The 48607-nt window shown below is 66.4% G+C and carries 51 protein-coding genes and 1 tRNA gene; 27 read left to right on the top strand and 25 right to left on the bottom strand.

Features of this window, described 5'->3' with window-relative positions; translation table 11 throughout:
- Positions 1–259 (top strand): SPOR domain-containing protein (locus tag AC27VL_RS17375; protein ID WP_488767583.1); only part of this gene is annotated, 259 nt, incomplete at its 5' end.
- A gap of 132 nt (positions 260–391) precedes the next feature.
- Here AC27VL_RS17375 and AC27VL_RS17370 read toward each other — a convergent pair.
- Both AC27VL_RS17370 and AC27VL_RS17365 read right to left on the bottom strand, forming a co-directional pair.
- Positions 392–1144, bottom strand: coding sequence for an SDR family NAD(P)-dependent oxidoreductase (locus AC27VL_RS17370; RefSeq protein WP_089241353.1), 753 nt, complete (start codon positions 1142–1144; stop codon positions 392–394).
- A gap of 88 nt (positions 1145–1232) precedes the next feature.
- A complete protein-coding gene (locus tag AC27VL_RS17365) occupies positions 1233–1727 on the bottom strand; it encodes a hypothetical protein (RefSeq protein WP_488767580.1) in 495 nt (164 codons plus the stop codon).
- 85 nt (positions 1728–1812) lie between these two features.
- On the opposite strand from AC27VL_RS17365, the gene AC27VL_RS17360 reads away from it, so the two are divergent.
- On the top strand, positions 1813–2280 hold the full coding sequence (locus AC27VL_RS17360; protein ID WP_089241357.1) for a YehS family protein: 468 nt from the start codon (positions 1813–1815) through the stop codon (positions 2278–2280).
- A 109-nt stretch (positions 2281–2389) separates the two neighbouring features.
- Here AC27VL_RS17360 and AC27VL_RS17355 read toward each other — a convergent pair whose 3' ends face one another.
- Positions 2390–3088: a TorF family putative porin gene (locus tag AC27VL_RS17355; RefSeq protein ID WP_488767577.1), complete on the bottom strand. Its 699-nt coding sequence runs from the start codon at positions 3086–3088 to the stop codon at positions 2390–2392.
- Positions 3089–3253: 165 nt separating this feature from the next.
- Between AC27VL_RS17355 and AC27VL_RS17350 the strand changes: the two genes are divergently transcribed.
- Entirely contained in the window at positions 3254–3643 is a 390-nt protein-coding gene (locus AC27VL_RS17350; protein ID WP_100554488.1) for a DUF6165 family protein, read from the top strand.
- A 9-nt stretch (positions 3644–3652) separates the two neighbouring features.
- On the opposite strand, the gene AC27VL_RS17345 is transcribed toward AC27VL_RS17350, so the two are convergent.
- Positions 3653–4330, bottom strand: a complete 678-nt coding sequence (locus tag AC27VL_RS17345; RefSeq protein ID WP_100554487.1) for a response regulator transcription factor — start codon at positions 4328–4330, stop codon at positions 3653–3655.
- Between the two features lie 191 nt (positions 4331–4521).
- Entirely contained in the window at positions 4522–5094 is a 573-nt protein-coding gene (locus tag AC27VL_RS17340) for an OmpO family porin (protein ID WP_089241369.1), read from the bottom strand.
- Positions 5095–5372: 278 nt separating this feature from the next.
- Here AC27VL_RS17340 and AC27VL_RS17335 point away from each other — a divergent pair, with 278 nt between their 5' ends.
- Complete coding sequence (locus AC27VL_RS17335) at positions 5373–5732, top strand: DUF1428 domain-containing protein (protein WP_089241371.1); 360 nt, start codon at positions 5373–5375, stop codon at positions 5730–5732.
- A gap of 15 nt (positions 5733–5747) precedes the next feature.
- Here the strand turns inward: AC27VL_RS17335 and AC27VL_RS17330 are convergent, their stop codons facing one another.
- Together AC27VL_RS17330 and AC27VL_RS17325 are read right to left on the bottom strand one after the other, a co-directional pair.
- The gene (locus AC27VL_RS17330; protein ID WP_191078268.1) at positions 5748–6443 is read right to left on the bottom strand and encodes a hypothetical protein; all 696 of its coding nucleotides are present in this window, start codon (positions 6441–6443) and stop codon (positions 5748–5750) included.
- 137 nt (positions 6444–6580) lie between these two features.
- The gene (locus AC27VL_RS17325) at positions 6581–7495 is read right to left on the bottom strand and encodes a histone (RefSeq protein WP_191078269.1); all 915 of its coding nucleotides are present in this window, start codon (positions 7493–7495) and stop codon (positions 6581–6583) included.
- Between the two features lie 490 nt (positions 7496–7985).
- On the opposite strand from AC27VL_RS17325, the gene AC27VL_RS17320 reads away from it, so the two are divergent.
- The 10 genes from AC27VL_RS17320 (at position 7986) to AC27VL_RS17275 (ending at position 16498) form a co-directional block, all read left to right on the top strand.
- Complete coding sequence (locus AC27VL_RS17320; RefSeq protein WP_488767573.1) at positions 7986–9419, top strand: Do family serine endopeptidase; 1434 nt, start codon at positions 7986–7988, stop codon at positions 9417–9419.
- Between the two features lie 102 nt (positions 9420–9521).
- A complete protein-coding gene (locus AC27VL_RS17315) occupies positions 9522–9884 on the top strand; it encodes a hypothetical protein (protein ID WP_025878359.1) in 363 nt (120 codons plus the stop codon).
- An 8-nt stretch (positions 9885–9892) separates the two neighbouring features.
- On the top strand, positions 9893–10363 hold the full coding sequence (locus AC27VL_RS17310) for a phage holin family protein (protein WP_089241379.1): 471 nt from the start codon (positions 9893–9895) through the stop codon (positions 10361–10363).
- Complete coding sequence (locus AC27VL_RS17305) at positions 10360–10809, top strand: protein sip-5 (protein ID WP_488767571.1); 450 nt, start codon at positions 10360–10362, stop codon at positions 10807–10809. The genes AC27VL_RS17310 and AC27VL_RS17305 overlap by 4 nt, the downstream gene beginning before the upstream one ends.
- Positions 10810–10876: 67 nt before the next feature.
- Positions 10877–11983, top strand: coding sequence for an AI-2E family transporter (locus tag AC27VL_RS17300; RefSeq protein ID WP_488767569.1), 1107 nt, complete (start codon positions 10877–10879; stop codon positions 11981–11983).
- A 70-nt stretch (positions 11984–12053) separates the two neighbouring features.
- The gene (locus AC27VL_RS17295; protein WP_089241385.1) at positions 12054–12521 is read left to right on the top strand and encodes a hypothetical protein; all 468 of its coding nucleotides are present in this window, start codon (positions 12054–12056) and stop codon (positions 12519–12521) included.
- Between the two features lie 68 nt (positions 12522–12589).
- Positions 12590–13318 (top strand): HAD family hydrolase, encoded by a 729-nt coding sequence (locus tag AC27VL_RS17290; protein WP_089241387.1) that lies wholly within the window; start codon positions 12590–12592, stop codon positions 13316–13318.
- A gap of 3 nt (positions 13319–13321) precedes the next feature.
- Positions 13322–14689, top strand: coding sequence for a leucyl aminopeptidase family protein (locus AC27VL_RS17285; protein ID WP_488767566.1), 1368 nt, complete (start codon positions 13322–13324; stop codon positions 14687–14689).
- A 169-nt stretch (positions 14690–14858) separates the two neighbouring features.
- Positions 14859–15965: a catalase family peroxidase gene (locus tag AC27VL_RS17280; protein ID WP_488767563.1), complete on the top strand. Its 1107-nt coding sequence runs from the start codon at positions 14859–14861 to the stop codon at positions 15963–15965.
- The gene (locus AC27VL_RS17275; RefSeq protein ID WP_100554479.1) at positions 15962–16498 is read left to right on the top strand and encodes a cytochrome b; all 537 of its coding nucleotides are present in this window, start codon (positions 15962–15964) and stop codon (positions 16496–16498) included. Before AC27VL_RS17280 ends, AC27VL_RS17275 begins: the two co-directional genes overlap by 4 nt.
- A 671-nt stretch (positions 16499–17169) precedes the next feature.
- Here AC27VL_RS17275 and AC27VL_RS17270 read toward each other — a convergent pair.
- Genes AC27VL_RS17270 through AC27VL_RS17255 form a run of 4 tightly spaced genes read right to left on the bottom strand, consistent with a single transcriptional unit; the run spans position 17170 to position 20662 of the window.
- Positions 17170–17772 carry a response regulator transcription factor gene (locus AC27VL_RS17270; RefSeq protein WP_025878350.1) on the bottom strand — a complete coding sequence of 201 codons (603 nt, stop codon included), beginning with the start codon at positions 17770–17772 and terminating at the stop codon, positions 17170–17172.
- Positions 17769–18983 (bottom strand): sensor histidine kinase, encoded by a 1215-nt coding sequence (locus tag AC27VL_RS17265; protein ID WP_488767560.1) that lies wholly within the window; start codon positions 18981–18983, stop codon positions 17769–17771. Before AC27VL_RS17265 ends, AC27VL_RS17270 begins: the two co-directional genes overlap by 4 nt.
- Positions 18984–18989: 6 nt before the next feature.
- A complete protein-coding gene (locus tag AC27VL_RS17260) occupies positions 18990–19769 on the bottom strand; it encodes an ABC transporter permease (RefSeq protein ID WP_488767558.1) in 780 nt (259 codons plus the stop codon).
- Positions 19766–20662 carry an ABC transporter ATP-binding protein gene (locus AC27VL_RS17255; RefSeq protein WP_488767556.1) on the bottom strand — a complete coding sequence of 299 codons (897 nt, stop codon included), beginning with the start codon at positions 20660–20662 and terminating at the stop codon, positions 19766–19768. The genes AC27VL_RS17260 and AC27VL_RS17255 overlap by 4 nt, the downstream gene beginning before the upstream one ends.
- Before the next feature lie 202 nt (positions 20663–20864).
- Between AC27VL_RS17255 and AC27VL_RS17250 the strand changes: the two genes are divergently transcribed.
- The 5 genes from AC27VL_RS17250 (at position 20865) to AC27VL_RS17230 (ending at position 28800) form a co-directional block, all read left to right on the top strand.
- Positions 20865–22112: an efflux RND transporter periplasmic adaptor subunit gene (locus AC27VL_RS17250; protein WP_488767554.1), complete on the top strand. Its 1248-nt coding sequence runs from the start codon at positions 20865–20867 to the stop codon at positions 22110–22112.
- Positions 22113–22214: 102 nt separating this feature from the next.
- Positions 22215–22904, top strand: a complete 690-nt coding sequence (locus AC27VL_RS17245; RefSeq protein WP_025878346.1) for an ABC transporter ATP-binding protein — start codon at positions 22215–22217, stop codon at positions 22902–22904.
- A gap of 14 nt (positions 22905–22918) precedes the next feature.
- The gene (locus tag AC27VL_RS17240; protein ID WP_191078280.1) at positions 22919–24076 is read left to right on the top strand and encodes an ABC transporter permease; all 1158 of its coding nucleotides are present in this window, start codon (positions 22919–22921) and stop codon (positions 24074–24076) included.
- A gap of 13 nt (positions 24077–24089) precedes the next feature.
- Positions 24090–25406, top strand: a complete 1317-nt coding sequence (locus tag AC27VL_RS17235; RefSeq protein WP_488767551.1) for an ABC transporter permease — start codon at positions 24090–24092, stop codon at positions 25404–25406.
- 535 nt (positions 25407–25941) lie between these two features.
- A complete protein-coding gene (locus AC27VL_RS17230) occupies positions 25942–28800 on the top strand; it encodes a TonB-dependent receptor (RefSeq protein WP_100554474.1) in 2859 nt (952 codons plus the stop codon).
- Positions 28801–28960: 160 nt separating this feature from the next.
- On the opposite strand, the gene rarD is transcribed toward AC27VL_RS17230, so the two are convergent.
- Together rarD and yedA are read right to left on the bottom strand one after the other, a co-directional pair.
- On the bottom strand, positions 28961–29860 hold the full coding sequence (gene rarD, locus AC27VL_RS17225) for an EamA family transporter RarD (protein WP_488767549.1): 900 nt from the start codon (positions 29858–29860) through the stop codon (positions 28961–28963).
- Positions 29857–30762 carry a drug/metabolite exporter YedA gene (gene yedA, locus AC27VL_RS17220; RefSeq protein ID WP_100554472.1) on the bottom strand — a complete coding sequence of 302 codons (906 nt, stop codon included), beginning with the start codon at positions 30760–30762 and terminating at the stop codon, positions 29857–29859. The genes rarD and yedA overlap by 4 nt, the downstream gene beginning before the upstream one ends.
- Before the next feature lie 222 nt (positions 30763–30984).
- Between yedA and AC27VL_RS17215 the strand changes: the two genes are divergently transcribed.
- Both AC27VL_RS17215 and AC27VL_RS17210 read left to right on the top strand, forming a co-directional pair.
- Entirely contained in the window at positions 30985–32319 is a 1335-nt protein-coding gene (locus AC27VL_RS17215) for an MFS transporter (protein WP_099819627.1), read from the top strand.
- A gap of 31 nt (positions 32320–32350) precedes the next feature.
- The gene (locus tag AC27VL_RS17210; RefSeq protein WP_100554524.1) at positions 32351–32686 is read left to right on the top strand and encodes a hypothetical protein; all 336 of its coding nucleotides are present in this window, start codon (positions 32351–32353) and stop codon (positions 32684–32686) included.
- Between the two features lie 161 nt (positions 32687–32847).
- Here AC27VL_RS17210 and AC27VL_RS17205 read toward each other — a convergent pair whose 3' ends face one another.
- The 4 genes from AC27VL_RS17205 to AC27VL_RS17190 form a co-directional block, all read right to left on the bottom strand.
- Complete coding sequence (locus AC27VL_RS17205; RefSeq protein ID WP_230110305.1) at positions 32848–34500, bottom strand: M28 family metallopeptidase; 1653 nt, start codon at positions 34498–34500, stop codon at positions 32848–32850.
- Positions 34501–34605: 105 nt separating this feature from the next.
- Positions 34606–35538, bottom strand: a complete 933-nt coding sequence (locus tag AC27VL_RS17200; RefSeq protein WP_488767546.1) for an MBL fold metallo-hydrolase — start codon at positions 35536–35538, stop codon at positions 34606–34608.
- A 183-nt stretch (positions 35539–35721) separates the two neighbouring features.
- Positions 35722–36018 carry a hypothetical protein gene (locus tag AC27VL_RS17195; protein WP_099819624.1) on the bottom strand — a complete coding sequence of 99 codons (297 nt, stop codon included), beginning with the start codon at positions 36016–36018 and terminating at the stop codon, positions 35722–35724.
- A gap of 135 nt (positions 36019–36153) precedes the next feature.
- Positions 36154–37449, bottom strand: coding sequence for a tryptophan--tRNA ligase (locus tag AC27VL_RS17190; RefSeq protein ID WP_099819623.1), 1296 nt, complete (start codon positions 37447–37449; stop codon positions 36154–36156).
- 108 nt (positions 37450–37557) lie between these two features.
- Between AC27VL_RS17190 and AC27VL_RS17185 the strand changes: the two genes are divergently transcribed.
- Entirely contained in the window at positions 37558–38364 is an 807-nt protein-coding gene (locus AC27VL_RS17185) for a hypothetical protein (RefSeq protein WP_089241426.1), read from the top strand.
- 78 nt (positions 38365–38442) lie between these two features.
- Here the strand turns inward: AC27VL_RS17185 and AC27VL_RS17180 are convergent, their stop codons facing one another.
- From AC27VL_RS17180 to rocF, 3 genes are all read right to left on the bottom strand, one after another.
- Positions 38443–38664, bottom strand: coding sequence for a CsbD family protein (locus AC27VL_RS17180; RefSeq protein ID WP_089241428.1), 222 nt, complete (start codon positions 38662–38664; stop codon positions 38443–38445).
- Positions 38665–38876: 212 nt separating this feature from the next.
- Positions 38877–39014 (bottom strand): entericidin A/B family lipoprotein, encoded by a 138-nt coding sequence (locus AC27VL_RS17175; RefSeq protein WP_019661832.1) that lies wholly within the window; start codon positions 39012–39014, stop codon positions 38877–38879.
- A 166-nt stretch (positions 39015–39180) separates the two neighbouring features.
- Positions 39181–40101 (bottom strand): arginase, encoded by a 921-nt coding sequence (gene rocF / locus AC27VL_RS17170; RefSeq protein WP_488767542.1) that lies wholly within the window; start codon positions 40099–40101, stop codon positions 39181–39183.
- A gap of 309 nt (positions 40102–40410) precedes the next feature.
- On the opposite strand from rocF, the gene AC27VL_RS17165 reads away from it, so the two are divergent.
- The gene (locus tag AC27VL_RS17165; protein WP_488767540.1) at positions 40411–41274 is read left to right on the top strand and encodes a hypothetical protein; all 864 of its coding nucleotides are present in this window, start codon (positions 40411–40413) and stop codon (positions 41272–41274) included.
- Between the two features lie 643 nt (positions 41275–41917).
- On the opposite strand, the gene AC27VL_RS17160 is transcribed toward AC27VL_RS17165, so the two are convergent.
- The gene (locus AC27VL_RS17160; protein WP_191078288.1) at positions 41918–42685 is read right to left on the bottom strand and encodes a DUF3011 domain-containing protein; all 768 of its coding nucleotides are present in this window, start codon (positions 42683–42685) and stop codon (positions 41918–41920) included.
- A gap of 161 nt (positions 42686–42846) precedes the next feature.
- On the opposite strand from AC27VL_RS17160, the gene AC27VL_RS17155 reads away from it, so the two are divergent.
- Together AC27VL_RS17155 and AC27VL_RS17150 are read left to right on the top strand one after the other, a co-directional pair.
- Positions 42847–43782, top strand: coding sequence for a hypothetical protein (locus AC27VL_RS17155; protein ID WP_488767538.1), 936 nt, complete (start codon positions 42847–42849; stop codon positions 43780–43782).
- 499 nt (positions 43783–44281) lie between these two features.
- Entirely contained in the window at positions 44282–44686 is a 405-nt protein-coding gene (locus AC27VL_RS17150; RefSeq protein WP_191078290.1) for a hypothetical protein, read from the top strand.
- 58 nt (positions 44687–44744) lie between these two features.
- On the opposite strand, the gene AC27VL_RS17145 is transcribed toward AC27VL_RS17150, so the two are convergent.
- From AC27VL_RS17145 to birA, 4 genes are all read right to left on the bottom strand, one after another.
- Positions 44745–44820 (bottom strand) — tRNA-Thr (locus tag AC27VL_RS17145).
- Positions 44821–44861: 41 nt separating this feature from the next.
- The gene (locus AC27VL_RS17140; protein WP_191078449.1) at positions 44862–45695 is read right to left on the bottom strand and encodes an SPOR domain-containing protein; all 834 of its coding nucleotides are present in this window, start codon (positions 45693–45695) and stop codon (positions 44862–44864) included.
- Positions 45696–45704: 9 nt separating this feature from the next.
- A complete protein-coding gene (locus AC27VL_RS17135) occupies positions 45705–46436 on the bottom strand; it encodes a type III pantothenate kinase (RefSeq protein ID WP_089241444.1) in 732 nt (243 codons plus the stop codon).
- Entirely contained in the window at positions 46433–47398 is a 966-nt protein-coding gene (gene birA, locus AC27VL_RS17130) for a bifunctional biotin--[acetyl-CoA-carboxylase] ligase/biotin operon repressor BirA (protein ID WP_089242004.1), read from the bottom strand. The genes AC27VL_RS17135 and birA overlap by 4 nt, the downstream gene beginning before the upstream one ends.
- Positions 47399–47541: 143 nt before the next feature.
- Here birA and AC27VL_RS17125 point away from each other — a divergent pair, with 143 nt between their 5' ends.
- Both AC27VL_RS17125 and AC27VL_RS17120 read left to right on the top strand, forming a co-directional pair.
- On the top strand, positions 47542–47817 hold the full coding sequence (locus AC27VL_RS17125) for a hypothetical protein (RefSeq protein WP_100554462.1): 276 nt from the start codon (positions 47542–47544) through the stop codon (positions 47815–47817).
- A complete protein-coding gene (locus AC27VL_RS17120) occupies positions 47784–48575 on the top strand; it encodes a M90 family metallopeptidase (protein WP_165781033.1) in 792 nt (263 codons plus the stop codon). Before AC27VL_RS17125 ends, AC27VL_RS17120 begins: the two co-directional genes overlap by 34 nt.
- The last annotated feature ends 32 nt before the right edge of the window (positions 48576–48607 follow it).

Here is a 48607-nt window from a genome sequence, read left to right as displayed (position 1 = left end):
TGCGGCAGCCCCGGCACCGGCCGACAATGCCCGCTACATCCTGCAGGCAGGTGCATTCGGCGCTTCCGGCGATGCCGAAGCGACCAAGGCCAAGCTGGCGATGATGGGCCTGGCCGCACGTGTGGAATCGGCGCAGATCAACGGCAAGACCGTGTACCGCGTACGCATGGGGCCCTATGGCAGTGCCGGTGAGCTTTCCGAAGCCAAGCAGAAGCTGGATGGCACCGGCCTGCAGGCGATGGCGATCAAGGCGCAGTAAGTCTGCGGGCATGAATGAAAAAGCCGGGCATTGCCCGGCTTTTTTTTGCCTGTAGAGCCGAGCCCACGCTCGGCTGATCGCCCATCAGGCCGAGCATCAACTCGGCTCTACAGAACGCATCCAGGGCGCAGATCAGCCCTCGCGGGCAACCTGGAAGCCGGCGAACGACTGGCTGACCGGCATCAGTTCCAGGCGATTGATGTTCAGGTGCGGCGGCAGGCTCGCTACCCAGAAGATCTGCTCGGCGATGTCCTCGGCGGTCATCGGATTGGCGCCGGTGTACAGCTTGTCCGACGCGACCTGGTCGCCATGGGTGCGGACCACGGTGAACTCGGTTTCGGCCATGCCCGGCTCGATGGTGGTCACCCGCACGCCGGTACCGTGCAGATCCGAACGCAGGCCCAGCGAGAACTGGCTGACGAAGGCCTTGGTGCCGCCATAGGCGTTGCCGCCCGGATACGGATAGACACCGGCCACCGACGAAATGTTGATGATGGCGCCCTTGCGCTCCACCAGCTGCGGCAACAGGCGATGGGTCAGGGTGACCAGCGCGGTGATGTTGGTGTCGATCATCGTCGTCCAGTCCTTCAGGCTGGCGCTCTGCGCCGGCGCGGTGCCCTGGGCGAGACCGGCATTGTTGACCAGCAGGTCGATGTCACCGAAGGCCGGCGGCAGAGCCAGCAGCGCCGCTTCCATCGCGATCGGATCACGCACGTCGAACACGGCCGCGTGCACCACCTCCTTGCCATAACGCTCGACCAGCGGCTGCAGGCGTTCGCTGCGACGGCCGGTGGCGATCACTTTCCAGCCCGCCTGGGCGAAGCGGTGTACGGCAGCGGCGCCGAAGCCGGAAGTGGCGCCGGTAATCAGGACGGTTCGGGTCATCAGACAACTCCGTAGGAAACCAGACCGCCATTCTGGCACCCTCGGTCCACGGCTGCGTTGCCTGATCGGCCTGCTGCGTCGCGCGCGGTCAGCGCAGGCGGAACACACGAGCCTTCGGCAGATCTTCGTCGACCTGCAGGAACCAGCGCCCGGCGATACCCGGAATCACCTCGATCTGCGGTGCCTGCAGGGTCTTGCGCAGCTTCATCTGGCCCTTCATCACCTGCCACTGCTGGCCGTTGTCGAGGGTGAACACCGTGCCCGGCTCCCAGCCCGCAACGTCGTCGACCACGCGGGCGCTGACCGGGCCCTCTTCCAGGCCCAGGTGCATCGCCGCCGGGGCGGGAACGTTGGCCGGCAACGGTGCGCCGGTGCTGGCGGCAACCGGTGCGCGCGTGGGGACAGGCGCAGATGCCTCGGCCTCGCGCAGCACGCGGTTCAGGGTCTGCAGCTGGGTCGCGTCCAGGCCCACTTCGGCCAGCTGGGCCGCGCTCAGGCGCTGCTCCACGGGTACGTAGCGGTCCTGGGCGGTGGCGGCGAAGCTGCTGGCGACCAGCAGAAGGGAGAGGAGGTACCGGCGCATCGAAGGGAATCCCTGCAGAACAGCGCTCACGATGCTGCAATCCGGTGACAGTCCGGTTACAGCCGCCGGGCCGGTACAATGGGCCATGATCAATAATGATGTGCTGCGCAGCGTGCGCTATTCCCTGGACCTCGGCGACCACCACGTGGTGACCCTGTGCCAGATGGCCGATCCGGCGTTCGACGTGGATGTCGAGCAGGCCAAGGCCTGGCTGCTGCGTGAAGACGAGCCGGGTTTCCAGCCGATGAGCGACAGTGCGCTGGCGCACTTCCTCGATGGCCTGATCCTGCACCTGCGCGGTCAGGATGAGGGCCAGGCGCCGCGCGCGGTGGAAACCCGCATCGACAACAACCTGGTGCTGAAGAAGCTGCGCGTGGCCTTCCAGCTGCGCGACGTCGACATGATGGAGATCTTCACCAGCATCGGCTTCACTGTCTCCAAATCCGAACTCGGCGCGCTGTTCCGCCAGCCCGGCCACAAGAACTATCGGCGCTGTCTGGACCAGATGCTGCGCAACTTCCTCAAGGGCCTGAGCCTGCGCCTGCGCGGCTGAGCAGCACGGCATCGACGAAGGCGCGTGCGGCCGGTACCGCGGTGGCGGTACTGGCCCTTCTGGTGCGACTGCCCACTGCCTGGCGCCCCCGCCAGGCAGCATCGGCCGACTAGAAGCTGCCCTGCAGCGCCAGCTCCCAGCGTCCACCGGCATTACCCGGGAACAGCCGCTTGGCGGCGCTGTCGGTGTCATGTACGGTGGCGCGCACTTCCCAGGCCGGCGTCAACGTGGCAATGGCACTGAGCTGGCCATGCAGGTAGTCCGGCCCCTGCGCGGTGGCCAGCCAGTACTGCCCCACCGCTGCTTCCAGGCGCACGCGCTCGTTCAACGGCACCCGCACGCCCAGCTGCGCGTAGGTGCCGCGACGGCCGCCGGCCAGCGCATCGTTGGAGTGGGCGACCTGCAGCCAGGCGCGTTGCTTCCAGGTGGTGGTGACATTGAGTTCGGTCCAGTCCAGTGCGCGACCGGTACCCGGATAGACATAACGGGTGAGGTTCGCATCCAGGCTCCAGTCCGGCGACAGCGCACCGGACCAGCCGGCGACGAGATCGAACTCGCTGCGTGCACCGTTATCCGGCGTGAACGAGACATTCGAGCCCCACGCGCTGGCATACCAGCCCGACCCCACCGTCACCTTTGCCCCCACCTGCGCGGCTGGATCGCCGTCGCTCTGCGAGCTGCCGCGCCACACATAGTCGCTGGTCACTGCCGCCGTGCCACTCACCTGTACCTGCGCCTGCACGCTGCCGGCGCACAGCAGCCCCGCCAGTGCGGCCGCGCTGGCCACGATCATCCCCTTGCTCTTCACTGCACTCACTTCCTCGTCGAAGGCGGTCTGTCCGCCGGGACGGCAGTGTCGACGGCATGGCCGTAACGGTTCGATGGCGATGCCGCCGCGCCAGCGCAAATTCAGCGTAAATCCGCGCCGCAACGAGCGCGGTATCATGCAGGCCTATTTCCAGGAACCAACCACGTGGACGCCATCCTGACCCCGGTATCGATCGGCGAGCTGATCGACAAGATCACCATTCTCGAGATCAAGGCCGAGCGCATCGACGATGCGACCAAGCTGGCCAACGTGCACACCGAACTTGACGGCCTGCTGCCGCTGCTGCAGCAGCAGCTTGAGGCACAGCCGGCACTGGCCGCGCTGAAGACGCAGCTGAAGGCCATCAACGAGCGCATGTGGGAGATCCAGGACCAGCTGCGCGACAAGGAAGCGGCGCAGGTGTTCGACGCGGCGTTCATCCAGCTGGCGCGCGGCGTGTACGGCACCAATGGCGAACGCGTGCAGGTGAAGAACGAGATCAACCGTGTCGCCGGTTCGGCGCTGGTCGAGGAAAAGCAGTACCAGGGCGAGTAAGCGCGCCCGTCAGCCGCACTCCAGCAGGTGGCGGATGCGGAACAGTTCGACATCGCTGCGGATGCCCAGCTTCTGGTAGGCGGCTTTCTTCTGTGTGCTGATGGTGCTGGCCGAGCGCTGGAAGCGCCGCGCCACTTCGCCGGTGCTGCAGCCCTGCAGCAGCAGCCGCAGCACTTCGCGCTCACGCCTGCTCAAGGGCGCCAGGGTGGGCGCCGACATGCGCCGCGAGCGTGATCGATTCAGCTGCGTGCGCAGATCCGGGGGCACGAAACGCCCACCGCGGGCAACCACGTCCACCGCACGCAGCAGCATTTCCGGCGTAGTCGCCTTGGACAGGAAGCCGCGTGCACCGGCCTGCATCGTCGTGGCCACGGTGCTGGCATTGCAGTGCGCGGACAGGACCAGTATCGGCACGCTGGGCCAGCGCCGGGACAACCCGCGCAGCAGCTGCAGGCCATCGCCAAGATCGCCCAGCGGCAGTGCATCGATCACCAGCAGGTCAACGCAGCCCGGTTCGCTTTCCAGCAGTTGCAACAGATCACGTTCGTTGGCGTAGCTGCCCCGCACGTGCACACCGCTCTGCTGGCGCAGCAACACTTCCACCCCCAGCCGCAGCACCGGATGCGGATCCAGCAGTGCCAGACGGCGCGGCCGATCGGGGAGCAGCGGTGGGAGTACGGGCGGCATCGCGGTGTATCCGGCAGCACGGGATATCCACCGTAGGCGGCCACCGGCGGTGGCGGAATCCAATTCATTGCAATGCAACATGACGACGCGTATCGCAGTCAGGCTCTGTTTTGATTCCCCACAATGCAACAGGCCCGGCAATGCCGGGCCTGTTGCAGCACGAACAGCGCGCGGGCGCGCCGTAGATGCAATTACCAGCTGAAGCGCGGGCCGACGGTGTATTCCTTGTCGCCGTGACGGTTCATCTTCAGCTCGCCGTTCAGGCCCCAGTTCTGGTTCAGCTTGACCTGACCACCCAGACGGCCGTACCACTGGCTGTCGATGTCGACGCCGTGCTTCTTCGAATAGTCTTCGTAACCGACCAGGCCGTAGACCTCAGCGTGGGCACCGAACGCGGTACGGATACCGGCTTCAGCGCTGTAGCCGTTGAAATCCAGGCCGTGCTTGCGGTCGAACTTCTGGTAGGCAACGCGGGCAACGAAGTCGGTCGACGGAGCGATTTCGACGTTGTAGCCGGCACCGACCTTCCACTGGTCAACCTTGATGTTGGTGTGGTCGACTTCCTGGCGGCTGTATTCGCCGAACGCGTGGAAGTTCGGCAGGAAGCCGTAGGAACCCTTCACGCCCCAGCCATCAGCCTTGATGCCGTCAACGTCGGTCTTGGCGTAATCAGCCTCGGCGTAGTTGTAGGACAGGTTCTCGGCGGCCGAAGCGGTGAACGGCAGGGCAGCGGCCAGAGCCAGAGCAATCAGCGAATTCTTCATGGGGGTACACCTTTACTTTCTTATGGTGTGCAGCAGCGCCAGGGCGCCATCGCATCGGGAATGTAAATTCTCCGTTATTCGCCACAACGCTCCCTGAAAACAGCGGTCTTCGCATTGCTGAATTTTTTGCATTGATTCAGCAAGGCTCAGGCATACGCGCGCGGTACGCGCACGCGCTTCGATTCAACGGTGCGGCAATCGATGTCGATTTCCCGCGCCCTGAAGCGTCGACTCAATGAAGGCCGTGCACCTGGCATGGTCCATTCCGGAGGCAAGCGATGAGTTACATCGATGGTTTCGTACTGGCGGTGCCGACCGCCAACAAGGAGAAATTCCTCGCCCACGCCCGCAGCGCCGATGTGGTGTTCCTGGAATACGGAGCGCTGCGGGTAGTCGAAGGCTGGGGCGATGACGTGCCACATGGCAAGACCACCGACTTCTTCGGCGCGGTGAAAGCCACGACGGAAGAAACGGTGGTGTTTTCCTGGATCGAGTGGCCGGACAAGGCCACCCGCGATGCAGGCATGCAGAAAATGATGGAAGACCCGCGGTTGGACCCGACGAAGAATCCCATGCCGTTCGACGGTGCGCGGATGATCTACGGCGGATTCGAGCCGATCTTCGAACTCAAGCGCTGACCCCGGCGGGCGTCCTCAGCGGGCGCCCGCTTCATCCTCGCCGGCCGCATGGCCGGCACCCAGCGCAGCACCCGCGCCAACACCCAGCCCGCCCATGCCGGCGCCCATGCCACCGCCGCCGCCACCACCACCGGTACGACCGCCCTTGGCTTCGCCCTCGTTGCGGCCCTTGCCACTTCCGCCACCGCTGCCTGCTGGGCGGGTAGGCCCTTGGCGCGGGATCTCCAGGTCGGTCGGCACCGGCGCGAGGTCCAGCGCCTCGCGGACGAAGTCGCGCAGCGAGATCACCAGTTCGTGTGTGTGCACCGGGCGCCCCTGCGCCAGTTCACTGGCAGCGCGCGCAGCCAGTCGTACCTGCTCGTCGGTGCCCAGCAGCAGGATGTCCGACAGGGCCGCTTCGACCGCATCGCGGATGCGCCTGGCCCGATCCGAGCCCGGCTCGGCGATGCCTTCTTCGTGGGCGCGCTGGCGCAGGTCGCGCAGATGGGTCGGGTCGACCCCCAGCTCACCGGTGAAGGAACCACCCAGCGTCTTGTAGGCCGCCATCAAGGTACGCAGCCGCTCGTTGATCTGGCGGTTCTCGCGTTCGCGGCGCTGCTGCAGGGTCTGCATCACCAGCAGGCGGATGCCCACGCCGAGCAGGGTGATCAGGACCAACCCGGCCAGGGTGGACAGCACGCCCTGCCAGGAACTGAAATCGATACCGCGCATGGCCAGGACTCCTGCGGAAGACCTTCATCTTGCCCCAGCCTGCTGCCGCAGATCCACGTCAGGCGCGGATGAGCGCCCCCGAAAACGCAGAAGGCCCTCCCGCCCGATGAGCGGAAGGGCCTTCGAACCACGCGCGATTACTTGCGCTTGGCAGCCTTGCGCACGGCCTTCTTGGCCGGAGCCTTCTTGGCCACGGCCTTCTTCAGCGGTGCAGCCTTCTTGGCCACGGTCTTGCGGGTAGCGGCGACCTTCTTGCCGACAACCTTCTTGGCGACGGCGGTCTTCTTGCCGACGACCTTCTTGGCAGCCGCGGTCTTCTTGCCGACGACCTTCTTGGCAGCGGCGGTCTTCTTGCCGACGACCTTCTTGGCAGCGACGGTCTTCTTGCCGACAACCTTCTTGGCGGCGACGGTCTTCTTGCCGGCGACCTTCTTGGCAGCGACAGTCTTCTTGGCCACAGCCTTCTTGGCGGTAGCGACCTTCTTGCCGACAACCTTCTTGGCGGCTACGGTCTTCTTGGCTACAGCCTTCTTGGCGGTAGCGACCTTCTTGCCGACAACCTTCTTGGCAGCAGCGGTCTTCTTGGCAACAGCCTTCTTGGCGGTCGCAACCTTCTTGGTGGCGGCCTTCTTCACGGTAGCGACCTTCTTGCCGGCAGCCTTGGTGGTCTTCTTGGCAGCAGCAGCCTTCTTGGTCACGGTCTTGCCGGCAGCCGCCTTCTTCTTGGCCACTTCCTTCTTCAGGGCAGCCGCTTCGGCCTTGGCGTTCTTCTTGGCCGCTTCCAGCTTCTTCTTGGCGTTGGCAACGGTCTTGCCGACCGACTTGGCGGCCTTCTCGGCCTTCTTGGCAACGGTCTTCTCGACCTTGGCCACGACCTTCTTGGCCTTGGCGACGCGGGTGGTGGCAGCCTTGCGGGCGCGCTTGACGGTCTTCTTGACCGACTTCACTGCGTCTTCGGCGGCGTGGGCGATGGTCTCGCCGACGTTGGTGGCGGTTTCTTTCACGTTCTCGACGGCGTCGGTCACGACCGACACACCATTACCGTTGCTCATGTTGCCCTCCTAGGGGCCTGGATTGTCAAAACGGGGCGATGCTATACCGACAATGGCTATCGTGGAACGGGCACGGCCGCTCAATCGCATCCGGTGCGACGCAACTGGTGTAAGTGATGGCGGCGACTGACGCGCCCCGCAGTCAGGAAATCCCTTTTTTTAAGCAGTGTGCTGCGCAGCCCGCCTGCTGCCGGCATGCCGATGCAGGCACTGGCCGCCGCAACACGTCCGCGCAGCAATGAGCGTCATTGCAAGGTCAGGATGCGCGGAACTGCGCAAGTGTCGCGGTGTGTCATGCCGCTGTCGGCCTGCCTTGCGGCGCTCGCACGCGGCTGTCGCGAACAGCGGTATGACGCGTTCGGAACCTCTCCGGCACCCTCGGCGCGAGGTCGGATTTTCATGGGGCATTTATCCAGATCGCGACACACTCATTCAGCTTGTTCTACCGTATGCGTCAACGGCCCCCATCCCAGCCTGCGAACCGACTCCCATGCGACCGCTTCCCACCCTGCTTACGCTCGCAATCGCTGCTGCCTTCGGCGGCTTCGTTGCCACTGGCCTCAACGCGCACCTGGACAACCGTGCCGATGCCGCTCCGCTGCCGGCGGTACTGCCCACCACCGCAGCGCTGCCGGCATCGGTCGCCGGGCAGGCGGTGCCATCGCTTGCACCGATGCTGGAAAAGGCGATGCCGGCGGTGGTCAGCGTCAACACCAAGCAGGTGGTACGGGTGCGCAACCCGTTCTTCAACGACCCGTTCTTCCGCCGCCTGTTCCCGGACATTCCGCAGGAGCGGATCAACGAATCGCTCGGTTCGGGTGTCATCATCGATGCCACCGAAGGCCTGGTGCTGACCAACCACCACGTCATCGACAACGCCGATGACGTGCAGGTGACACTGGCCGATGGGCGCACGGTCAAGGCCGAATTCCTCGGCTCGGACCGCGACACCGACATCGCGCTGATCCGCATTCCGGCGCAGAACCTGACCGACATCAAGCTGGGCAACAGCGACCAGCTGCGGGTGGGCGACTTCGTGGTCGCCATCGGCAATCCGTTCGGTTTCAGCCAGACGGTCACCTCGGGCATCGTCTCGGCGGTAGGCCGCAGTGGCATCCGCGGGCTGGGCTACCAGAACTTCATCCAGACCGATGCGTCGATCAACCCGGGCAATTCCGGTGGCGCGCTGGTCAACCTGCAGGGCCAGCTGGTGGGCATCAACACCGCCAGCTTCAACCCGCAGGGCAGCATGGCCGGCAACATCGGCCTGGGCCTGGCGATTCCGTCGAACCTGGCCCGCAGCGTGGTCGACCAGCTGGTCAAGCATGGCGTGGTGGTGCGCGGCACGCTGGGCATCGAAAGCCAGAACCTGAGCGCGCAGATCGCGCAGGGCCTGGGCCTGGGCGAAACCCGTGGCGCACTGGTGACCCGCGTGCTGGCAGGCTCGGCCGGTGCCGCTGCAGGGCTGAAGCCGGGCGACGTGGTGGTCTCGGCCAACGGCCAGCGTGTGGACAGTGCCGAAGCACTGCACAACGTGGAAGGCCTGGCGGCGGTGGGCAGCGTGCTGACCCTGGACGTTCGCCGCGAAGGCAAGCCGCTGCAGATCAAGGCAACGCTGAAGGAACAGGCGCGCGTGGTCAGCGGCGAGAGCCTGGACCCGCGCCTGAGCGGTGCCAGCTTCGTCGACCTGCCCGAATCGCTGCGCCAGTCCGGCGTGGGCGGCGTGCTGGTCAGCGAGGTCAAGCGCGGCAGCCGCGCTGCGACCAATGGCATGCAGCAGGGCGACATCATCACCGATGCCACCGTTGGCGAATTCGCCGACCTGGCCAGCTGGCGCGCCAATTTCCAGCAGCGCCCGCCAACCCTGGTGCTGCGCGTCCTGCGCAACAATGGCCAGCAGCAGGGCCAGTTGGTGATGCGGTGATCGCCTGGCCGTAACGCCCCCTATACCCGCGTGATGCTATCTCTGTATGTCCAGGTCGGCTGAGCCGATCGCCCGTTCCCCCATCGCAACAGGAGTGATTCGATGAGCCCCACCAATACCGAGAACCTGAAGGACCACCTGGGTGAAGCCGGTTCCCACCTGAAGCAGGCCGCCAGCGCTGCCGGCGGTGCGATCAAGGGCGCTACCGGCGCCGCGACCGACGAACTGCGCATCGGCAAGGCCAACGTCAAGGCTGAACTGTCCGACAGCGCGCTGTCGGGCCTGGCTGCTGCCGAGTTCGGTGGTGCCGCCGCCAAGGAACAGGTCGACGCACTGATGGACAAGGGCAAGGACCTGATCGACAGCGCCGCTGAGCTGATCCGCGAACGTCCGCTGGCCTCGTTCGGCGTGGCCTTCGCTACCGGCTGGATCATCGCCAAGCTGGCCCGCGGCAGCGACAAGTAAGCTGCGGCGTGAGCGAAGACACCACGCAACGTCCCGATCCGGCGGCCACGCCGCCGTTGGACGAGAGCATCCGCCAGGTCGGCGCTGCCGGCCGGGCGACCGTCGATTCGGCCAAGCACTCGCTGCGTTCGCTGCGCCGGTTGGCGTCGGCGGACTTCGCGCTTGCACGCAGCGCGTTCGGGCGTGCGTTGGCCTGGGCCGGCGTCGCCATTGTGTTCGGCGCCTCGGCGTGGCTGCTGATGGCCGCCACCCTGATCGCCCTGCTGCAGAGCTTCGGCCTGAGCTGGCTGCAGGCGCTGCTGATCACCTCGTTGCTGAGCCTGGCCGTCACCGGCTATGCGATCTGGCGGGTTTCGTACTTCTTCCACCACACCGGCATGCACGCCACCCGGCGCCAGTTGTCCCGGTTGGGCCTGTTCGATGAGCCCACCGATGATGATCCCGATGCCGGCGTGCAGATTCCGGAGGGCAAGCCATGAAGTTCGGTGCACTGCAGCGGCGGGTGAAGCGCTGCGAACAGGTGATGGCCGTACGCATCGGCGAAACCCAGGGCAACTGGGGCGTGCTCAGCCAGGTCTGGCGACAGGGCTGGTCGCCACTGCGCATCGTGGTGGTCGGCCTGGCCGGCGGTTTCATCGCCGGCAAGCTGGAGGTTCCGGGCAAGGTCAACGGTGCGCGTTGGCTGCAGATGGTGGGCTCTGTTTCCAGCCTGTTCGCCAGCGCGCAGGCCGCGTTTGCCACCGTGGTGGCGGCGCAGGCGGCAGAAACCGCAGACGATGCCGCCGAGCAGGCGGATGAAGCCACCGGGCAGCCGCCTCCCGCAGCGGCACGACCGGCAGCGCAGCCGGCACCTGCGCCCGAGCCCGACTCGGAGCTGCGTGGGCCGCGTCCGGCCGAAGCGGCCACCGAATTGTCCGAACGTTGACGATCCTTACCCGCCGCGTTGATCGCGGCGGGCCGATAATGGGCTTCTCTTCCCGGTCGGTGCGTCGATGAGCGAGTCCCTGTTGTCCCCGTCGTCGCCTGCGCCGGACGCCCCCGCACCGCCGCCCCCCGCCCCGCGCCCACGTGGCCCGATGTCGCTGGTGATACTGGCGACCCTGGCCGTGGCGTTCACCCTGTGGGCGGCGCAGGACATCATCCTGCCGGTCCTGCTGGCGATGTTCTTCGCCCTGGTCGGCAACCCGATCCTGCGGCTGCTGCAGAAGCTGTGGATTCCGCGCGCGCTCGGCGCCCTGCTGGTGCTGGGTGCCGGACTGGGCGTGACCGGTGCATTGGCGGTGCAGCTGATCGGCCCGGCGATGGACTGGGCACAGGAAGCACCGCAGCAGCTGCGCAAGGTCGCGCGCCAGGTGCAGGACCTGACCAAGCCGGTGCAGCAGGCCAACCAGGCGGCGGAGAATTTCGCGCGCGTGGCCGGCGGCGACGGCAACCGCAAGGTGCAGGTGATCCGCACCCAGCTGGACGATCCGTACCGCATGCTCACGCGCGCGCCGCGGCTGGCCGCCTCGGTGCTGGCCGTGGTGCTGCTGACATTGTTCTTCATGATCTACGGCCAGAGCCTGCAGCGCGCGGCGATCGCCCTGTTCCCGAACCGGCAGCAGCAGCGATTCACCAGCGATATCCTGCGCTCGATCGAGCATGAGGTATCGCGCTACGTATTGACCATCAGCGTGATCAACACCGTGGTCGGCCTGCTGTTGGCCGGCGTGCTGATGCTGCTGGGCATCGGTCTGCAGGAGGCCCTGCTGTGGGGCACCGTGGCGGCGCTGCTGAATTTCGCGCCCTATGTCGGCCCGCTGCTCGGCGTGGCATTGATGCTGCTGATGGGCTTCGTCGAGTTCCGCGACCCGCTGCAGGCGCTGCTGCCTGCGGCCGCCTACCTGACCCTGCATACCCTGGAAGGGCAGATGGTGACGCCGATCGTGCTTGGCCGGCAGATGAAACTGTCACCGCTGGTGCTGATCCTGGCGCTGATGGTGTTCGGCTGGGCCTGGGGCATGATCGGCCTGCTGCTGGCGGTGCCGCTGCTGGTCTGCATCAAGCTGGTGTTGGCACGACTGGAGGGCATGCAGGGCTGGGCGCGCTTGCTGGAGTGAGCGGGCCAGGGCCGGAAACAAGGGCAGAGCTGGCAGAATACTCCCCCTTTTTTCGGATGGATCCGTTCGGATGACCTCGTTCGCCACACGTTGCCTCGCCCTCGCCTGCCTTGCCACCCCTGCTTTCGCCGCGACGCCGCCGGCAGTCGAGCAGGCGCGTGCCCAGCTGGTCGAAGCGGTCACCTGCCAGCGCCACCTCACCCCCAAGCAGTTCGAAACGATCGCCCAGCTGCTGGCGCCGCCGCCGCTGCGGGCGGAAAACGGGGAGTCCAGCGGTGAGTTCCTGTTGACCACGCCGCTGATGGTGCTGGGCCAGCCAGTGAACCGCCTGCAGGCGTACGACGGCGACAGCGGCGAGGATGGCGTCGACAGTTTCACCGCGTACTTCAGCACCGCCAGCGTCGAACAGATCGCGGCACTGGCGAAGCTGTCCGACCCAGTGGCAGGCAGCTACACGCGGGAAGTGGGCCGGCACAACCTGGATGTGCAGCGGTTCGACGGCCAGACCACCATCGGCTGCTCCTACGACCTGCGCTGACGCACCCTGCAGCGCCCCCTGCCCGTCGCGCGCATGAAAGCGCGCGCGGGCAGGCGTAGAATGGCGGGGTGAAATTTCCTGTCCTTGCCATTACCCTCGACCTCGACGATACGCTGTGGCCGTTCGCTCCGATCGGCGCCCGCATCGACCAGGTCCTGTTCGACTGGATGCGTGAACACAGCCCCGCCACCGCCGCGATGTATCCGGTGGCGGCCATGCGCGAACTGCGCGAGCGCTCGTTCCGCGACAACCCCCACCTGCATTTCGACCTGAGCGCGCTGCGCCGGCTGACGATCCAGGAGGCGCTGGAAAACAGTGGCGCCAGCCTGGATCTTCTGGAACCGGCGTATGAAGTGTTCTACGCCGCGCGCAACCAGGTGGAGTGCTACCCCGATGCGCTCGACGCCCTGGCGCGGATCGCCGCGCGGGTGCCGGTGGCCGCGTTGAGCAACGGCAACGCCGACCTGGAACGGATCGGCCTGGCCCATCACTTCAGCTTCCAGCTGGGCGCGCGCGAGCATGGCGCGGCCAAGCCCGAAGCGAGCATTTTCCACGCCGCCTGCGACCGCCTGGGCGTCGCCCCGGCGCAGGTGCTGCACGTGGGCGACCACGTCGAGATGGACGTGGCCGGCGCGATGGCTGCCGGCCTGCGCGGCTGCTGGATCAACCGCGAAGCGGCCACCTGGAACCATCCGCAGCTGCAGCCTGACCTGCAGTTCGACACCCTCACCGGCCTGGCCGATTGGCTCGATGCCAACCTCGACGCCGCCGACGCTGACGAATCCCGGAGTACCTGACGCATGAGCGAGATCACTGGTTTCACCGCCGACACCACCGCCGCGCTGCCGTTGCACGTGCTGGACCGCAGCCAGTTCGAGGCGTGGAAGAACAGCCAGTCCGCTGCGACCCAGGCGTGGTTGAAGTCGCAAGGCTTCACTGCCGGCGCGCATTCGGTTGCGCTGCTGCCTGGCGCCGATGGCCTGGCGGGCGCGGTGATCGGTGTCGGCGATCGCGCCGATGCCTACAGCTACGCCCATGCACCGCATGCCCTGCCGGAAGGCAGCGTGTGGCAGCTGGCCAGCGAACTGCCGGCCGCCGAACAGGCGCTGCTGCAGCTGGGCTGGGGCCTGGGCAGCTACCGCTTCGACCGCTACCGCAAGCGCAACCGCACGCCGGCCCAGCTGGTTGCCGCACCGACCGGCGAGGTGGCCGACCTGATCGCCGCCAGCCTGCGCGTGCGTGACTGGGTGAACACGCCGACCGAAGACATGGGCCCGCAGCAGCTGGAAGACGCCGCGCGTGCACTGGCTGAAGCGCATGGCGCGCAGATGGAAGCCATCACCGGCGACGAACTGCTGGCGCAGAACTTCCCGGCCATCCATGCGGTGGGCCGTGCCTCGCACCGCGCGCCGCGGCTGATCGTGCTGCGCTGGGGCAAGGCGTCCGACCCGGCGCTGGCGCTGGTCGGCAAGGGCGTGTGCTTCGATACCGGCGGCCTGGACATCAAGCCGGCCGATGGCATGCGCAACATGAAGAAGGACATGGGCGGTGCCGCACACGCGCTGGCACTGGCCGGGCTGGTGATGGCCCAGCAGTTGCCGGTGCGCCTGACGCTGCTGGTGCCGGCGGTGGAAAATGCGATCGGCCCGGATGCCTTCCGTCCGGGCGAAGTGATCGCCACCCGCAAGGGCCTGAGCGTGGAGATCGACAACACTGACGCCGAAGGCCGGGTGATCCTGTGCGACGCGCTGACCTTCGCCGGTGAGCAGAAGCCGGACCTGGTGCTGGACTTCGCCACCCTGACCGGCGCCGCACGCATCGCGCTGGGCCCGGATCTGCCGGCACTGTTCAGCAACGATGACACGGTTGCCCAGCAGTGGCTGCAGGCTGGCGACGCCACCCGCGACCCGGTGTGGCGCATGCCGCTGTGGCGCCCGTACCTGCGTTACCTGAGCAGCGGCATCGCCGACCTGGCCAACGCCGGTTCGCGCATGGCCGGCTCGGTGACCGCCGCGCTGTACCTGGAACGCTTCCTGGAAGATGGCCAGCGCTGGGCACATCTGGACGTGTACGCCTGGAACGACGGCGAGCGCCCGGGCCGCCCGGCCGGTGGCGAAGCACTCGCCCTGCGTTCGGCCTGGGCGATGCTGAAAGCGCGTTACGCCTGATGCAGCCGCCGGGCATGGCCCGGCGCTGCCGATGCCGGGGCGGGTGCTGATCCTGGTCGGCACTGCATTCCCGGCAAATCTGACGAAAAATTGAATTTCGGCTCCGGCCGGGTTCTGCGAGGATGTGGTGGTCGCCCACCCACACGTCCGTGAAGGCAGGACTCCGACCATGTCGCTCTTCCGCTACACCCGCGCCGGCCAAGGGCCGCAGTCACCGCGCACGCATTCACCGCTGCCCTGGATCGCCCTGATCGCGCTGATGCTGGGCATCGTCGCCCTCGCGTTTGCCTGGTTGGCCGGCTGGATCGGCCGCGACCGGCTGACCGCGCAGCGCTTCACCGACACCATCGAGGCCACCGGCCCTGCGCATCCCGGCTTCCGCCGCGCGCACAGCAAGGGCGTGTGCGTGAGTGGTTGGTTCGAACCCAGCGCGCAGGCACCCACGCTGTCCAGTGCGAGGGTGTTCTCGCAGGCGCGCGTGCCGGTGATGGGCCGCCTGTCGATCGGCGGCGGTGACCCCTACGGCGCCGACAACACCGCACGGGTACGCAGCATCGCGGTGCAGATGGTCAGCGATGATGGCCAGGAATGGCGGATGGCGATGAACAGCTTCCCGTTCTTCGCCGTGCCCACTGCCGAGGCCTTCTACGAGCAGACCCGCGCGCAGATTCCGGACCCCGCCACCGGCAAGCCCGACCCGCAGAAGATGGCTGCCGTGCTGGCGAAGTACCCCAGCGCACAGGCGTTCCAGCAGTGGGCCAAGAGCGCACCGTGGACCAGCAGCTGGGCCAACACCACCTTCAACAGCGTCAACAGCTTCTGGTTCACCAACGCGCAGGGACAGAAGCGCGCGGTGCGCTGGCGCTGGCAGCCGCAGGCAGCGGTGGTGGAGATGGATGCGGACGCACGCAAGCAGGCCAACGTCGATTTTCTCAGCCAGGAGCTGCAGCAACGCCTGGCCACAGGCCCGGTGCGCTGGAACCTGGTGGTCAGCCTGGCCGCGCCCGGCGATGCCATTGATGATCCCTCGGTACCGTGGCCCGAGTCGCGTGACCAAGTGGTGGCCGGTGTGCTCAGCCTCGACCGCATGCAGTCGCAGGAAGAAGGTGCCTGCGGCCAGCTCAACTTCGACCCACTGATCGTGCCCAGCGGCGTGCGCGGCAGTGATGACCCGATCCTGGCGGCGCGCTCGGCGGTGTATTCGCAATCCTTCAACCGCCGCGAACGCGAGCGCGCCAGCGGCAACGTCGAGCAACCGAAGGAGGCTGCACGATGAACACCGGCAACGGCCACTTCAACCTGCTCGCCCGGGTGCTGCACTGGTCCATGGCGCTGATGATCATCGCGATGCTGTTCGTCGGCGTGACCATGGTCGCCTCGCTGCACCTGCGGCCGATGCTGATCGACCTGCACCGGCCGCTGGGCATCGCCATCCTGCTGCTGGTGGTGCTGCGCCTGTACAACCGCCTGCGCCACCGTCCACCACCGCTGCCGGCGGATCTTCCCGCATGGCAGGTGCTGGCGGCGAAGGCTTCGCACTGGATGCTGTACGCGTTGATGCTGGCGATGCCGCTGATCGGCTGGGCAATGCTGTCGGCCGGCGGCTACCCGATCGTGCTGGGCGGTGGCCTGCACCTGCCACCGATCGTGCCGCACACTCCAGCGCTGTACGCCGCGCTGCGCAATGCGCACAGTCTGCTGGCCTATGTGTTGTTCGCCACGGTGCTGATGCACGTGGGTGCGGCACTGTTCCACTTGTGGGTGCGCCGCGATGGCGTGTTCCAGGCGATGGCGCGCGGGAAGGATTGACTGGGTTCGCCGGTTGTTCCCGGCGGGTCATTTCCGCGACCGCGGAGGGGCGTCACTTTCTTTGCTCGTGCACCGCGCTGCAGGAGCAGCGCGGAGCGGCGTAGCCGGCCCGTAGGGTGGCGCACATGGATGTGCGCCATCAAGAAAGTAACCAAAGAAACGCTCCGCCGACCGCGAGCCGACGTGCTTCGCACGCCGGTGCCCTGCGCTCCTCGGTCCGTCGAGGGACGGCGCGGGAACTCGCTGCGCTCAGACACCCGCGCCTCTGCGCCCTCGCCGGACCTGCGGTGCTCGGCTCGCTTGAAGGCGGACGGGAGGGGCAAGGGCAACAGCAACAGCAACAGCAACAGCAACAGCAACAGCATCCACGCATGGCGTCGATCTACTGGGTGCAACATCGGCTTTTGACGTTGGGTCCGCCTTCTAGCGAGCCGAGCATCGCAGGGGAATCAGGGGCGTAGAGGCGCCGATGTCTGAGCGCAGCGAGTTCGGCGCCGTCCCCTGATTCACCGAGAAGCGCAGGGCACCGGTGCGCAGCACCGGCTCGCGACCTGGCGGCGTGTTTCTTTGGTTACTTTCTTTGCACGAGCAAAGAAAGTGACACCCCTCCGCGGTCGCGGAAATGATCCGCCGGGCATGGCCCGGCGCTACCGGTGCGTCGGCGCACGCTACTACAACCACCCCTTCTGCCGCGCCAGCCGATACGCCTCGATCCTGTTGGCCACGCCCAGCTTGCCGATGCATTCGGACAGGTAATTGCGCACTGTGCCGTGCGACAACCCCAGCTGCTCGGCGATCTCGCTGGCGGTGCGACCTTCGCCCGCCAAGCGCAGCACGCGGCGCTCGCGGTCGGTCAGCGGATCGGCCTGCGACCACGCATCCAGCGCCAACTGCGGGTCGATCGCGCGGATGCCCTGCTTCACCTTGCGCAGTGCCTCGGCCAGGTTCTCGGCCGGTGCATCCTTCAACAGATAGCCCAGCACGCCTGCTTCCAATGCACGGCGCAGGAAACCGGCGCGGGCGAAGGTGGTCACGATCACCACTTTGATCGGCAGTTCATGGCGGGCGATGCGCTGGGCCAGCTCCAGCCCGCTCAGCCCGGGCATTTCAATGTCGGTGACCAGGATGTCCGGCTGCAGCTGCTGCAGCATGCGCCACGCGGCTTCGCCGTCGGCTGCACTGCCCAGTACCTCGATATCCGGTTCCAGGCCCAGCAGCGCCGACAGCGCGCCACGCACCATCGCCTGATCCTCGGCCAGCAGGATGCGGATCATGCCGCGCCTCCCTGTGCCAGCGATGCCGGCGACAGCGGCGTAGTCGCGGCCACCAGGGGCACGCGCACGGTCAGCACCGTGCCTTCCCCGCGCGGCGACTGCAGCGTCAACTGGCCACCCAGCGCCGCTGCCCGCTCACGCATGCCACACAATCCATTGCCTTCGGCCTGCACGCCGCCACGGCCGTCATCGCGTATCTGCATCGCCAACTGTCGGTCCTCAAATATGAAATCCACCTGCACCCGGGTCGCCTGCGCGTGGCGCACGATGTTGGTCGCCGCCTCGCGCAGCACCAGTGCCAGCCCACGCTCTACCTCCACCGGCATCGGCGGCGGCGGCATGTACTGCAGGTGTACCTGCTGGCATTCCAGCAGCAGGCGTGCCGAGGCCAGTTCGCCGGCCAGGTCGCTGGCGCGGATGCCGGTGACCGCACTGCGTACCTGTGCCAGCGCCTCGCGCGCGATGTCCTCGGCCTCGCCGATTTCCTGCCGGGCACGCGCGTCATCGCGGTCGTACAGCTTGCGCGCCAGTTCCAGCTTCAGCGTGATCAATGACAGCGTATGCCCCAGCAGGTCATGCAGATCACGGCCGATGCGCTCGCGCTCGGCGGTGGTCGCCAGGCGCCGCACCTCATCCTGGGACAGCTGAAGGGCGACGTCGCGCTGATGGCTCAAGGCCTCCACGTTCACCACCAGCCCGACAATGAACGACACCGCCGGCATCCACACCATGGCCTGCCACGGATAACCGAAATAGAGCGCAGTGCTGCAGAACAGGAGATTCAGGCCAGTGAGCTGCATCAGGTACACCCACCAACCGCCGCGGCTGCTCATGCGGATCATCACGCAGCCGAACACGAAGTAGCTCAATCCCGACGGATACCAAGGCAGCAGTACCAGGGCCATCGCAATCATGGCCAGCGCGTAGCGCCAGGCGTGGTGCCGTGGCGCCAGCATCACCTTGGCATAGAACAGCAGGAACAACGGATAGCTGGCCAGCGTCAGCAACAACCAGCGCAGCGTGAAGCCATTCCCGAGCACCGGGGTGAGGAAGATCCAGACCGACCACAGCAGGTGGATCGCACCACTCCAGGGCGACTTGCGACGCCGCAGCAGTTCGGCCACCGCCGAATCCGGTGCGGGGCGCAGCAGGGATGCAAGCCAGCTCGGTGGCACGGAAGATTCCAGGCGGGGACGATCGCTGCCGATCATGCCAGTTCAGCCGACCCGGCGCAGGCGGCGGCGCGCCAGCAGCAGTGCGACTGCACTCACACCCAGCAACACCAGCAGATGGCCAACGGCACCGCCACGTGCCGGCTGGCCAAGAATGGGCAGGGCCAGCTGCGCCAGATGCCAGGTCGGCCACAGCGGCGCCATCGTCGAAAACACCGTCGGCAACGCCGACAACGGCAGCCACAGCCCCGACAGCAGGGCCAGCGGCAGGTAGACCAGGTTGACGATGGCCGGTGCCGCGCTGGCGCCGACGTGGCTGCCGATCAGCAGGCCGATCGACCCCAGCGGCAATGCCGCAAACGCGGCCACGGCCAGCAGCTGCAGTACCTGCACCGCCTGCAGCTGCACGCCGCCGAAGAGGCACGCCACCGCCATCAGCATCGCGGCGATCAGCACCGCGAACAGCATGGCCATTGCCAACCGCGCCAGCAGCGGCGCTGCAGAAGGCAACGGCAGTGCGCGCTTGAGTGTCAGCAGGCCGCCTTCGCGGTCCAGCGCCAGCTGCACGCCAAAGCCAAACAGCGAGGGCGCCATCGCGCCGAACACGCAATAGGTGGCCAGCAGATAGACCGGTGCGTGGCCACGGCCCAGCAGTACGCCGAACAACAGGTAGAACAGCACCGGGAACAACAACGAGGGCAGCACGAATGATGGCGAGCGCCAGGCGCGACGCAGCTCGGCCAGCAGTTCAGCGCGATAGGGGCGCAGCACACGCAGCCAGGCGGAGCGCGCTGCGGCGCCGGTGGTACGGGTCAACGTGTTCATGCTGCCTCCCGGGTCAGGTCGAGGAAGGCGTCGGCCAGTGCCGCGCCCTGTACTTCCAGTTCACGCAGCTGCGCATCGGCGGCGAGCAGGCGGGCCACCACCGGCTCGGCCGGGCTGGCCAGCACCTGCAGATGTTCGCCATCGCGCTGCACCTGCTGGACGCCGGGCCAGCGCTGCACCTCGTCGACAGCCAGCGTGCTGCGGCAGCGGATGCGTCGCGGCCGGTCGGCCAGGCGCAGTTCGGACAGCGGCGCATCGGCCACTACCCTGCCCTGCTCCAGCACCACCACCCGTTGCGCCAGCGCCTCGGCTTCTTCCAGGTAGTGGGTGGTCAGCAGCACACCGCAGCCTTCGGCCACCAGCTGCCGGATCGCCTGCCACATCGCCTGCCGCGCCTGGATGTCCAGGCCGGTGGTGGGCTCATCGAGGAACAGCACGCGCGGGCGGCCGCAGATGGCAATGGCGAACTGCACACAGCGCTGCTGCCCGCCGGACAGCTGGCCATAGCGACGCCGGGCAAGGTCCTGCAGGCCCACACGCTGCAGTACGTCGCCCAGCGGCAGCGGATCCGGATAGCAGGCACTGGCCTGCGCCACCAGTTCATCCACCTGCAGCATCGGCGGCAGGCTGGTGCTCTGCAGCATCACGCCGAGGCCGAGCCGATGATCGCGTTGCTGCGGATCACCGCCCAGCAGCTCGACCTGGCCGGCGTCGGCGCGACGCAGGCCCAACAGCACGCTGATCGCGGTACTCTTGCCGGCACCGTTGCGGCCCAGCAGGGCCAGTACCTGGCCAGCGCGGACCTGCAGGTCGATGCCGTGCAGGGCGGTATGGTCGCGGTAACGCACCTGCACCTGCTGCAGGCGGGCCAGCGACGGAGCGATCGGATCCATGGGCAGTACCGGTAGCGGGGACGTTGCCATCCTGTGCCGCCGTGGTCACATTTCGCAGTTGCTGCCGTCAATGACATCGGATGACAGCTGTCACTGCCATCGCCGATGCACCTGCCTTCATGCTGTGCCGCACGCTCCACCGCCGGAACCGCCGCAGTCTGCCCTTCCGGTCACACCCGCCCGAACGCCTGTGATGGAACGAATGAACGCTTCTGCCGAGCTGTTGAAGGAACTCCGTATCGACCGCAAGTCGCCGCCGCCTGCCTCCAGTGGTGGCAGTGGTGGCCGCCGCTGGCTGTGGATCGCCGTGGTCGTGATCATCGTGCTGCTGGCCGGCGGTGCGTTCGCACTGTTCGGCCGCGCGCCCACCGTGGAAGTGGACACCGCGCCGGCCGTGGCCATCCAGCAGGGCAGCGCCAGCAGTTCGGTGCTCGATGCCAGCGGCTATGTGGTCGCCCGGCGCATGGCCACGGTGTCGGCCAAGATCACCGGCAAGGTGCGCGAGGTGATGATCGAAGAAGGCATGCGGGTGGAACAGGGGCAGATCATGGCCACCCTGGACCCGATCGATGCCGACGCGCAGCGCAGCCTGTATGCCTCGCAGCTGCAGTCCGCGCGCAGCCAGGTGGCCGGCCTGGAAGCCCAGCAGAAGCAGGCCGCCGCCGAGGCCAGCCGCCTGCAGGCACTGGTCGGCCAGCAGCTGGTCTCGCGCTCACAGTACGACCAGGCTGTGGCCCAACGTGACAGCCTGCGTGCGCAGCTGGAAACCGCACGACGCAACGTCAAGGTTGCCAACGACCAGCTGTCCATCGCCGACCTCGGCGTGGACAACAACATCGTACGCGCGCCGTTCTCCGGCGTGGTCACCGCCAAGGCCGCGCAGCCTGGTGAGATCGTCTCGCCGCTGTCGGCCGGCGGTGGCTTCACCCGTACCGGCATCGGCACCATCGTCGACATGGAATCGCTGGAGATCGAAGTCGAGGTCGGTGAAGCCTTCATCGGCCGCGTGCAACCGAAGATGCCGGTGGAAGCCACGCTCAACGCGTACCCGGACTGGAAGATCCCGGCCGAGGTGATCGCCATCATTCCCACCGCTGACCGCGGCAAGGCCACGGTGAAGGTGCGGGTGGCACTGAAAGTGAAAGACCCGCGCATCGTGCCGGAGATGGGCGTGCGGGTCAGCTTCCTGGAACAGGCGCAGCCACAGGCGGCGACCAAGCCGCAGGGTGTTCGCGTGCCGGGCGGTGCCGTGGTCCAGCGCGAGGGCGCGTCGGTGGCCTTCGTGCTGGGCGACGAGAACCGCGTCCAGCAGCGCACGGTCGAAGCCGGCCAAGCGATGGGCAAGGACCGCCAGATCCTCAAGGGCGTGAGCGCGGGGGAGTCGGTGGTGGTCAACCCGCCGGACACCCTGCGCGACGGCACCAAGGTCAAGCAGAAGCAAGCGCAGTAACGGCCCGGCGCCCGCGGGCGCCGCCGGCAGCACCGCTCGACGCACGCCCGCGGCCTCCGCCGGTGCGCTTCCCCGTTTCCCGCCTTTCGTGGAGAACCACCCATGTCGACCCTGGTTTCACTGCGCAACATCACCAAGACCTACCAGCGTGGCCCCGAGAAGGTGCAGGTGCTGCACGGCATCGACCTGGATATCGCCAGCGGCGATTTCGTCGCGCTGATGGGCCCGTCCGGTTCCGGCAAGACCACCCTGCTCAACCTGATCGGCGGCCTGGACAACCCCACGGGCGGCGAGATCAGCATCGAAGGCGAACGCATCGACCAGATGAGCGGCGGCCAGCTGTCGACGTGGCGCAGCCATCACGTCGGCTTCGTGTTCCAGTTCTACAACCTGATGCCGATGCTGACCGCGCAGAAGAACGTGGAACTGCCGTTGCTGCTGACCCACCTCAGCGCGGCGCAGCGCAAGCGCAACGCCGAGATCGCGCTGACCCTGGTCGGCCTGGCCGACCGCCGCAGCCATCGCCCCAACGAACTGTCCGGCGGCCAGCAGCAGCGCGTGGCGATTGCCCGCGCGATCGTCTCCGACCCGACGTTCCTGATCTGCGACGAACCGACCGGCGATCTCGACCGCCAGTCCGCCGAAGAGATCCTGGGCCTGCTGCAGCAGCTCAACCGCGAACACGGCAAGACCATCATCATGGTCACCCATGACCCGAAGGCCGCCGAGTACGCCACCCACACGGTGCACCTGGACAAGGGCGAGCTGGCTGACGCCCCGCTGGCCCACTGACGGAGGCCACAGCGATGAAATACTTCTCGTTGGTCTGGGCGCAGCTGTTCCGCAGCCGCACCCGCACCCTGTTGACGCTGCTGTCGGTGGTGGCCGCGTTCCTGCTGTTCGGCATGCTCGACTCGGTACGCGTGGCGTTCTCTTCCGGTGGCAGTGTGGAAGGCGCCAACCGGCTGGTGACAGCCTCGCGCCTGTCGATCACCCAGTCGCTGCCGATCCGCCTGGAAGCGCAGATCCGCCAGGTCAGCGGCGTGCGCGATGTCACCTACGGCATGTGGTTCGGCGGCATCTACCAGGACCCGAAGAACTTCTTCCCCAATTTCTCGGTGGCGCCGAACTACTTCGATGTCTACCGAGAACTGCAGATCGACCCGGCGCAGCTGCAGGACTGGCAGCAGACCCGCACCGGCGCGATCGTCGGCGAGACGCTGGCCAAGCAGTTCGGCTGGAAGGTCGGCGACACCATCCCGCTGCAGGCCACCATCTTCCCGCGCGGCGGCAGCAACGACTGGCCGCTGGAACTGAAGGGCATCTACCGCTCGAAGGATCGCGCGTTGGCGGCCAACGAAGAACGCCAGTTGATGATGAACTGGAAGTACTTCGATGAGTCCAACGACTACATCAAGAACCAGGTGAGCTGGTACACGGTGACGCTGGACAACCCGGATCAGTCTTCGCGGGTGGCGCAGGCCATCGATGCGATCTCGGCCAACTCCGACCACGAAACCAAGACCCAGACCGAGTCGGCGTTCCAGCAGGCGTTCGTCAAGCAGTTCGCCGACATCGGCATGATCGTCACCTCGATCATGGGTGCGGTGTTCTTCACACTGCTGCTGTTGACCGGCAACACCATGGCGCAGGCGGTGCGCGAGCGCGTTCCGGAACTGGCGACACTGAAGACGCTGGGCTTCAAGGACAGCACGGTGCTGACCCTGGTGATGGTCGAATCGGTGCTGCTGATCGGCCTCGGTGGACTGCTCGGCATGGGCCTGGCGGCGCTGATCCTGCCGGCCATCAGCCCGAAGAGCATGGGCATGCTGCCGCCGCACGTACCGACGCCGACCTGGCTGGTGGGCATCGTCCTGATCGTGGTGATCGGCATCGTGGTCGGGCTGCTGCCTGCACTGCGTGCCAAGCGCCTGAAGATCGTCGACGCGCTCGCCGGCCGCTGAAGAGGACACCGACATGAACAAGCTCAAGAAGTGGCTGGGAAACGCGGTGACCGTGCTGTTGCTGGCCGTCGGCCTGGCCGTGTGGATCGGCCTGCCGTGGATCGGCGTGCTGGCCATCGCGGTGCTGGTGGGGTTGTGGCTGGCGCTCACCCGCAGTGGACGGCTGGCGCTGGCCGCCACCCGCATCGGCATTGCCAGCCTGCCGCAGCGCTGGGGTGCGTCCTCGGTGATCGTGGTCGGCATCGCCGGCGTGGTCGGCGTGCTGGTGGCGATGCTGGCGATGGGTGAAGGCTTCCAGGCCACGCTCAACAACACCGGCGATGACACCACCGCGATCGTGCTGCGCGGCGGTTCGCAGGCCGAGACCAACTCGGTCATCACCCGCGAACAGGTCCCTACGCTGTCCACCCTGCCCGGCATCACCCGCGATGCGCAGGGACGGCCGCTGCTGTCGCCGGAGCTGTCGCAGGTGGTCAATCTGGTGTCCAAGGCCGATGGCACCGACGTCAACGCGCAGTTCCGCGGTGTCGGCCCGCAGGCGTGGGCCGTGCATGACAAGGTCAAGATCGTCGAAGGCCGCCGGTTCGCCGCCGGCCTGCGCGAGATCGTGGTCGGCCAGGGCGCCAAAAGCCAGTTCCGCGACATGGACGTTGGCAAGACGCTCACCCTGGGCAACCAGACCTGGACGGTCGTGGGTGTGTTCGCTACCGGCGATGCGCATGACTCGGAACTGTGGACCGACGCCGATACGCTGGCCACCACCTATCAGCGCAGTGCCTGGCAGTCGATCAGCGTGCGCACCGACGGCAAGGCCGGCTTCGAGCAGTTCAAGACCGCTGTCGCCGCCGATCCGCGCCTGAAGCTGGACGTGGAAACCACCCGCGTCTACTACAGCAAACAGGGTGGCGGGTTGACCAAGCTGATCGACATCCTTGGCAAGGTGATCGGCACCATCATGGCCGTAGGCGCAGTGTTCGGCGCACTCAACACGATGTATGCCGCCGTGGCCACGCGCGCACGCGAGATCGCCACGATGCGTGCGATCGGCTTCCGTGGCCTGCCGGTGGTGACTGCGGTGATGCTGGAAACCATGCTGCTGGCGCTGCTCGGCGGACTGCTGGGGTGTGCGGTGGCGTGGCTGCTGTTCAACGGCTACAGCGTATCCACCATCGGCAGCAACTTCAGCGCGGTGGTGTTCAAGTTCCATGTATCGCCGGAACTGCTGTGGAGTGGACTGAAATGGGCGCTGGGTATCGGCCTGGTGGGTGGATTGTTCCCGGCGCTGCGCGCGGCACGGCTGCCGATCACCACGGCGCTGCGCGAGACCTGAGCACCAGGCATTGATTGAATGAGCGTTGCGCAGGGGACGGAGCGAAGGCTCCGTCCCTTTTTGTTTGCGCGCCATCCACGCATGGCGTGGATCTACTGTGCGGCTATCCACGCATGGCGTGGATCTACTGTGGGGCCATCCACGCATGGCGTGGATCTACTGTGCGGCTATCCACGCATGGCGTGGATCTACTGTGCGGCCATCCACGCATGGCGTGGATCTACCGATGTGGCGCGTGCGGGATCCAGTAGATCCACGCCATGCGTGGATGGATGCATGCGCACTCGCATCGCTACAGAATGCGCGAACACCGCCGCTATCGATGCCTCTGCCCATCGCAGACACAACGCGCGTGACGTTGCGCACAGTGCACCTGTGGATTGTTGGTTGCGATTCATTTTCGCGGCGTTACAGCGCGCGCGGACAAACAGTTACCAATGAAAACACTCTAGAATCCGGCCCCCACGTTGGTTTGCAGCACCCCACGCGTCCATAGAACGGACGCATGTTTTTTCTGAAACACGAGATTTCACGGATGTCCCTGAAGACCACCCCGCTGCGCAACGCGATCGTCATCGCGCTGGCCGCCAGCTGCACCACGCCCGCTTTCGCACAGGAAGCCGGTGATACCCCCACCAACCTCGACCGCATCGAGATCACCGGCTCGCGCATCCGCCAGGCCAGTGTCGAGACCGCGCAGCCGGTGGTGGCAATCAACCGCGCCGACATCGAGAAGAAGGGCTACGTCAACGTTGCCGACATCCTGCAGGACGTCACTGCAGCCGGCGCACCGAGCCTGAGCCGTTCGTCCTCGCTGAGCTCCTCGCGCGATTTCGGCGGCATGTATGTCAGCCTGCGCAACCTCGGCCCGGAACGCAGCCTGGTGCTGATCGACGGCCGCCGCATGGGCGTCAGCGCCGGCGGTTACTCCGACCTGGCCTCGATTCCGTCCGCCATCGTCGAGCGCGTGGAAGTGCTGACCGACGGCGCTTCGGCGCTGTACGGCTCGGACGCCATCGCCGGTGTGGTCAACATCATCACCCGCAAGAACTTCGATGGTGGCGAAGCCAGCGTCTATGTCGGCCAGTACGGTGAAGGCGACGGCCAGAAGCGCTCCTACAGCGCCACCTTCGGCAAGACCTTCGACCGCGGCTGGTTCAGCGTCGGTGCCGAGCGCACCAAGGAAGACGAAATCCTCGGCGATGCGCGCGAGTTCAGCCGTTACCCGGGTGGCCCGCGCCACGCCGACGACGTCGACGCGCTGAGCCCGACCACCCAGTGGGGCACCGTCACCGTCGGTGGCAAGCCGCTGACCGTTGGCCCGGGCGGCGACCCGAGCAGCGCTGGCAACTTCCACACGCCGAACCCGGCAGATGGTGCCAACGCCAAGACCAACATGAGCCTGCTGAGCGGCCTGGAGCGCACCTCGGTGTTCGCCAACGGCGGCTTCTCGATCACCGACAACCTGCGCATCGTCGCCGACGCGCTGTACAGCAAGCGCGAGTCGACCAAGCACCTGGCCGGCTACCCGTACTCGGTCTCGGCTGCGCAGTCCCGCAACGGCACCCGCGCTGCCCTGTCCAAGGACAGCACCTTCAACAAGTGGGGCCAGGACGTGCTGTTCTCGCACCGCACCGAAGAGCTGCCGCGCGGTACCGAGAACACGCTGGAAACCAAGCGTGCCAGCCTCGGCCTGGAAGGCAGCTTCGAAACCGGTTCGCGTTACTGGGACTGGAACGTCAGCTACATGTACAACCGCAATGAAGGCGAGCGCGTTGGCACCGGCAGCATGTACCAGCCGCACGTCAACCTGGCCGTCGGCCCGTCCTTCATGGACGGCGGCGTTGCCCGCTGCGGTACGCCGGGTGCGGTGATCGCCGGCTGCGTGCCGTGGAATCCCGCTGCACCGATGGGCTACACCGGCCCGGGCTCGCTGGGCAACCAGGACGTGCAGGACTACCTGTTCACCCGCTTCGTCGACAAGATGCGCAGCACCACCAAGGTCGCCAGCGCCAACATCTCCGGCTCGCTGTTCACCCTGCCGGCCGGCGACATCATGGGCGCGATGGGCTTCGAGCACCGCAGCGAAGAAGCCAGCTACACCCCGGACCTGATGGTGCAGAAGGGCCAGATCGCCGGCACCACCGGCCAGCCGACCCGTGGCGACTACTCGCTCAACGAGGTCTACCTGGAAATGCAGGTGCCGCTGCTGGCCGACATGGCCTTCGCCCGTGAGCTGTCGCTGGACCTGGCCGGTCGCTACACCGACTACAACACCTTCGGTTCGACCACCAACAGCAAGTTCGGCCTGAAGTGGAAGCCGATCGACAGCCTGCTGGTGCGCGCCACCTACGGCACCGGCTTCCGTGCACCCACCGTGGACGATCTCTACGGCGGCGCGGTGTCCAGCCGCGATTCGTTCACCGACCCGTGCGATACGAAGTTCGGCATCGCCGCCAGCAGCCCGACCGTGGCAGCGCGCTGCCAGGCGCTGAACGTGCCGGCCAACTTCCGTCAGCAGACCGGTTCGGACGGCAACCTTGCCAACCGCCCGGGCCAGCAGGCCACCTCCGATTTCAACTCCGGCTCCAACCCGGAACTGAAGCCGGAAACCGCCAAGACCTGGACCGTCGGCCTGGTCTACAGCCCGGAATTCGTGCAGGGCTTGGACGTCAGCCTGGACTGGTGGAAGATCCGCATCGACAACGCCATCGTCGGCGAGTCGGCCACCGACATCCTCAACCAGTGCTACGTGCAGGGTGTGGATTCGGCCTGCGGTCGCTTCACCCGTTCCACCGCTGCGGCCACCCGTGGCCAGGTCTCGGCACTGGATCGCTCGCTGGTCAACGCCGGCTACCGCGAAACCGCCGGCTATGACATCGGTGTGCGTTACCGCCTGCCGGAAACCGCGTACGGCAAGTTCGCCATCAACTGGAACACCACCTACACCGACTACCTGGAGCAGCGCAACGACAGCGCCGCCACCACCCCGGTGGAGCAGCGTGTGGGCTGGGCCGGCGACTTCCGCGTGCGTTCGACCGTCAACCTGGATTGGCAGTACGGCAACCTGGGCATCGGCTGGACCGCCCGTTACTACTCGGGCATGAAGGAAGCCTGCTCGTACGATCTGGGCGGTGGCCCGGACTGCAACATGGCCGACTTCGTTTCGCCGTATACCGATGCACAGCCGAGCCGCAAGGTGGGTTCCAACACCTTCCACGACCTGCAGGTGCGTTACAGCCTGCCGTGGGATGGCACCGTGTCGCTGGGCCTGAACAACGTGTTCGACCACCAGGGTCCGATCATGTACAGCCAGCCGAACAGCAGCTTCACCTACTACGGTGGCTTCGATATCGGTCGTTTCATGTACATGAAGTACCAGCAGCGCTTCTAAGCCTGCAACCGCGTTCCCGCCCCGGCCAACTCTCTCCTGGCCGTGGATGGAAGCAGAACGGCGCCCCTCGGGGCGCCGTTCTTTTTTTGCGGGGTCGGACCCCTTCGCTCCGCGAAGGGCTCTGACCCATAGGTTCGCCGGGCATGGCCCGGCGCTACCGCTACCGCTTGGCGGCGCGCATCGCACGCACGTTGTCTGCGACGAACAGGATCAACCCGGCCCAGATCGCCGCAAAACCAATCGCCTTGCCGGTGTCGAAGGCCTCGTGGAAGAAGAACACGCCCAGCAGCAGCTGCAGGCTCGGTGCGATGTACTGCAGGATGCCAACCAGCGACAGCGGAATCCGCTTCACCCCGTAGGCGAAACCGATCAGCGGCACCGCCGTGACCACGCCACCGAAGATCAACAGCAGATCGTTGCCCCAGCCCCAGCCACCGAAGAAGCCGCCGCCATGGCCGTTCTCGGCCCACAGCGCAAAGCCCAGCGCCGGCAGGAACAGATACAGGCTTTCCACGCCCAGCCCGGCCACCGGATCGACCGACACCAGCTTGCGCAGCAGGCCATACAGGCCGAACGAGCAGGCCAGGCCCAGCGCGATCCACGGCGGCGTACCCGCATCGATGGTCAACCAGGCCACGCCCACCGCAGCGATGGCCACCGCCACCCACTGCACGCGGCGCAAGCGCTCTTTCAGCACCAGCACGCCCAGCAGCACGTTCACCAGCGGGTTGATGAAGTAGCCCAGGCTGGTCTCGATCACGTGACCGGCATTGACCGCCCAGATGTACAGGCCCCAGTTGAAGGCGATGGTCAGGCTCGATACCGCCAGGATCGGCAGCGCGCGCGGTTGCGCGGCGATCTTCTTCCACCAGCCGAAGCGCGAGGCGATCAGCAGCCAGGCCACCACCAGCACGGTGCTCCAGATGATGCGGTGGGCGATGATCTGGAACGACGGCACCTCGTTCAGCAGGTGCCAGTAGACCGGCACCAGCCCCCACAGCACGAAGGTGGACGCGGTGACCAGCAGGCCGCGGCGTTGTTCTTTCTCGTCCATGCTCATCGCTTGCGTGTCCTTGCCATCGTCAGTACCACCACACCCAGAAGTATCACTGCCATGGCCAGGAAGTCGCGCCAGCCGAAACGTTCGCCGTTCAACGCCGCACCCAGCAGCACCGCGATCACCGGATTGACGTAGGCATAGCTGCCGGCCAGCGCCGGGCGTACGTTCTGCAGCAGCCAGACGTAGGCGGTGAACGCCACGATCGAACCGAACACGCACAGGTAGGCCATCGCCAGCAGGCCACCGGTATCGGGCAGCGTGGTTGGGCGCTCGCCGACGACCAGGCCGATCAGCACCAGCAGCACACCACCGCAGATCATCTGCCCGGCGGCCGTCATGAACGGGCCCGGCAGGTCCTGCCCGCGTGCCCACACCGAGCCGAACGCCCACCCGACCGGTGCGATCAGCAGCAGCACCAGCCCGGTGGGCGAGGCAGTCAGGCTGCTGCCCGCGTTGAGCCAGACCACGCCGACGAAGCCGACGGCGATGCCCAGCCATTCACCCTTGCTGGCGTGCTGGCCACGCAGGGCCGAGAACAACGCCATCCACAGCGGCACCGAGGCCACCGCCGTGGCGGCCAGGCCGGATGACACCTCGCGCTCGGCCAGCACCACCATGCCGTTGCCCAGCACCAGCATGGTCACGCCCATGATGGCCAGGTTGCGCCACTGCCGCAGGCTCGGCCGCGGCATCTTCCAGAACAGGCGCAGTGCCAGGTACATCACGCCGCCGGCAATGATGAACCGGCTGCCGGAGACCATCGTCAGCGGCAGCGCGCCGCCATGCAGGGCCTTGGCGATACCCAGGTAGGTCGAGCCCCAGACCACGTAGACCAGCAGCAGCGCCAACGCGACAAGGCCACCCCGGGGGGCAGCCGCAGACGGAACGGGGGGAGCCGACATGACACACCAGGGAGCCGGGGGAAAACGGATTTTAGGACGTTTTGGTTATGGTCCGGCAGCCCATGTGGTGGCACGCTGTCATCCATCCATGTCCCGCCCGCCCTTCCGGCACCCGGCGTTGACGTGGGACGCAGTACCCAGGAGGCTGGCCGGCAGCGCACTGCGCGCCCCTGGCACCGATCTTTCCCGCATGGACGCACCGCATCGAGGATTCCCACCCAGATGAGCACCACGTCCCAACCCGCCGTACCCGCCAGCGATGGCGCCGCCCTGCGGCGTTCCATCTCCAACACCCTCAAAGGCTCCGCCGGCAACCTGGTGGAGTGGTACGACGTCTACGTGTACTCGGTGTTCGCCGTGTACTTCGAATCGCAGTTCTTCTCGCCTGAAGACAAGAACTCCACCATGTACGTGTGGGCGATCTTCGCCGCGACGTTCCTGATGCGCCCGATCGGCGCGTGGTTCTTCGGCCGCTTCGCCGACCGTCATGGCCGTCGCCTGGCGTTGACCGTGTCGGTCACGCTGATGGCCTTCTGCTCGTTCATCATCGCCATCACCCCCACCGCTGCCAGCATCGGCATCTGGGCGGCGATCATCCTGCTGTTCGCGCGTCTGCTGCAGGGCTTCGCCACCGGTGGCGAGTACGGTGCCAGCGCCACGTACATGTCCGAGGCCGCCATTCCCGGCCGCCGCGGCTTCCTGTCCTCGTTCCACTACGTCACCCTGGTGGGCGGCCATGTGCTGGCCCAGCTGACCCTGTTCGTGATGCTGACGTTCTGGGCCAAGCCGGAAATCTCAGAGTGGGGCTGGCGCATCGCCTTCGGCATCGGTGGCATCGCCGCCGTGGTGGTGTTCTGGCTGCGCCGTGGCATGGACGAATCGCTGTCGGAATCCTCCATCGAAGCCGCGCGCGAGGGCAAGGACAAGAAGTCCGGCTCGATGTACGAACTGTTCGTGCACCAGTGGCGTCCGCTGCTGCTGTGCTTCCTGATCACCGCCGGTGGCACCATCGCCTTCTACACCTACTCGGTGAACGGCCCGAAGATGATCCAGAGTGCGTTCGCCGGCAACGATCCGATGACCGGCACGCTGATCAACCTGGGTGTGCTGGCCTTCCTGATGGTGTTGCAGCCGGTGGGCGGCTGGCTGTCTGACATCATCGGCCGCAAGAGCCTGCTGGTGTTCTTCGGCGTGGGCGGCGTGCTGTACAGCTGGTACCTGATCACCCAGCTGCCGCACCAGCACGATGCCACCCTCGCCTTCCTCACCCTGGCACTGGGCTTTGTCATCCTCACCGGCTACACCTCCATCAATGCCGTGGTGAAGGCAGAACTGTTCCCCACCCACATCCGTGCGCTGGGCGTGGGCTTCGGCTATGCATTGGCCAACTCGCTGTTCGGCGGCACCGCGCCGCTGCTGTACCAGGGCGCGTTGAAGACCGGCCACGTGGACTGGTTCGCCATCTACGTCACCGCGACGATCGCGGTATCGTTGGTGGTCTATGTATTCTTCCTCACCAACAAGGGCCCCAACTGGCTCGACGGCACCCGCAAGTAAGCGCGCCGTAGTGATCGCGGCCACCGGTGCAATGCCGGTGGCCGCCGCTTCTCCTGCCACGCCGCTGGTGTGGCTTGCACTGGGTCTGGGCGCAGCAACCCTGCTGGCATGGCTGATCCGCCGGCCCGGCGCCCAGGCGAGTTGGCCACGTATCGGCTTCGGCATTGCCCTGCTGGCGTTCTGCGCTGCGCTGGTGCTGCAGCTGGCAGCGGATCTGGGCAGCGGTGCCAGCTCCCTGCATCTGCGTCTGAGCCGGGGTAGCAATCCTGCACCGGTGGCCGGCCTGCGCATGATGGTGGCCTGCTATCTGGCCGCGCTTGTGGCCGCCGGCTGGGGCGCCTGGAAGCTGCTGCGGAAGACGTGGTAATGCCGGCCGCTGGCCGGCACCTGCGCATCCCTTCGGAAGGTTCATGAGCTTGCCGGCCAGCGGCCGGCACTACCCGTGCGTTCAGAGGTTGTCGGCCGGCGGCCGGCATTGCCCGTGCGTTCAGAGGTTGCCGGCCAGCAGAGGTCGGCATTGCCGTGCGCTTACCGGCGGGCGGCTTCGCTCTTCTCGCGGGCGCCGTGGAATTCCGATTCCTTCTCCCACTGCGGCCAGCGACGGCTGTTGGCCAGCTCGGCGCCCAGATCGTAGACCAGCAGGGTATCGGCCGCGTGACCCGCCGGATCCCAGCTCGGCGTCCACGCATCGCAGGCCTGGTGGTAGCAGTCGGCGAAGTACTTTTCGCGCAGCGCGCGGCCAGCGTCGACACCGCCGTCCAGCTTGTCCAGGCCCGGGCCGATGGTGATCGCCGGCACGCCCAGGCGGGCGAAGGCGAAGTGGTCGGCACGGTAGAAGAAGCCAGCTTCCAGATTCGGGTCCGGGCTGTAGCTGCGGCCGCGGGCCTTGGCCACGCGTTCCAGGTCGCCTTCCAGCGACACCCGGCCCTTGCCCCACGACGCGATGTCACGGGTGGCACCATCCGGGCTGAACATCTCGATGTTCAGTACCGCAGCGGTCTTGTCCAGCGGCGCCAGCGGGTGCGCGGCGTAGTAGCTGGCACCCAGTAGGCCCTTCTCTTCGGCGGTCAGCGCGACGAAGTACAGGGTGCGCTGCGGCTGCGGGCCGGCGGCGAACACCCGGCCCAGTTCCAGCACGGTGGCCACACCGGTGGCGTTGTCGATCGCACCGCGGCGGATGCGGTCGCCCTTGGCGTCGGCCTGGCCGATGCCGAAGGCATCCCAGTGCGCCGAGAAGATCACCGCCTCATCGGCGTGCTCGCCGCCGGGCAGCTTGGCCACCACGTTGCGGGTCACCACCTGCTCGCGCTTGAGCGCGAAATCGACGCTCAGCTTGGCGTTGTCCAGCGCAACCGGACGGAAGTCCGCGCTCATCGCCTTGCGCTTCTCGGCATCGAAATCCAGGCCGGCGTCGGCGAAGATCTGTTCGGCCAGCTCCCGCTGCATCCAGCCACGCAGCGGCGTGTGCTGGGCCATCGCTTCGGCCTGGCCGCGCTCGATATCGAACAGCGGCGAGGTGCCCGAACTCTTCACCGTGGCCCAGCCGTAGGCGGCCGGTGCGGTCTCATGCACGATCAGCACGCCTTCGGCACCACGGCGTGCGGCTTCCTCGAACTTGTAGGTCCAGCGGCCGTAGTAGGTCACCGCCTTGCCATCGAACGCACCCGGCGCATCGGCCTCGAAATCGGCGTCGTTGATCAGCATCACGGCGATCTTGCCGTGCAGGTCCACGTCCTTGTAGTCGTTCCAGTGGCGCTCGGGCGCGTCGATGCCGTAGCCGACGAACACCAACGGCGCATCCTTGATCTGCACGCGCTTGCGCGGCTGCAGGCTCTGCAGGGTCACGTCCACGCCATTGGCCAGCGCACGCTTGCCGCCCTTCAGGGCGAGACTGGCCTTGGCCGGGCCATCCAGCTGCGCGCGCACCAACGGCACCGGCTGCACCCAGCTGCCATCCACACCACCCGGCTGCAGCCCGTAGCTGCGGAACTGCTCGATCAGGTACTGCACGGTGCGTTCTTCGCCTTCGGTGGCCGGTGCCCGGCCTTCGAATTCGTCCGATGCCAGCACGCGCACATGACGCGACAGCGCCTGCGGATCGATGCCGCCGCCGGGCAGGTCATTGGCCGCATGGGCCAGGCCACCGACGAACAGGCAGGACGACAGCAGCAACACGCGCATCGGGTTCACGGCAGTACCACGGCTAGCTTGGAAGTCACCAGAGTGTAACGTGGTCGTGACATCGCGGCGCAGCCTGGGCGCGCGTCATTCACGCGTGGCGTGGATCTACCGCGGCGCGCGGTCCAGCCAGCAGGCCAGGCCCTGTGCGTTGAGTTCGATATCCATCGCCAGCACCTCGGTTACCGCAGCCAGGTCCAGTGCGCAGCCATGCTGCTGTGCACGCTCCAGGTACAGCGCCTGCAGCGCGGCCAGCAGGCCGCGATGACGGTCGGGACGGCCGTCGCACTGGCGGCCGATTGCCGCCATCGCATCGATCTGTTCGAACAGATCTTCGGCCAGCTTTTCGACCTGTTCAACACGACCGTAGTGGGTCAGGTACATCGCCTGCGGTGCGTAGCCGAGCATGCGCTGGATCGACGCCTTCATCGCTTCCGGATCGAACTGCACCGGCGATGAGGTGGGGAAGATGAAAGCGCCCTGCGCACTGTCCAGTTCGCGGTAGGAGATACCGAAGGTATCGCCGGTGAACCAGCTGCGGCTGCGCGCATCCCACACGCAGTAGTGGTGCAGCGCGTGGCCCGGGGTATGCAACAGCACCAGCTCGCGGCCTGCCAGGTCGATGCGCTGGCCGTCGTCAGCCACCACCACGCGATGCTCGGGAATCGCTTCGATGCGGCCATAGCTGCGCGCGATTTCCTCGGCACCATAGACGGCGGTGGCACCGGCGATCAGCCGGGTCGGATCGATCATGTGCGGCGCGCCGCGCGGATGCAGCACCGCACGCGCATTCGGCAGCTGCTGCATCAGCAGGCCAGCGCCGCCGGCATGATCCAGATGCACGTGGGTCAGCAGCAGCCAGTCCACCGCCTCCACGCCCAGCCCGTTGTCGGTCAAGGCCTGCAGCATCGCCGGCACCGACAGGCCGGTACCACAGTCGACGAACGCGGCACGGCCGTTTTCGATGATCAGGTAGGCGGCATCGAAATCAGGCCGTTGGAAACCGGTATCGATGGTGTGGATGCTGGGGTCGGCGGTCATCGACGCGCACCTGGCAGGATCGGGAACAGAGGCCCATGGTAGGCGCGCCGGCATGGCGTGATCGATGCGGCTTTGGTCGGAGGGGGCAATTCCGTAGAGCCGAGCCCACGCTCGGCTGCCTTTCTGCCAGACATCAGCCGAGCATGGGCTCGGCTCTACAGAGGGCACGCGCGGGGCGCTACATCAGAGGCGCAACCAGCGCGGGCGCAGCAACAGGGCCATCACCAGCACCGCCAGGAACGCGCCATAGGCATACAGCACCGCCAGCACCTGTGGCCAGATCGGTCCGGCGCCCGGCTGAACCAGACCGATGTGGTGGCCCCAGAGCATCGCCACGATGCTCAGGGCGAGCGCAAGCGCCAGGGTGGCGCCATCGAACAGGCGCCGCCGCGCGGTACGCGGCTGTCGCGGGAACAGCCAGTACAGGCTGCCCAGCAGAATGAACCAGGGCAGGAACAGCAGCAGCGACAACCAGGCCATCGCAGACTCCATGTCATCGCGCCTGAGGCGCGCGGACATCATGCCATGGCTGCAATGCACTGTAGAGCCGAGCCGATGCTCGGCTGCTTTTCCGCCAAGCCGAGCGTGGGCTCGGCTCTACAAAGGTGGTGCAGGTCAGGCCGCTTCGCGCAGCACGGCCAACGCCGCCAGCACCGCATCGACCTCGGCTTCCAGCTTGAACAGATCGCTCTGCAGCTGGTCGCCCTGCTCGGCCTGCTTCAGCACGGCGATCAGCTGGCCGGCATCGCGCGGCGAGTCGAAGCCTTCGCTCTGGATCAGCAGCGTGCCGTCACCTGCGGTCAGCTTGAAGTAGAAACGGCCATCCTTCTCGCGGTACTGCTTGAACAGCGGCGGTGCGGCGCGGGCTTCACCGGCATCTTCGCTGGCGATGTCGCCGGCATCGGACAGATCACGCAGGCCCACCGCATGGCGCAGCTCTTCCAGCAGCGGTGCCGCCAGCTGCTCACGCAGCTGCTGGCCACGGCGCTTGAGCAGCGCTTCGATCTTTTCCGGCTCGGCCATCAGCGCGTTGTAGCGCTCGCGCAGCGGCGACAACTCGCTGTCGATGCGCTCGAACAGCTGCTGCTTGGCATCGCCCCAGCTGATGCCGTCGGCGAAGGCCTTGGCGAATGCGGCGGTCTGTTCCGGGGTGGCGAATGCCTGGTACATCTGGAACAGCGCCGAACCTTCGGTGTCCTTCGGCTCGCCCGGTGCACGCGAGTCGGTCAGGATCGAGAACACCAGCTTCTTCAGCTCTTCGCGCGGCACGAACAGCGGAATGGTGTTGTGGTAACTCTTGCTCATCTTGCGGCCATCCAGGCCCGCCAGCGTTGCCACCTGCTCGTCGATCACCACGTCCGGCAGCGGGAAATACTCCTTGCCGTACACGTGGTTGAAACGCTGGGCGAAGTCGCGCGCCATCTCGATGTGCTGGATCTGGTCACGGCCCACCGGTACCTGGTTGGCCTTGAAGATCAGGATGTCGGCGGCCATCAGCACCGGGTACATGAACAGGCCGGCGCTGACACCTGCGTCCTCGTCCTGACCTTCCTCACGGTTCTTGTCCACCGCCGCCTTGTAGGCATGGGCGCGGTTGAGGATGCCCTTGCTGGCGATGGCGGTCAGGAACCACATCAGCTCGGTGGTCTCGCGGATGTCGCTCTGGCGGTAGAACCACACGTGTTCCGGGTCCAGGCCACAGGCCAGCCAGCTGGCGGCGATCTCCAGGGTCGCGCGCTGGGTGCGCTGCGGGTCCTGCGACTTGATCAGGCTGTGCAGATCGGCCAGGAAGAAGAAGCTCTCGATGTCCGGCGCGCGGCTGGCCGCAATGGCCGGACGGATGGCGCCAACGTAGTTGCCCAGGTGGGGCGTGCCGGAGGGGGTGATGCCGGTAAGGACTCGGGTCGTCATGACTGCGTACGGAAACCTTCTATGAACGGAGCCAGTTTACCGTGCACACGGTCAACCCCGTCAGGGCCCCCGGCACGTTCATTCACCCAACCCCGCTGGAGACGCCCGATGAAACGCCTGCTGCCCCTGCTGCTGATCCTGCCCCTGGCCGGCTTCCGCCCGGCCCCGCTGCCCCCGCCGATGCCGCAGGACGGCCCGGTGCGCGTGGCCCTGGTCGACCGCGACCGCGGCACCGAGCTGCGCAGCTACCCGGCCGACGGCCAGCGCTGGGTGGCCGGTGAGCGCGGCCATCGCTATGCGGTGCGCCTGTACAACGACAGCCCGCGCCGGGTGCTGGTGGTGCTGTCGGTGGACGGGGTCAACGCCATCTCCGGCGAAGATGCCGATCCCTCGCAGACCGGTTACGTGCTCAATCCCGGCCAGCGCGCGGACATCACCGGCTGGCGCAAGACCCAGGATGAAGTGGCCCAGTTCGTCTTCAGCAGCCCCAGCGGCAGCTACGCCAGCCGCACCGGCCGCCCCGACAACGTCGGCGTGGTCGGCGTAGCGGTGTTCGAAGAGGCGCGCCGCTGGTACCCGCGTCCGCAGCCGATCCTGCGTGATCGCGCCGGGCCGGCACCAGAGGCCGCCGAAGCCTCGGCGGCCGCCGATGCCAGTGCCAGCCGCATCGAAGGTTACTCGGCCAAGTCGCAGGCACCTGCGCTGGGCACCGGCCATGGTGCACGTGAGAGTTCCTCGGTGCGCGATACCGATTTCGAACGCGCCACCCGCAGCCCGGCACAGGTACTGCAGCTGCGCTACGACAGCGCCCGCAACCTGCGCGCGCGCGGCATCCTGCTCGATTCACCGTCGCGCCTGGACCGCCAGCCGCAGGCGTTCCCCAACCGCTACGTGCCCGACCCGCCGGCACGTTGATCGCCACACAGCGCAACGCCCGCACCTTCCGGCGCGGGCGTTGTCTGTGGGGGCAGAACGTGGGCGAGCGTGGCCCGGTTACTTGTAGTCCGGGTAGTCCTTGCTCACGCTGTCCTGGAAATCGCGGACCTCTTTCTCAGCGCGGTCCTTGGCCCAGCCATAGCGCTCCTGCAGGCGGCCGGCGAGATACTCGGCATTGCCCTCGGCCACATCGAAATCGTCATTGGTCAGATCGCCCCACTTCGCCTGGGCCTTGCCCTTGAGCTGGGACCACTTGCCGGAAATGATGTCTTTGTTCATTGCTGAGGCTTCCTTGGAATGCAACGGCGTTGTTACCGTGCATGCAGCTTCCCGCAATGGCTGTTGAAGCACGGTCAACCGACCATGAAAACGCTGCTCACCTGCTTGAATGGTTCACTACCCATCGACACGCGGCGTCCACTCTCAACAATCGCCCATGAAAAAAGGCCGGGAAGATCCCGGCCTTTTCCGTACTGCGCACCGCCTCAGGCTCAGTTGCCCTTGGCAGCATCCTCAACCTTCTCACCAGCCTTCTGCACGTCCTTGCCGGCACCGGCAACGGTGTTGCAACCGGCCAGCAGGGCCACCGAGAACATCGACAACAGCATCAGGGCAACTACGCGCTTCATGGGCTTCTCCTTGGGTTTGCCGCTACACCGCTCAATCACGGGGTTCGGTTGTATTGATCGGGGCGGCAGGCTGGTTGAAGCCAACACTGCCGCGTGAGGTGCAATCTGGCGGCAGGGGCGTGGAGCGCGTGTGAACGGTTCGTCCAACCGTTCAGGCAAGACCCTCTCAGTCGCGCATCAGGGTCGATTTTCCGAACAGGCTTTCCACCAGATCCACGGCCAGTTCGGCGGTGCTGTTGTGGTTGTCCAGCAGCGGATTGAGTTCGACGATATCCAGCGAGCCCATGCGGCCGCTGTCGGCGATCATCTCCATCACCAGCTGCGCTTCGCGGTAGTTCACCCCGCCCGGCACGGTGGTGCCCACGCCCGGGGCGATGCTCGGGTCAAGGAAATCGACATCGAAGCTGACGTGCAGGTGGGTGTTCTCGTCGATGCCGGCCAGCGCCGCTTCCACGGTGCGCTTCATGCCGTTCTCGTCGATGTAGCGCATGTCGTAGACATCGACCTTGTGGGTCTTGATCAGGCGCTTTTCTTCCGGGTCCACCGAACGGATGCCGATCTGGTGCATCTGCGAAGGCTTGATGGCCGGCGAGGTGCCGCCCAGCTTGGTCAGTGCATCCGGGCCGAGGCCGCACAGGCAGGCCACCGGCATGCCGTGGATGTTGCCCGACGGAGTCACATCGCTGGTGTTGAAATCCGAATGCGCATCCAGCCACAGCACGCGCAGCTCCTTGCCCTGCTCGCGGCACCAGCGCGCGACTGCAGTGATCGAACCGATGCCCAGGCAGTGGTCACCGCCGAGCATGATCGGCATGCGCCCGGCCAGCAGCTCGGCGTAGCTGGCTTCCATCAATGCGTGGTTCCACGCCACCACTTCGTCCAGGTGACGGTAGCCCTGCACCGGCGCGGTCCACGGGTTGCGCGGGCCGTCCAGGTTGCCGAGGTCGCGCACGTCCACGCCACGCGCTTCCAGTGCTTCAGGCAGGCCAGCCACGCGCAGCGCTTCCGGCCCCAGCCGGGCGCCGCGATGGCCCGCCCCGATGTCGGTGGGGACGCCGATCAGGGTAACGGCGGGATGATGGGCCATGGGTGCCTCCTGCGAACGAAAAAGAAGCACAGTCTAGCCAGACGCATGTGACACCACTCGCGGCGGTGCAGCAGGGGATGGCGCCGCCATGCCGCAAAGGGACGACGGGCAACCGCGCGTAGGGCTTCCCCGGCCTTGTGAATCAGAAGTTCTTCCGCCTGTGATGGGGTTCTCCACACTGACGGATACGGCTCTATCGCTTTCCCGTCGGCGCAGCGAAGGTGCTCGCCCCAAATTGGAGGCAAGGATGTTCCTGCGTTGAATCGAAGAAAAATCTCACCCAGCTTCCCGAGGCCACTCAGCAAGCGCTTGTGTATCGGCACGCTCACGGTGTTGACGGCGTCCTGCTCGGTATCCGGCGCCGACACCTCCTCGGCAGGGCACGCGTCACTTCTGGAGTTGGAGGGTGCGGCATCTACCCATGAAATGGCCGATCCGCGTACTGCAAGAACGGATGCACAGCGATCCACCGCGACGGTCAATGCGCGCATCGCATTGGGACCCAAGGCGTTCCTGATCGACATCAAGAGCCCCGAGTACAAAGGAGATGCCACAAGCTACATCGACGAGAGAGTACAGCGATCAAAAACAGGCGACAGCCAGGCAAGCTACGAAATACACGCAAGGGTTGCCAGTTGCAAACGCGCCCTCGATCCCGGCGACGACGGTGAGTACAAGGTGTACTCATCCATGGGTCTTGCCGAGCAGTTCTCGAGGCGTATCGAAGAAGAAATCGAGAACTGCAAGACGATTGCCGAACGAACCGACATCACGGGAGAAAACTGGCTTTCACTGGCAGCCGCCCAAGGGTCGATTGAAGCCAGACTGATGTACGCCCAGAACCCTCGTGCGGCCATCGGCGATCTCACTGAAATTCTGTCAGATCCCAGCAGGCTGATCGACTATCGCCGGAACGCTGTGGAGTATCTAAGCGAATCTGTTTCCTCAGGGAACGTGGATTCGATCGAAGCTCTCGCAAACATCTATGACCGAGGAATAGTCGCCGAGCGCTCCTACACCAAGAGTCTCGGCTACTGGATGGCCCTGCAGCGCGTGCATCCAAGCCAGTACTCCGCGGAATCGATAAGCCGCCTGTCCAGCAGCATGCAGACTGAGCAGATCATTAACGCGCAAGAGCTCTCAAGTGAAATCTACCGATCATGCTGCGAATGAATCTCGATTGAAAATCCTACGAACCAAGAATAGACAGACCGCTTAATCATATGAAAACAAAGATACTTATTGCGGCAATCGCAGTCCTGGCAGCAGTCGTCGCACTTCCATTCGCGCATGCAACCTGGCCCTTCGGCAACGCTTCCTCCGTATTCGGCCCAGCGTCCTGCACGCAATGTCTTGGACAGATCCCACTTCCGGATACAGCGACGAAAGCATTTCTGACCAGATACATGCAGGTAACGAACAAGAACAATTTTGGGAGCTACCAGGAATACATCCAACCAGGATCCAAGGTCATCATCTGCAACGCGTCCCACTGCGTGACCTACCAAATGACCGATAGCCACGACTGGAATGGAACTTCGCGTGAACCCATCACGACGAGCCCTCCCGCTCGCGGCGGCGGCGGGAATGGCAATGGCGGCGGAGGCGGCGGCGGCGGTTACACCGGGCCCATCAGTGGCGGCAGCTATGGCGGCGGCGGCGGAGGGTCCGGCAAAGTCACAGTCGGCCCAGCCAAACCGTCCCGCCCCACCCACGAGGATTGACGGAGCTACGCGATAGCGTCATTGGCCTGCTTCTGCAGGCCAATTCACGCGCGAGCAGCCACATACCCGACTGCAAATCATGGGACACAGACTCAGCGCCGCTTGATCGGCGTAACGCTCTGCATCCGGCCGTCGTTGCGCATCATGCACAGGAAACGTCCATCGGGATAATCGATGATCAGTTCCTGGTAATCGGTTCCGACCGGCACCTGGGTCACCAGCGTGCCCTGTGCGCCTTTGCTTGCGTTGCACGCACCGAGCGCGGTATCGCCCGCTGGCGCGTTGGCTGCGGCCTTGGACATGTTGCGGAACGTCGCACGGCAACCACCGTTGACCCACACCGAATGCCGCGACAGGCCCCAGCTGCTGCCCTGCTCGCAACGGGTACGACTGAGCTGGCGCACGATCTCCACAGTGCCACGCGTGTCCATGTCGCAGGACACCTGGCGCTGATCGGTGGATTCGCAGGTCACTTCCCGTGGCAGCGCCGCATTGTCATCGCGATCCTGATCCCGGTGCTGCCTGCCCCCTTCTGCGGCCGCAGGGGAACCGACGCCGCTGACCTGGCAGATACCGTTGGCGCCGCCGCGCCCGGTGTAGCTGACCTGCGGTGTGCCGTCGTCGCCGGTGCTGATCGAAAGCGTGGTGCCGCTGTTGGCATCGCGCGCCTCGAAGTAGCGATCGTTGAAGCGCTTGAGTGTGGTCTCGCGGCCCTGCACGTAGACCGGCCCGCCTTCGTCGGCGTGCACGTCGATGCCACCCGGGCAACTGGCGTTGAAGAACGGCACAGCGGCCATTGCTGGAGCTGCGAAGGCGCTGGCGAGCAGCGCGATGGTCAACGACAGGCGGTGGTGGCGCATGGTCGGCTTCCTGGCAAGAGGTGTGCGGTGGCCACCAGTATGGGGGCTGCCGGAGTTGCTCTGTCGTGAGGAACATCAAGCCACCGGTCACCGGCCGCAGACCACCGCAAGCGGGCCAGCGCTATCATCGGCGGTATCACACGGACGTCCGGTACACACACATGACCGCCCTGCCCTTCGACCACGCGCAGCAGCTGCTGCTGGCGCTGCAGCAACGCATCCATGCGTTCAATCTGGACTGTGCGGCCGAGCATGAACTGGACATCCAGGACCCGGCCGGCCCGCTGTGGGCAGCGTTGCAGGAACGGGTGACCGTGGCGCCGTTGTACGGTGGCCTGCACGTGGAGTTCTTCGGCAACCCATGGGATGAGCCATTCGCGTGGACGCTGGCCTGCCTGTCCGATCAGCGCGTGGCCGATGCGATCATGTCGCTGTCGTTCACCGGCCCGGACGAAGGGGCCAACGGCACGCGTGAGTGGGAGTTCACTGCCCTGCTGGACAGCGACGTGCGTTTCCCGCGCCTGCGCTCGTTGTCGATCTCCCCGACCGAACCGGCCGACCACAACATGTCGCTGGTGCAGCGCGCGGGCACCATCATGGAAGAAGACGGCGAGATCGCCCGCTTCGTTTCCAGGGCGCCGCACCTCAGCGAACTGGTGGTGCCGAATGCACCGGATGCCGCGTTCTTCGAGGTGCCGCTGCCGCACCTGCACAGCCTGCGCATCGGCGGTGGCTCGGACACCCAGCGCTTCATCGACAACCTCGCCGCATCACGCAACCTGCCTACGTTGGGCCTGCTGGATTTCAGTGAATCGACGGAACTGCAGTTCGTCTGGGCCGACGCGCGCGAGATTGATGCGGTCACGCCTTTCGCGGCCTATGAGCGCTTGTTCGCCAGCGACGCCTTCGCCGCCGTGCACACCTTTCGGCTGCGAAACAGCGCGCTGACGCTGGAACAGCTGCAGTCACTGCAGGCCATGCGCCCACGGTTGTCGTTCATGGTCATCCAGGCAGCGACGGGGGGCTATGTCAGCCATTTCGCCAAGGATGTGTTCCCGTGGCGGCACCTGGTGCCGGGTGATCCGGGGCAGCGTTGATCGCCCAGCTGGTGCGTATGATGGTTGAGTCGATCGCTTGGGGACGTGGTTAAGTTGGCTTGACACGCCGAGTTGACTTTGCGCCGCACGATAGCGGCGCCACGGCCTGTTTCAGGCTCCAATAGCACGCCGCGCAGAATGTCGTTTATGTCTTGTGATTGGCCACGACAAGCCAATTGCGATAATTCACTCTTCCTTTCAAACAGCGCGATGCCATCGGAATAATCGACTGGCAGCGCGTGATTCTGCGTGCGCATGATGAATTGCCATCGACAACGGATGGCCGGGGCTTCCAACCCTGAGTGCTTGATGTATTTACGCTTGCCAGCCGGCGTCGCTGCTTCTTGAACGGCGCCGGCTGGCAATCCGTCTGCTGCCTTATGGCGGGCGGTGCGTGGGGGCCTTGTGCCCGCCGGTTTCATCAAGCGCCGGATTGGAAACCACGCATCGCCCGCCACCCTCTGCCGGTGGCGCCTCTGCTGCACCCGAGGATGCCCACATGTCCGCTCCTGACTATCCCTACCTGACCGCCACGCTGGGCGACGCCGCCGAACGTCTGCCCCCCGAGCTTGCGCAGCCACTGGAGGCTGCATTCGCCGCCGCCGTCGATGTCCCGGACCCGATCACATTGCAAGGCTGCCTGCAGCGCATCCGCAGCGGCGATGGTGCCGACGGTCAGCCGTGGCGCGGACCAGCGCTGACACCCGGCCAGGGCATGGCCATGGCACGCGCAGACCGTGCAGCTGCCGGACTGACCACCTTGCTGGAAATGTTCCACGCCGCCGAACGCGTGCGGGTGGATGGAGACGACGGGCAGCAGATCGGCGACGGAACGCGCGAAGGGCTACTGCTGGCGTGTCGGGGATTGGCGGAATACGTGGAGCTGCAGCTGCATGCGGCGTAGGCACACAGGCACGAGACTGCCCCAGGCAACAAAGGGGCAATTGGAGTTAGCCGGGAGATGGTGCCGCTTATCCGAATCGAACGGATGACCTACTGTTTACAAGACAGTTGCTCTACCAACTGAGCTAAAGCGGCACGGGGTGAAACGCCGACGGCAGTGCCGTGGTTTGGGAATTCTAGCGCAGTCGCGTGCATTCCAGCGACCGTTGCTGCGCGGCGCCGCTGCGCTGCTGCGCCTGGGCCGGTTCGGCGGCAGCCGCCAGCTGCCCTTCCAGCCACCATTGGCCGGCATCACCACTGGCGACCAGCCGCGGCTGGAAGCCAGCGGCCTGTACCGCGGCCATGCGCCGTTCGGCGCCCTCGCGGTTGCGGTACTGGCCCAGTGCAATGGCGTTGGTCTCTTCGCCCTGGCTGATGATGTAGTAGTCGCTCAGCCCGGCGGCGACGATGCGCTTGACCGTGGCCTGCGCGTCATCACGGTTGGCGGCGGCGGGCAGCAGCACGCGGTAACGGGCGCTGCCACTGGCGGCGGGCTGCTCGCGCAGGCGCACCTGGCTCAGCAGGGTGCCGGCACGGCCTTGTGCGGCGGTGGCGGCGGCACGGTCGGCGAACGGGCCCAGTGCCAGGCAGCGCGGCGTTGCGGCCGGGGCTGCGGGCTTCTCGGCCACCGGTTCCAGCGCTGGCTTGGCGATGGCGGCGACCGGTTCGGGCGCCTTCACCGGTTCGGCCGGCTTGCTGGATGCTGGGGGTATCGCCGGTGCCGGCGCAGGCGCAGCGGCCACTGCGGTAGCCGGCGCGGCCTCACGCTCCACCAATGCTTCTGTGGGTGCCGCTGCCGAGGCCTGTGCGGCCACGGCCGCATCGGTCCCGCCGGGCAGCCAACGCAGTTCGGCCACGCCGGTCGGGTGCGGCGGCAACGGCGCGCGCGCGGGCTCATCGCGCAGCAGCCACCAGGTGGCGACACCAAGATTGAGGATCGCCAGCACGACGATCAGGGCACGGGTCAGCATGCGCCGATACTAGCCTGCGGGCTGGTGCACCGCCCAGCGGGCGAGGCCATCCAGCACCAGCGACGGGTGGTAGTCGGCGCCGTCCAGCAGCGGCATCAGCGCGGGCGCGCCACCGCCATGCACCAGCAGCGACGGCATCACGCCCAGCAGCGCCTGCGCCTGGCGGGCACTGCGTTCGACCAATGCAACGGCAGCACCATCGCAGCCCGACGCCAACGCATCGGCAGTGTCGTTGGCGAATTCGCTGTAGTCACCACCGCTGGCCGGCAGTTGCACCGCGCGCGCGTGCAACGCTTCGCGCATGGTGGTCGGCGAGGCGGAAATACGTCCACCGTGATGCTGACCATCGGCATCAAGCAGGTCGATGGTCAGGGCGGTGCCGACACCGACCACCAGCACCGGCCGTTGCGCCTTGGCGGCGGCCAGCAGGGCCAGGAAACGGTCGACACCGAATTTTTCCGGCTTGGCGTAGGCAATGCGTACGCCTGCACACTGGGCGCTGGTGCGCACCACATGCACGTGCTCGAAGCGGCGCTGCAACTGATCCAGCATGGCGCTGGTCAGCGACGGCGCAGCGACGCTGGCGACAAACGCGGTTTCACCACTGGGCAGGCTGTGCGGCGGTTGCCCGGCCATGCCTTCGGCGCCGTGCGCCCAGGCTTGGACGTCGCCGGCGCGGTCGCCGTGCAAGGGGGCAAACTTGAAACGCGAATTGCCCAGGTCGAACAACCAGTCGCTCATGCTTTTCTCACACTGACTTCGCCGGCATGCAGCAGGCGCTCGCGGCCATCGATGTCAACGCGCAGCGCGCCATCGTCGGCCAGGCCGAGCGCGGTACCGTGCTGCCACTGTCCATCCAGCTGCACGCGCACTTCGCGACCGGCCAGCATGTCGAACGCTGCATAGCGCGGCAGGAACGGCGCCAGCCCTTCGCGATCGAATTCTTCCAGCGCCGGCAGCAGGCGTGCCAGCACCGCGGCCACCACCGTGTTGCGATCCACCGATGCGCCGGCCAGCGTGTCCAGGTCCACCCAAGGCTGGGTGATCTGTTCGGCGAAGGCCGGCGGCATGTGTACGTTGATGCCGATACCGATCACGGCGCGCGCCGGGCCGGCGTACTCGCCACCGCCCTCGGCCAGCAGGCCGACCAGCTTGCGGCCATCCACCAGCACATCGTTCGGCCATTTCAGCTGTGCCTGCGCATAGCCCAGGTCGTGCAGCGCTTCGGCCACGGCGACGCCAGCGACCAGGCTCAGGCCGGCCAAGCGGCCCAAGCCACCCTCGAACAGACGCAGCACCGACAGATACACATGCGCGGCCAACGGCGAGGCCCAGGTGCGGCCACGACGGCCACGGCCACCGGTCTGGCGCTCGGCCAGCAGGACGCTGACACCGCGCTGGGGCGCGCTGCACCGCAGCAATTCGGCGTTGGTGGAGTCCACCGTCCAGGCCACCTGCAGGTCGTGCAGCAGCGCGGCGGCGTCCTTGGGCAGGCCGGCGCGGATGGTCTTGGCCTCCAGCAGGTCGACCGGCCGGGTCAGCCCGTAGCCCTCGCCCGCACGCCCTTCCACCTCGACACCGGCGGCCCTAAGCCCTTGAATACGCTTCCAAATGGCGGCCCGGGTCTGGCCCAGCTCACGGGCCAGGGCGTCGCCGGACAGGCGACCGGCAGCGAGTTTGGCCAGCAGTTGGCGATCGTCCACGGCAGCTTCCACAAGGTCAGAACGGAATTATGCGGGAAAGCCGCCAGCGACGCCCGCCAGGCCCGGTTCCGGCGGGCTTCCAATCTGGCGCCGGGTTCGGGCTAGAATCGAGAGCTCACCCTCCCTTAACGTGGATGTCGTCAATGCGCCGTTATGCCCATTGCCTGATCCTGCTGACGATGCCCTTCGCGGCGTCTGCCACAGCAGCGCTTGATGACAGCCGTGGCGCCTGCGTCTATTCGGCAAGCGATGCGGCTTCGCAGCGCACACCGACCAGCGCGCCGGCCGCAGCCGCCGCCAAGCCGGCACCGGTGCGCCCGGCTGCTACCACCAGCAGCGGTGGCGGTGGTGACGACGATGTACTGCAGCGCATCCGCGCACCGAAGTGGCACAGCTACCTGCCGGGTATGTTCCGCTGATCAAGTCGTTGCTGCAGTGGCTGCGGCCCACGCCGCGGCCGATTGAAGACGCACACTGGAACGATGCCTGCCACCGCGCAGCATGGTTACGCGGCCTGGACAACGAACGGCGTACACGCCTGCGCGCGTTGACCACGCGCTTCCTGCATGAGAAGACCATCTCACCGATCGGCGACCTGCAACTGCAGCCGGCCGATGGCGTGTTGCTGGCCGCACTGTGCTGCCTGCCGCTGCTGGAGTTCGGCGAAGTGGGGCTGGAGGGTTGGTCGCAGCTGATCGTCTACCCCGATGCGTTCCGCGTGCATCGCAGCCACATGGATGCCGCCGGGGTACTGCACGAGTGGGATGACGAGCTGATCGGCGAGTCGTGGGACAGCGGCCCGTTGATTCTGTCGTGGGCCGATGTGCAGGCCGACCTGGCGGCACCGCATGAGGGCTACTGCGTGGCCGTACATGAGATGGTGCACAAGCTGGATGGGCTGGACGGTGCGATGGACGGCACGCCGCCGTTGCCGCGTGCATGGCAACGCGAGTGGGCTGCGGACTTCCAGAAATCGTACGACGCGTTCTGTGCGCAGGTGGATGCAGGCGTGGAAACGCTGATCGATCCCTACGCGGCGGAAGCACCGGAAGAGTTTTTTGCGGTGGCCAGCGAGTACCACTTCTCTGCGCCGGATCTGCTGGCGGAAGCGTTGCCGGAAGTGGCTGCGCATCTCAAGCGGTTCTACGGCGAGCCGCCGGTGATCGAAATACGGTAGTGGGGGGGGGGGGGAGGGGGGGAGGGGGGGGG

The organism is Stenotrophomonas sp. 14P6.2.3 (genome assembly GCF_057799055.1).
The sequence above is the reverse complement of the archived record's forward strand: the minus strand, read 5'-3'. Positions and strand labels throughout refer to the sequence as shown.

Excerpts from the sequence above, each read along its gene's own strand:
- AC27VL_RS17340 (WP_089241369.1), bottom strand. The coding sequence starts at position 5,094 with ATGAAGAATTCGCTGATTGCTCTGGCTCTGGCCGCTGCCCTGCCGTTC.
- AC27VL_RS17295 (WP_089241385.1), top strand. The coding sequence starts at position 12,054 with ATGACCTCGTTCGCCACACGTTGCCTCGCCCTCGCCTGCCTTGCCACC.
- rarD (WP_488767549.1), bottom strand. The coding sequence starts at position 29,860 with ATGAGCATGGACGAGAAAGAACAACGCCGCGGCCTGCTGGTCACCGCG.
- AC27VL_RS17235 (WP_488767551.1), top strand. The coding sequence starts at position 24,090 with ATGAACAAGCTCAAGAAGTGGCTGGGAAACGCGGTGACCGTGCTGTTG.
- AC27VL_RS17335 (WP_089241371.1), top strand. The coding sequence starts at position 5,373 with ATGAGTTACATCGATGGTTTCGTACTGGCGGTGCCGACCGCCAACAAG.
- AC27VL_RS17255 (WP_488767556.1), bottom strand. The coding sequence starts at position 20,662 with ATGGATCCGATCGCTCCGTCGCTGGCCCGCCTGCAGCAGGTGCAGGTG.
- AC27VL_RS17160 (WP_191078288.1), bottom strand. The coding sequence starts at position 42,685 with ATGCGCCACCACCGCCTGTCGTTGACCATCGCGCTGCTCGCCAGCGCC.
- AC27VL_RS17345 (WP_100554487.1), bottom strand. The coding sequence starts at position 4,330 with ATGCCGCCCGTACTCCCACCGCTGCTCCCCGATCGGCCGCGCCGTCTG.
- AC27VL_RS17275 (WP_100554479.1), top strand. The coding sequence starts at position 15,962 with ATGAACACCGGCAACGGCCACTTCAACCTGCTCGCCCGGGTGCTGCAC.
- AC27VL_RS17190 (WP_099819623.1), bottom strand. The coding sequence starts at position 37,449 with ATGACGACCCGAGTCCTTACCGGCATCACCCCCTCCGGCACGCCCCAC.
- AC27VL_RS17285 (WP_488767566.1), top strand. The coding sequence starts at position 13,322 with ATGAGCGAGATCACTGGTTTCACCGCCGACACCACCGCCGCGCTGCCG.
- AC27VL_RS17240 (WP_191078280.1), top strand. The coding sequence starts at position 22,919 with ATGAAATACTTCTCGTTGGTCTGGGCGCAGCTGTTCCGCAGCCGCACC.
- AC27VL_RS17215 (WP_099819627.1), top strand. The coding sequence starts at position 30,985 with ATGAGCACCACGTCCCAACCCGCCGTACCCGCCAGCGATGGCGCCGCC.
- rocF (WP_488767542.1), bottom strand. The coding sequence starts at position 40,101 with ATGGCCCATCATCCCGCCGTTACCCTGATCGGCGTCCCCACCGACATC.
- AC27VL_RS17360 (WP_089241357.1), top strand. The coding sequence starts at position 1,813 with ATGATCAATAATGATGTGCTGCGCAGCGTGCGCTATTCCCTGGACCTC.
- AC27VL_RS17135 (WP_089241444.1), bottom strand. The coding sequence starts at position 46,436 with ATGAGCGACTGGTTGTTCGACCTGGGCAATTCGCGTTTCAAGTTTGCC.
- AC27VL_RS17180 (WP_089241428.1), bottom strand. The coding sequence starts at position 38,664 with ATGAACAAAGACATCATTTCCGGCAAGTGGTCCCAGCTCAAGGGCAAG.
- AC27VL_RS17365 (WP_488767580.1), bottom strand. The coding sequence starts at position 1,727 with ATGCGCCGGTACCTCCTCTCCCTTCTGCTGGTCGCCAGCAGCTTCGCC.
- AC27VL_RS17175 (WP_019661832.1), bottom strand. The coding sequence starts at position 39,014 with ATGAAGCGCGTAGTTGCCCTGATGCTGTTGTCGATGTTCTCGGTGGCC.
- AC27VL_RS17325 (WP_191078269.1), bottom strand. The coding sequence starts at position 7,495 with ATGAGCAACGGTAATGGTGTGTCGGTCGTGACCGACGCCGTCGAGAAC.
- AC27VL_RS17250 (WP_488767554.1), top strand. The coding sequence starts at position 20,865 with ATGAACGCTTCTGCCGAGCTGTTGAAGGAACTCCGTATCGACCGCAAG.
- AC27VL_RS17230 (WP_100554474.1), top strand. The coding sequence starts at position 25,942 with ATGTCCCTGAAGACCACCCCGCTGCGCAACGCGATCGTCATCGCGCTG.
- yedA (WP_100554472.1), bottom strand. The coding sequence starts at position 30,762 with ATGTCGGCTCCCCCCGTTCCGTCTGCGGCTGCCCCCCGGGGTGGCCTT.
- AC27VL_RS17200 (WP_488767546.1), bottom strand. The coding sequence starts at position 35,538 with ATGACCGCCGACCCCAGCATCCACACCATCGATACCGGTTTCCAACGG.
- AC27VL_RS17140 (WP_191078449.1), bottom strand. The coding sequence starts at position 45,695 with ATGCTGACCCGTGCCCTGATCGTCGTGCTGGCGATCCTCAATCTTGGT.
- AC27VL_RS17315 (WP_025878359.1), top strand. The coding sequence starts at position 9,522 with ATGAGCCCCACCAATACCGAGAACCTGAAGGACCACCTGGGTGAAGCC.
- AC27VL_RS17370 (WP_089241353.1), bottom strand. The coding sequence starts at position 1,144 with ATGACCCGAACCGTCCTGATTACCGGCGCCACTTCCGGCTTCGGCGCC.
- AC27VL_RS17330 (WP_191078268.1), bottom strand. The coding sequence starts at position 6,443 with ATGCGCGGTATCGATTTCAGTTCCTGGCAGGGCGTGCTGTCCACCCTG.
- AC27VL_RS17320 (WP_488767573.1), top strand. The coding sequence starts at position 7,986 with ATGCGACCGCTTCCCACCCTGCTTACGCTCGCAATCGCTGCTGCCTTC.
- AC27VL_RS17265 (WP_488767560.1), bottom strand. The coding sequence starts at position 18,983 with ATGATCGGCAGCGATCGTCCCCGCCTGGAATCTTCCGTGCCACCGAGC.
- AC27VL_RS17280 (WP_488767563.1), top strand. The coding sequence starts at position 14,859 with ATGTCGCTCTTCCGCTACACCCGCGCCGGCCAAGGGCCGCAGTCACCG.
- AC27VL_RS17125 (WP_100554462.1), top strand. The coding sequence starts at position 47,542 with ATGCGCCGTTATGCCCATTGCCTGATCCTGCTGACGATGCCCTTCGCG.
- AC27VL_RS17210 (WP_100554524.1), top strand. The coding sequence starts at position 32,351 with ATGCCGGTGGCCGCCGCTTCTCCTGCCACGCCGCTGGTGTGGCTTGCA.
- AC27VL_RS17195 (WP_099819624.1), bottom strand. The coding sequence starts at position 36,018 with ATGGCCTGGTTGTCGCTGCTGCTGTTCCTGCCCTGGTTCATTCTGCTG.
- AC27VL_RS17205 (WP_230110305.1), bottom strand. The coding sequence starts at position 34,500 with ATGCGCGTGTTGCTGCTGTCGTCCTGCCTGTTCGTCGGTGGCCTGGCC.
- AC27VL_RS17260 (WP_488767558.1), bottom strand. The coding sequence starts at position 19,769 with ATGAACACGTTGACCCGTACCACCGGCGCCGCAGCGCGCTCCGCCTGG.
- AC27VL_RS17300 (WP_488767569.1), top strand. The coding sequence starts at position 10,877 with ATGAGCGAGTCCCTGTTGTCCCCGTCGTCGCCTGCGCCGGACGCCCCC.
- AC27VL_RS17150 (WP_191078290.1), top strand. The coding sequence starts at position 44,282 with ATGTCCGCTCCTGACTATCCCTACCTGACCGCCACGCTGGGCGACGCC.
- AC27VL_RS17270 (WP_025878350.1), bottom strand. The coding sequence starts at position 17,772 with ATGATCCGCATCCTGCTGGCCGAGGATCAGGCGATGGTGCGTGGCGCG.
- AC27VL_RS17185 (WP_089241426.1), top strand. The coding sequence starts at position 37,558 with ATGAAACGCCTGCTGCCCCTGCTGCTGATCCTGCCCCTGGCCGGCTTC.
- AC27VL_RS17245 (WP_025878346.1), top strand. The coding sequence starts at position 22,215 with ATGTCGACCCTGGTTTCACTGCGCAACATCACCAAGACCTACCAGCGT.
- AC27VL_RS17155 (WP_488767538.1), top strand. The coding sequence starts at position 42,847 with ATGACCGCCCTGCCCTTCGACCACGCGCAGCAGCTGCTGCTGGCGCTG.
- AC27VL_RS17305 (WP_488767571.1), top strand. The coding sequence starts at position 10,360 with ATGAAGTTCGGTGCACTGCAGCGGCGGGTGAAGCGCTGCGAACAGGTG.